Annotated in this window: 66 protein-coding genes (1 of these 66 running past the window's edge); 60 read left to right on the top strand and 6 right to left on the bottom strand. The window is 39.5% G+C overall.

From position 1 onward, the window contains the following. The 15 genes from LMF89_RS01745 to LMF89_RS01675 all read left to right on the top strand — a co-directional run. A protein-coding gene (locus tag LMF89_RS01745) for a polysaccharide biosynthesis protein (protein WP_229533613.1) crosses the window boundary here: on the top strand, positions 1–1,384 show its 3' portion. 509 nt of this gene lie to the left of the window's left edge; the window shows 1,384 of its 1,893 coding nt (coding positions 510–1,893); its start codon lies off the left edge, out of view; the stop codon is at positions 1,382–1,384. A 72-nt stretch (positions 1,385–1,456) separates the two neighbouring features. Beyond that, entirely contained in the window at positions 1,457–2,671 is a 1,215-nt protein-coding gene (locus LMF89_RS01740; RefSeq protein WP_229533612.1) for an O-antigen ligase family protein, read from the top strand. After that, positions 2,668–3,921, top strand: a complete 1,254-nt coding sequence (locus LMF89_RS01735; protein WP_229533611.1) for a glycosyltransferase family 4 protein — start codon at positions 2,668–2,670, stop codon at positions 3,919–3,921. Before LMF89_RS01740 ends, LMF89_RS01735 begins: the two co-directional genes overlap by 4 nt. A 77-nt stretch (positions 3,922–3,998) precedes the next feature. Continuing rightward, positions 3,999–5,417 carry a lipopolysaccharide biosynthesis protein gene (locus tag LMF89_RS01730; protein ID WP_229533610.1) on the top strand — a complete coding sequence of 473 codons (1,419 nt, stop codon included), beginning with the start codon at positions 3,999–4,001 and terminating at the stop codon, positions 5,415–5,417. Positions 5,418–5,441: 24 nt separating this feature from the next. Next, on the top strand, positions 5,442–6,380 hold the full coding sequence (locus tag LMF89_RS01725) for a glycosyltransferase family 2 protein (protein ID WP_229533609.1): 939 nt from the start codon (positions 5,442–5,444) through the stop codon (positions 6,378–6,380). Between the two features lie 38 nt (positions 6,381–6,418). Then, complete coding sequence (locus tag LMF89_RS01720) at positions 6,419–7,372, top strand: polysaccharide pyruvyl transferase family protein (RefSeq protein ID WP_229533608.1); 954 nt, start codon at positions 6,419–6,421, stop codon at positions 7,370–7,372. A 14-nt stretch (positions 7,373–7,386) separates the two neighbouring features. After that, on the top strand, positions 7,387–7,965 hold the full coding sequence (locus LMF89_RS01715) for an acyltransferase (protein ID WP_229533607.1): 579 nt from the start codon (positions 7,387–7,389) through the stop codon (positions 7,963–7,965). Between the two features lie 83 nt (positions 7,966–8,048). Next, the gene (locus tag LMF89_RS01710) at positions 8,049–8,855 is read left to right on the top strand and encodes a glycosyltransferase family 2 protein (RefSeq protein WP_229533606.1); all 807 of its coding nucleotides are present in this window, start codon (positions 8,049–8,051) and stop codon (positions 8,853–8,855) included. 79 nt (positions 8,856–8,934) lie between these two features. Beyond that, positions 8,935–9,726, top strand: coding sequence for a glycosyltransferase family 2 protein (locus LMF89_RS01705; protein ID WP_229533605.1), 792 nt, complete (start codon positions 8,935–8,937; stop codon positions 9,724–9,726). Positions 9,727–9,772: 46 nt separating this feature from the next. Continuing rightward, positions 9,773–10,633, top strand: coding sequence for a glycoside hydrolase family 16 protein (locus LMF89_RS01700; RefSeq protein ID WP_229533604.1), 861 nt, complete (start codon positions 9,773–9,775; stop codon positions 10,631–10,633). Between the two features lie 17 nt (positions 10,634–10,650). Then, positions 10,651–11,664, top strand: a complete 1,014-nt coding sequence (locus LMF89_RS01695) for an acyltransferase family protein (RefSeq protein WP_229533603.1) — start codon at positions 10,651–10,653, stop codon at positions 11,662–11,664. Continuing rightward, positions 11,661–12,632, top strand: a complete 972-nt coding sequence (locus LMF89_RS01690; RefSeq protein ID WP_229533602.1) for an NAD-dependent epimerase/dehydratase family protein — start codon at positions 11,661–11,663, stop codon at positions 12,630–12,632. Before LMF89_RS01695 ends, LMF89_RS01690 begins: the two co-directional genes overlap by 4 nt. A 26-nt stretch (positions 12,633–12,658) precedes the next feature. Then, complete coding sequence (locus tag LMF89_RS01685; protein ID WP_229533601.1) at positions 12,659–13,216, top strand: sugar transferase; 558 nt, start codon at positions 12,659–12,661, stop codon at positions 13,214–13,216. Between the two features lie 68 nt (positions 13,217–13,284). Further along, a complete protein-coding gene (locus LMF89_RS01680; protein WP_229533600.1) occupies positions 13,285–14,544 on the top strand; it encodes a glycosyltransferase in 1,260 nt (419 codons plus the stop codon). A gap of 79 nt (positions 14,545–14,623) precedes the next feature. Further along, complete coding sequence (locus tag LMF89_RS01675) at positions 14,624–14,803, top strand: hypothetical protein (protein ID WP_229533599.1); 180 nt, start codon at positions 14,624–14,626, stop codon at positions 14,801–14,803. Between the two features lie 83 nt (positions 14,804–14,886). On the opposite strand, the gene LMF89_RS01670 is transcribed toward LMF89_RS01675, so the two are convergent. Further along, positions 14,887–15,309, bottom strand: a complete 423-nt coding sequence (locus tag LMF89_RS01670; protein ID WP_229533598.1) for a prominin family protein — start codon at positions 15,307–15,309, stop codon at positions 14,887–14,889. 222 nt (positions 15,310–15,531) lie between these two features. Between LMF89_RS01670 and LMF89_RS01665 the strand changes: the two genes are divergently transcribed. The 5 genes from LMF89_RS01665 to LMF89_RS01645 all read left to right on the top strand — a co-directional run bounded on the left by LMF89_RS01665 (position 15,532) and on the right by LMF89_RS01645 (position 20,998). Beyond that, positions 15,532–16,914: a phosphohexomutase domain-containing protein gene (locus tag LMF89_RS01665; RefSeq protein ID WP_229533597.1), complete on the top strand. Its 1,383-nt coding sequence runs from the start codon at positions 15,532–15,534 to the stop codon at positions 16,912–16,914. 263 nt (positions 16,915–17,177) lie between these two features. Further along, positions 17,178–18,098, top strand: a complete 921-nt coding sequence (galU, locus tag LMF89_RS01660) for a UTP--glucose-1-phosphate uridylyltransferase GalU (protein WP_304622591.1) — start codon at positions 17,178–17,180, stop codon at positions 18,096–18,098. A gap of 111 nt (positions 18,099–18,209) precedes the next feature. Further along, complete coding sequence (locus LMF89_RS01655) at positions 18,210–19,685, top strand: phosphoglucose isomerase-related protein (RefSeq protein WP_229533596.1); 1,476 nt, start codon at positions 18,210–18,212, stop codon at positions 19,683–19,685. Positions 19,686–19,773: 88 nt separating this feature from the next. Next, positions 19,774–20,457 (top strand): response regulator, encoded by a 684-nt coding sequence (locus tag LMF89_RS01650; protein WP_229533595.1) that lies wholly within the window; start codon positions 19,774–19,776, stop codon positions 20,455–20,457. A 61-nt stretch (positions 20,458–20,518) separates the two neighbouring features. Further along, positions 20,519–20,998, top strand: coding sequence for a hypothetical protein (locus tag LMF89_RS01645; RefSeq protein WP_229533594.1), 480 nt, complete (start codon positions 20,519–20,521; stop codon positions 20,996–20,998). 142 nt (positions 20,999–21,140) lie between these two features. On the opposite strand, the gene LMF89_RS01640 is transcribed toward LMF89_RS01645, so the two are convergent. Continuing rightward, the gene (locus LMF89_RS01640; protein ID WP_229533593.1) at positions 21,141–21,698 is read right to left on the bottom strand and encodes a hypothetical protein; all 558 of its coding nucleotides are present in this window, start codon (positions 21,696–21,698) and stop codon (positions 21,141–21,143) included. 158 nt (positions 21,699–21,856) lie between these two features. On the opposite strand from LMF89_RS01640, the gene LMF89_RS01635 reads away from it, so the two are divergent. The 7 genes from LMF89_RS01635 to LMF89_RS01605 all read left to right on the top strand — a co-directional run bounded on the left by LMF89_RS01635 (position 21,857) and on the right by LMF89_RS01605 (position 26,802). Next, entirely contained in the window at positions 21,857–22,021 is a 165-nt protein-coding gene (locus LMF89_RS01635; RefSeq protein ID WP_007930140.1) for a hypothetical protein, read from the top strand. Between the two features lie 136 nt (positions 22,022–22,157). Then, the gene (locus tag LMF89_RS01630; RefSeq protein ID WP_229533592.1) at positions 22,158–22,514 is read left to right on the top strand and encodes a demethoxyubiquinone hydroxylase family protein; all 357 of its coding nucleotides are present in this window, start codon (positions 22,158–22,160) and stop codon (positions 22,512–22,514) included. A gap of 23 nt (positions 22,515–22,537) precedes the next feature. After that, complete coding sequence (locus LMF89_RS01625) at positions 22,538–23,374, top strand: family 1 encapsulin nanocompartment shell protein (protein WP_007959130.1); 837 nt, start codon at positions 22,538–22,540, stop codon at positions 23,372–23,374. A gap of 324 nt (positions 23,375–23,698) precedes the next feature. Next, positions 23,699–25,594: an ABC transporter ATP-binding protein gene (locus LMF89_RS01620; protein ID WP_229533591.1), complete on the top strand. Its 1,896-nt coding sequence runs from the start codon at positions 23,699–23,701 to the stop codon at positions 25,592–25,594. A gap of 144 nt (positions 25,595–25,738) precedes the next feature. Continuing rightward, complete coding sequence (locus LMF89_RS01615) at positions 25,739–26,320, top strand: RNA polymerase sigma factor (RefSeq protein ID WP_229533590.1); 582 nt, start codon at positions 25,739–25,741, stop codon at positions 26,318–26,320. A 5-nt stretch (positions 26,321–26,325) separates the two neighbouring features. Further along, positions 26,326–26,550, top strand: a complete 225-nt coding sequence (locus tag LMF89_RS01610) for a DUF1659 domain-containing protein (protein WP_229533589.1) — start codon at positions 26,326–26,328, stop codon at positions 26,548–26,550. A gap of 39 nt (positions 26,551–26,589) precedes the next feature. Then, complete coding sequence (locus LMF89_RS01605) at positions 26,590–26,802, top strand: DUF2922 domain-containing protein (RefSeq protein WP_229533588.1); 213 nt, start codon at positions 26,590–26,592, stop codon at positions 26,800–26,802. Between the two features lie 146 nt (positions 26,803–26,948). Here the strand turns inward: LMF89_RS01605 and LMF89_RS01600 are convergent, their stop codons facing one another. Beyond that, the gene (locus LMF89_RS01600) at positions 26,949–27,197 is read right to left on the bottom strand and encodes a TIGR03905 family TSCPD domain-containing protein (protein ID WP_229533587.1); all 249 of its coding nucleotides are present in this window, start codon (positions 27,195–27,197) and stop codon (positions 26,949–26,951) included. A gap of 173 nt (positions 27,198–27,370) precedes the next feature. On the opposite strand from LMF89_RS01600, the gene recD2 reads away from it, so the two are divergent. The 3 genes from recD2 (at position 27,371) to LMF89_RS01585 (ending at position 30,916) form a co-directional block, all read left to right on the top strand. Continuing rightward, a complete protein-coding gene (gene recD2, locus LMF89_RS01595; RefSeq protein ID WP_229533586.1) occupies positions 27,371–29,527 on the top strand; it encodes an SF1B family DNA helicase RecD2 in 2,157 nt (718 codons plus the stop codon). A 227-nt stretch (positions 29,528–29,754) separates the two neighbouring features. Then, a complete protein-coding gene (locus LMF89_RS01590; protein WP_229533585.1) occupies positions 29,755–30,168 on the top strand; it encodes an endonuclease domain-containing protein in 414 nt (137 codons plus the stop codon). 85 nt (positions 30,169–30,253) lie between these two features. Continuing rightward, the gene (locus tag LMF89_RS01585; protein WP_229533584.1) at positions 30,254–30,916 is read left to right on the top strand and encodes a ComF family protein; all 663 of its coding nucleotides are present in this window, start codon (positions 30,254–30,256) and stop codon (positions 30,914–30,916) included. Positions 30,917–31,107: 191 nt separating this feature from the next. Here LMF89_RS01585 and LMF89_RS01580 read toward each other — a convergent pair whose 3' ends face one another. Next, entirely contained in the window at positions 31,108–31,701 is a 594-nt protein-coding gene (locus tag LMF89_RS01580; protein ID WP_229533583.1) for an HD-GYP domain-containing protein, read from the bottom strand. A 204-nt stretch (positions 31,702–31,905) separates the two neighbouring features. Between LMF89_RS01580 and LMF89_RS01575 the strand changes: the two genes are divergently transcribed. From LMF89_RS01575 to LMF89_RS01430, 30 genes are all read left to right on the top strand, one after another. Continuing rightward, complete coding sequence (locus LMF89_RS01575) at positions 31,906–32,307, top strand: flagellar protein (protein WP_229533582.1); 402 nt, start codon at positions 31,906–31,908, stop codon at positions 32,305–32,307. Between the two features lie 105 nt (positions 32,308–32,412). Beyond that, entirely contained in the window at positions 32,413–32,712 is a 300-nt protein-coding gene (gene flgM, locus LMF89_RS01570) for a flagellar biosynthesis anti-sigma factor FlgM (RefSeq protein ID WP_229533581.1), read from the top strand. An 11-nt stretch (positions 32,713–32,723) separates the two neighbouring features. Beyond that, positions 32,724–33,221, top strand: coding sequence for a flagellar protein FlgN (locus LMF89_RS01565; RefSeq protein WP_229533580.1), 498 nt, complete (start codon positions 32,724–32,726; stop codon positions 33,219–33,221). Next, on the top strand, positions 33,205–33,729 hold the full coding sequence (flgN, locus tag LMF89_RS01560; protein WP_229533579.1) for a flagellar export chaperone FlgN: 525 nt from the start codon (positions 33,205–33,207) through the stop codon (positions 33,727–33,729). Before LMF89_RS01565 ends, flgN begins: the two co-directional genes overlap by 17 nt. Positions 33,730–33,743: 14 nt before the next feature. Then, a complete protein-coding gene (gene flgK, locus LMF89_RS01555) occupies positions 33,744–35,219 on the top strand; it encodes a flagellar hook-associated protein FlgK (RefSeq protein WP_229533578.1) in 1,476 nt (491 codons plus the stop codon). A 30-nt stretch (positions 35,220–35,249) separates the two neighbouring features. After that, positions 35,250–36,212, top strand: coding sequence for a flagellar hook-associated protein FlgL (gene flgL, locus LMF89_RS01550; protein ID WP_229533577.1), 963 nt, complete (start codon positions 35,250–35,252; stop codon positions 36,210–36,212). A gap of 49 nt (positions 36,213–36,261) precedes the next feature. Further along, positions 36,262–36,801 carry a DUF6470 family protein gene (locus LMF89_RS01545; protein ID WP_229533576.1) on the top strand — a complete coding sequence of 180 codons (540 nt, stop codon included), beginning with the start codon at positions 36,262–36,264 and terminating at the stop codon, positions 36,799–36,801. A 14-nt stretch (positions 36,802–36,815) separates the two neighbouring features. Beyond that, positions 36,816–37,208, top strand: coding sequence for a flagellar assembly protein FliW (fliW, locus tag LMF89_RS01540; RefSeq protein WP_229533575.1), 393 nt, complete (start codon positions 36,816–36,818; stop codon positions 37,206–37,208). A gap of 4 nt (positions 37,209–37,212) precedes the next feature. After that, positions 37,213–37,458, top strand: a complete 246-nt coding sequence (gene csrA / locus LMF89_RS01535; RefSeq protein ID WP_229533574.1) for a carbon storage regulator CsrA — start codon at positions 37,213–37,215, stop codon at positions 37,456–37,458. 217 nt (positions 37,459–37,675) lie between these two features. Next, positions 37,676–38,491, top strand: coding sequence for a flagellin N-terminal helical domain-containing protein (locus tag LMF89_RS01530; RefSeq protein WP_229533573.1), 816 nt, complete (start codon positions 37,676–37,678; stop codon positions 38,489–38,491). A gap of 79 nt (positions 38,492–38,570) precedes the next feature. Further along, the gene (locus LMF89_RS01525) at positions 38,571–38,891 is read left to right on the top strand and encodes a flagellar protein FlaG (RefSeq protein ID WP_229533572.1); all 321 of its coding nucleotides are present in this window, start codon (positions 38,571–38,573) and stop codon (positions 38,889–38,891) included. 15 nt (positions 38,892–38,906) lie between these two features. Continuing rightward, entirely contained in the window at positions 38,907–41,018 is a 2,112-nt protein-coding gene (gene fliD / locus LMF89_RS01520; protein WP_229533571.1) for a flagellar filament capping protein FliD, read from the top strand. A 99-nt stretch (positions 41,019–41,117) separates the two neighbouring features. Further along, positions 41,118–41,351 (top strand): Rrf2 family transcriptional regulator, encoded by a 234-nt coding sequence (locus LMF89_RS01515; RefSeq protein WP_229533570.1) that lies wholly within the window; start codon positions 41,118–41,120, stop codon positions 41,349–41,351. Beyond that, a complete protein-coding gene (locus tag LMF89_RS01510; RefSeq protein ID WP_229533569.1) occupies positions 41,335–41,766 on the top strand; it encodes a DUF8042 domain-containing protein in 432 nt (143 codons plus the stop codon). Before LMF89_RS01515 ends, LMF89_RS01510 begins: the two co-directional genes overlap by 17 nt. A gap of 3 nt (positions 41,767–41,769) precedes the next feature. Continuing rightward, the gene (locus tag LMF89_RS01505) at positions 41,770–43,626 is read left to right on the top strand and encodes a motility associated factor glycosyltransferase family protein (RefSeq protein WP_229533568.1); all 1,857 of its coding nucleotides are present in this window, start codon (positions 41,770–41,772) and stop codon (positions 43,624–43,626) included. Then, positions 43,616–44,002 carry a flagellar export chaperone FliS gene (gene fliS / locus LMF89_RS01500; RefSeq protein ID WP_229533567.1) on the top strand — a complete coding sequence of 129 codons (387 nt, stop codon included), beginning with the start codon at positions 43,616–43,618 and terminating at the stop codon, positions 44,000–44,002. Before LMF89_RS01505 ends, fliS begins: the two co-directional genes overlap by 11 nt. A 13-nt stretch (positions 44,003–44,015) precedes the next feature. Then, positions 44,016–44,402 (top strand): flagellar protein FliT, encoded by a 387-nt coding sequence (locus LMF89_RS01495; RefSeq protein WP_229533566.1) that lies wholly within the window; start codon positions 44,016–44,018, stop codon positions 44,400–44,402. A 21-nt stretch (positions 44,403–44,423) separates the two neighbouring features. After that, positions 44,424–45,407 (top strand): UDP-N-acetylglucosamine 4,6-dehydratase (inverting), encoded by a 984-nt coding sequence (gene pseB, locus LMF89_RS01490; protein WP_229533565.1) that lies wholly within the window; start codon positions 44,424–44,426, stop codon positions 45,405–45,407. A 1-nt stretch (position 45,408) separates the two neighbouring features. Continuing rightward, a complete protein-coding gene (gene pseC, locus LMF89_RS01485; protein ID WP_229533564.1) occupies positions 45,409–46,572 on the top strand; it encodes a UDP-4-amino-4,6-dideoxy-N-acetyl-beta-L-altrosamine transaminase in 1,164 nt (387 codons plus the stop codon). Then, entirely contained in the window at positions 46,569–47,306 is a 738-nt protein-coding gene (locus LMF89_RS01480; protein ID WP_229533563.1) for a cytidylyltransferase domain-containing protein, read from the top strand. The genes pseC and LMF89_RS01480 overlap by 4 nt, the downstream gene beginning before the upstream one ends. 32 nt (positions 47,307–47,338) lie before the next feature. After that, a complete protein-coding gene (gene pseG, locus LMF89_RS01475) occupies positions 47,339–48,430 on the top strand; it encodes a UDP-2,4-diacetamido-2,4,6-trideoxy-beta-L-altropyranose hydrolase (protein ID WP_229533562.1) in 1,092 nt (363 codons plus the stop codon). Next, entirely contained in the window at positions 48,423–48,980 is a 558-nt protein-coding gene (pseH, locus tag LMF89_RS01470; RefSeq protein ID WP_229533561.1) for a UDP-4-amino-4,6-dideoxy-N-acetyl-beta-L-altrosamine N-acetyltransferase, read from the top strand. The genes pseG and pseH overlap by 8 nt, the downstream gene beginning before the upstream one ends. A gap of 5 nt (positions 48,981–48,985) precedes the next feature. Continuing rightward, positions 48,986–49,666 (top strand): formyl transferase, encoded by a 681-nt coding sequence (locus LMF89_RS01465; RefSeq protein WP_229533560.1) that lies wholly within the window; start codon positions 48,986–48,988, stop codon positions 49,664–49,666. Position 49,667: 1 nt separating this feature from the next. Beyond that, the gene (locus LMF89_RS01460) at positions 49,668–50,357 is read left to right on the top strand and encodes a PIG-L deacetylase family protein (RefSeq protein ID WP_229533559.1); all 690 of its coding nucleotides are present in this window, start codon (positions 49,668–49,670) and stop codon (positions 50,355–50,357) included. 19 nt (positions 50,358–50,376) lie between these two features. Continuing rightward, a complete protein-coding gene (pseI, locus tag LMF89_RS01455) occupies positions 50,377–51,420 on the top strand; it encodes a pseudaminic acid synthase (protein ID WP_229533558.1) in 1,044 nt (347 codons plus the stop codon). A 64-nt stretch (positions 51,421–51,484) separates the two neighbouring features. Beyond that, positions 51,485–52,678, top strand: a complete 1,194-nt coding sequence (locus tag LMF89_RS01450) for a glycosyltransferase family protein (protein ID WP_229533557.1) — start codon at positions 51,485–51,487, stop codon at positions 52,676–52,678. Positions 52,679–53,469: 791 nt separating this feature from the next. Beyond that, positions 53,470–53,763 carry a zinc-ribbon domain containing protein gene (locus LMF89_RS01445; protein ID WP_229533556.1) on the top strand — a complete coding sequence of 98 codons (294 nt, stop codon included), beginning with the start codon at positions 53,470–53,472 and terminating at the stop codon, positions 53,761–53,763. 148 nt (positions 53,764–53,911) lie between these two features. Continuing rightward, on the top strand, positions 53,912–54,685 hold the full coding sequence (locus LMF89_RS01440) for a basic amino acid ABC transporter substrate-binding protein (RefSeq protein ID WP_229533555.1): 774 nt from the start codon (positions 53,912–53,914) through the stop codon (positions 54,683–54,685). 154 nt (positions 54,686–54,839) lie between these two features. Beyond that, positions 54,840–55,607: a basic amino acid ABC transporter substrate-binding protein gene (locus LMF89_RS01435; protein WP_229533554.1), complete on the top strand. Its 768-nt coding sequence runs from the start codon at positions 54,840–54,842 to the stop codon at positions 55,605–55,607. A gap of 242 nt (positions 55,608–55,849) precedes the next feature. After that, positions 55,850–56,629 carry a transporter substrate-binding domain-containing protein gene (locus LMF89_RS01430; RefSeq protein ID WP_229533553.1) on the top strand — a complete coding sequence of 260 codons (780 nt, stop codon included), beginning with the start codon at positions 55,850–55,852 and terminating at the stop codon, positions 56,627–56,629. Between the two features lie 72 nt (positions 56,630–56,701). Here the strand turns inward: LMF89_RS01430 and LMF89_RS01425 are convergent, their stop codons facing one another. Beyond that, positions 56,702–57,286 (bottom strand): hypothetical protein, encoded by a 585-nt coding sequence (locus LMF89_RS01425; protein ID WP_229533552.1) that lies wholly within the window; start codon positions 57,284–57,286, stop codon positions 56,702–56,704. Positions 57,287–57,510: 224 nt separating this feature from the next. Then, positions 57,511–57,671, bottom strand: a 161-nt coding sequence (locus LMF89_RS26120; RefSeq protein WP_369412554.1) for an integrase core domain-containing protein, incomplete at its 5' end; no start/stop codon positions are given.

The raw sequence follows: 57,671 nt of genomic DNA, 5'->3' as shown, positions 1-57,671 counted from the left end.
GGTCGTTGGTTTTATTGATGATGAACCCAGTAAAATCAATCAATATTTTCTAGGAACAAAAGTGCTGGGGAGAAGATGTGAAATTCCAGATATTGTGGAAGAACATCAGGTGGACGAGATTATAATTGCTATGCCATCAGCTGCCAGTGCGGTTATTAAAGAGACAGTTTGGCAATGTAAAATGGCAGACTGCAGTGCGAAAATTGTTCCCGGTATTTATGAAATGATTGATGGTCAAGAAAGCGTGCAACAACTGCGGGAAGTAGATTTAGAAGATCTTTTGCGCCGGGATCCGGTCAAGCTGGACTTGGAAAATATCTCAAGTTACCTTACGGGTAAGCGGGTTTTGGTAACTGGTGCCGGTGGTTCAATCGGTTCGGAACTTTGCCGTCAGATTGCCAGGATGGCGCCTAGTATGCTTTTGTTACTAGGCAAAGGGGAAAACAGCATTTATGAAATAGATAATGAACTAAAAGAAAAGTTTGGACACATTACGACAGAACCAATTATTGCTGATGTACGTGATGCTGTTCGGTTGCAGGATATTTTTGCAATATATCGCCCTGAAGTTGTATTTCATGCGGCTGCCCATAAACATGTGCCATTGATGGAAGCCCATCCAATAGAAGCGGTTCGGAACAATATTTTTGGTACAAAAAATGTAGCGGAAGCTGCAGACCGCTTTGGCGTGAAAAATTTCGTTATGATATCTACCGATAAAGCGGTTAACCCGACAAGCGTTATGGGGACGACAAAGCGGGTTGCGGAGCTTATTATCCAAAACTTAAGTCGAAAAAGCGCTACTAAATTTGTCGCCGTTCGATTTGGTAATGTACTGGGCAGCCGGGGCAGTGTAATTCCTCTTTTCAAGAAACAAATTGCCAAGGGAGGGCCGATTACGGTTACTCATCCAGATATGCAGCGCTATTTTATGACAATTCCCGAAGCTTCCCAGTTGGTTTTACAGGCTGGCTCAATGGCTAACGGAGGTGAAGTTTTTGTTTTAGATATGGGCAAACCAGTTAAAATCGTTGATATGGCTTGTGATTTAATTGAATTATCGGGATTAGTTCCTTATAAAGAGATTGATATTAAATTTACTGGTCTTCGGCCAGGAGAAAAAATGTTTGAAGAATTATTAACGGCTGAAGAGGGATCACAAGCTACGAAGCATGAAAAGATATTTGTGGCAAATATTAAAATGGCAGATGAGAAAAAATTGTTTGATAGCCTGAAGAGATTACAAACCATCACGGATAAAGACCGCATTATTAGAGAAATTTCTTATTTGGTACCCTCCTACAGCGGACCCAATAAAGAAAGTAAAAAAGAAGAAAAAGTAGCAGAACTTTTAGATAAACGTTTGGCTGCTACCATGACGTAATGTGAAGAGGGGCCCCGATCAGTGTAGAATTATGCTGGAACAATAATTTAACGTGGATGGATAGGGTGAATAATGGCAATCAATGCAGCTAGAGATAAATTTAAATTTAGCTTACTAACAGTAAGTGTCATGCTTTCTTTCTTTATAATAAATATATATACTTCAGCAACGTTGTTCTTTTTTTTCATTACCATATACACAGTGTTAAAAGTATTTACGGGTGAGCAGGCATTTGTACTTGATATTTCTATTATATTTTTAATGCTGTTTACGTTCACTTATGTGGGCATTTCCCTTCAATATGGTTATTTTGATCTACAGCTAGCAGTAAAGCATATAGCATATTTTGCTGTTCTTTATATACTGGGGAAATATATAGGAGAATTTCAAGAAATGCAAATTCAGTATGTGTTGTATATAATGACACTTTCCTTAGCTTTAGTTAGTATTCTCGGTGTGTTTTATACTGAAAGTGTTGCCAGCAAGCAATATATGACGCTGCACCGAGGTGCATTTGTTCCCTGGCAAGGTTCGGGTGCTTTTTCTTCTGCAACCTTGCTGGGAAGCTATCTTGCCTTAGGCATATCCTTATTCGGTTTGGCTTTTATAAAGTCACCGATCGTTTTGCGGATCATGAATCTTGGCACTTCAATAGTTTCCGTATATGCTTCTATAGAATTAGCAAATCGTACAGGTTTATTATTAGCAGGAATATCTTTTTTGGTAATTTTTTTACTCCGCATGCGGTTTTCTTCCACCAAGAATCTAATGGTGTCATTCTTGGTATTATTTCTCCAAATTGTCATAATCGCTGGACTGTTTAATATGGATTTCATGGGAATAAGTGAGGCATGGGAACATTCCAGCACCTATCAGCGCATGCAGAAAAGTGATCTTACCACGGATCCTCGTTTTGAGGCCTGGGGTATTGTTTTACAAGGACTGATTGATGATCCTATGGGAGGAAAAGTGGCCCGATTAAACATCGGATTTGCTCATAATCTCTGGCTGGATGTAGGATATAATACGGGCGTGATTCCATTGTTTTTTCTAGTGCTATTTACCTTGTTAGTTATATATAACTTTACTGAAATTTTTGGCTCCTTGTACTATTCGCCATATATGAAATTGCTATTGGGAGCACTATTAACCGGTTTTTTATTAACGTTTATGGTTGAACCTATCATGGGAAATATTATATTAGTTACTATTTTCTGTTTTTTCTCTGGAATCATAAGCAGCATGGAAAATACAGCTAAAGAGAATGAAAGGGTGATGGAATATTGAATGTATTATGGCTGACGCACCACCCTATGCCGAACGCAAGTAAGTTGATGGGGGAAAAAGGAAACCCTCTCGGCGGCTGGATGGCCTCTCTTGCAGAAAGTTTATCTCAGGTAAAGGATATCAAACTCTGTATTGCTTATCCTAAAAATAATATAGTTCGCATAGAAGAAGTATTTGATGGCAAAGTATTTCATTATGCCATTCCACGCAAAACGATGAATTATGACCATTCTATGGAAGTTCATTTTGCCCAATTAGTAGCGAAATGCAATCCTGATGTTGTACACCTTCATGGAACTGAATTTGCCCATGGGTTAGCACTTATGAAAGCCTGTCCAAGAGAAAAATATGTAGTGTCGATACAAGGGTTAGTTTCGATCTATGCAAAGCATTATTTTTCTGGACTACCTCCTAAAGTCGTGGAAAGTTGTACGCTTAGAGACTTCATAAAACGTGATAACATACCCAAAGGCATGGAAAATTATCAAAAACTGGGCGTGATAGAACAAGAAATTTTGAAAAATACGCAACATGTTATTGGACGAACGGAATGGGATAAAGCTTGCACCAGGCAATTGGCACCAAATGCCCAGTATCATTTTTGTAATGAATCCTTGCGTGGCAGTTTTTATGAACATTCCTGGAGTTTATCAGATTGTCAAAACCATTCTATTTTTCTTAGCCAGGGAGGCTACCCGATAAAAGGGCTGCATTTTGTTCTGGAAGCACTGCCTGCCATCAGAGAGCGATTTCCCGACGTACATGTTTATGTAGCTGGAGCTAATATTATTAATACAGCTACCATCACTAAGCGGTTACGTCTGACCAGTTATGGGCAATACATCATAAAATTACTAAAAAAACATGATCTTTTCAGTTGTGTTACTTTCTTGGGGGCCCAGAATGAAGAGGATATGTGTAAACGTTTTTTACAGGCCCATGTTTTTGTTTCCCCTTCAAGTATTGAAAATAGCCCGAATTCATTAGGAGAAGCCATGCTGTTAGGTGTGCCGTCCGTAGCTTCTGCTGTTGGCGGAGTGGCAGATTTGATGCTGCACCGTAAGGAGGGTTTTATCTATCAATATGATGCCTCCTATATGCTGGCACATTATATATGTGAAATTTTCTCCAATGATCATATGGCAGAAGAGTTCTCCAAAAATGCCAAAAAAAGGGCTCAGACTACTCACAATAGAGAGGTAAATCTTAACAATTTATTGACAATATACAGAGCCATACGGGAGGCATGACGATGAAAAGTGTCTGGTTAAAAAATAATGAGTTGCTCGCGTATCTTAAAAATAATGATTGATAGGTGTGTGAAGCTTTGACTCGAAACATTCAATTACTTAAAAATACAGTAATATATTTTATTGGAAACTTCTCTTCTTCCCTTCTTTCGTTTCTTTTTTTACCCCTTTATACCCGTTATCTTTCGCCAGAAGATTATGGAAAAATTGATATAATCTTTGCTTTTTCGTTTATTGTTTCACCTATTATAACCATGCAAGTATCCTTTGCATGCTATCGATATCTGCTGGATGCGCAAGATGATAGGGCAAGAAAAACAATTATCAGCAATACTCTGGCAGTCACGCTTACTGGATACTTATGTTTTATTTTGGCGTATGAATTGCTTAATTCCCTTGTGTATATTGAATTTAGTCTAGCTATTATGCTTTATGTCCTATTAGGTGGAATGGCTTTGTTAGTTCAGACGTTAGCGAGGGGGTTCAAAGAAAACATCCTATACTCTGTGCTAGGCGTAGTCTCTACCATTGTTCTTTTAGCAGGCAATATTGTGTTCATCATAGGACTCAACCTAAAAAGTCTTGCCTTATTATTATCGCCAGTATGTGCGAATGTGATGGTAATTTTCATCGGACTTTACAAGTTAAGACTGATTCGGTTCTTTGATGTAAAACTGATCAATAAAAAGTCTATTAAAGAATTACTAACATATAGTGCTCCATTAGTCCCTGATGCAGTTTGCTGGTGGCTGTTATTTAGCTTTGGCAGAGTATTTTTAAACTATTATTATAGCGCAGCGGAGGTTGGGATTTTAGCTGTGGCAAATAAATTTCCAACAGCATTAACTTCTTTGTACTCTATTTTTGCATTAGCATGGAAAGAAAATGCGATTGCGGAGTACGATTCTCCTGATAGAGATGAGTATTATAGTGACATTTATAATCGGCAAATTGTAGTTATTTTATGTGGAATTCTGATTCTCTTGCCAGCTACCAGATTGTCAATTGAATTTATTTTAGATCCATCTTACCAAGCTGCGTATCAATACATTCCCTTGTTATTTATGAGTTCAGCATTAAGTATGATGGCCGGTTTTTGGGGTTCTGGTTTTGAAAGTGCCCAAAAGACATCTGGAATTATGATTTCCACCTTATATGCATTTGTTGTCAATGCACTTATTAATATTATCCTCGTTCCGGCCTTTTCGATTTATGGTGTAGCAATCGCCAATATTGCAGCTTTTGCCACCTTATATAGCATTCGAGTTATACGATCCCGGCCATTTTTTACCATTACGACAGATAAGAGGAGAATTATACCCTTACTTTCTTTTACGATCATCTTTTGTTTTCTATACTATGTACCCAATATGCTGCTGCAAGGTGGATTGGTATGCAGCAGTATCGTGATATTTTTCATATATCATCGGCAAATAGTACATCAATTTATGCAGTATATGAGAGTACTCATACAAAAGAGAAGTATGCAATTATAATAACGCAGAATAGGAGTGAGCCTTTTGACCACTTTAACAACACCAGTTGGCCTTATTGTTTTTAATCGACCAAGTACAACCCAAAAAGTCTTTGAAGCAATTCGCAAGGCAAAGCCGGCAAAGCTGTTTATTGCATCTGACGGTCCACGTCCGGGGCGCACTGATGATCTTGAAAATTGTAATGCAGTTAAGAAAATTGTGAAAAATGTGGATTGGGATTGTCAAGTTTATACGCGATTTTCAGACAGCAATGCAGGTTGTGGGCATGGTCCTGCGAATGGAATCTCCTGGATCTTCAGCCAGGTGGAAGAAGCCATAATTTTAGAAGATGATTGCCTGCCAGGAAAGGATTTTTTTGCTTTTTGCCAAGAAAATTTGGCGCGGTATAGAAATGACCAACGAGTTATGCTGGTTAGTGGGACAAATTACTTAGGGGAATGGAAAGCTAGTTCTCAGAGTTACCATTTTTCAAAATATGGCGGGATATGGGGCTGGGCATCCTGGCGAAGAGCTTGGGAACATTTTGATTTTAAGATATCCTTATGGGGTCAACAAGAGATCCGAGATCGTCTAAAAGATACGATGGGCGAAAAGAATTTTAAGCTAAGGGCGAGGATTTATCAGCAAACTTATCAGGGAGACAATGTTGATTGGTGGGATTATCAGTGGGGGTTTGCCAGACTCATTCAATCCGGTTTAGCAATCGTGCCAAGTAAAAATCTAATATCGAATCTTGGGTGCGGTACTCAAGGTGCGACACATTTGCAGTCAGGGACTGCTGCGCAAAAATTCGGCAATCAACCAACCTTTGAAATGAAATTCCCCCTAAAACACAATGCCTTTGTAGTTGCTGACGATGGGTATGATACTAAATTACTAGATGCGTTTTCTGGCAGGGGGAGCATTGCCCAGCGTGGTACTCACTTCATCCTCAAGAAGTTTCGGCGTGTATTAACTAGTTAACGATTTGTTTCATAAAGAAAACAGGGAAAGGGGTAATAATGAAAATAATATCAGTTTTTGATACTCGGATAGCTGGGTCTAACTTAGGTGACCATATTATCATGCAGGCCGTAGAACATCATTTACGTGAGATGCTTACACAAGATTTTTTCATTAGGATTCAAACCCATGACAATATATCTCAACAATCTTATGCACTTATTAAACAAAGTAATCTAAAGTTTTGTGGAGGGACAAACCTGCTTTCTTCCAACATGGACCGGTACAATCAGTGGAAAGTGAATTTGTGGGATAGTATATATATTAACGATGTAGTGCTGATGGGGGTTGGCTGGTGGCAATACCAAAAAGCGCCTAACAATTACACGAAGATTCTTTTGGGCAGGCTGCTATCATCAAAATATATACATTCTGTCCGTGATTCATATACTGAAAAGCAGATGAAACTTTGTGGTTTTGATAATGTATTGAATACAAGCTGCCCGACGATGTGGAGGTTGACGCCACAACATTGTGCAAGTATTCCTGCAAGCAAGTCTGATGAGGTCGTGATGACCCTTACCGAATACAATATGAATCAAGAGTATGATACAAAACTCTATAACATACTGAAGAAACATTACCAAAAAATATATTTTTGGATTCAGCAACCTGGGGATTATGTCCACATGCAAAATATTGCGTCGGATATGGTGGAATACATTCCGCCTACCTTAGAACATTTAGATGCCTTATTGTCGGACAAACAGGTAGACTATATTGGCACGCGCTTACATGCTGGTATTAGAGCTTTACAGCACAAAAGACGTACACTGATTTTGGGTGTTGATAATCGGGCTTCGGAGATAGCAAGAGACACAAACCTCCCTGTAGTCAATCGAGCCAATTATCAAGATATAGAGGATTGGATCGTAACACCTAAGGCCACGCAGATAACGCTTCCTGAAGAAAATATAAAGAGTTGGAGGCAACAATTTAGTAAGAAAATGTAAGTAAGAGGGGTAATATGTATCTACTAAAATTCATCATACTGTATGTAATTAAAATGATAGGAATATTTCTTTTCAAGCTGCATCGTGTAAAACTTGGCAAACAGTCAGAAATCAATGGTTTTCCACTGATTATTAACAGGGGATTTTTTCAAATTGGCGATCATATAAAACTGAACATTATGTTTCCGTATAACAATTTAGGTGGCTCGCGCTGCATGATGTTTACTGTTAAAAAAAATGCTCATTTGCTAATTGGCAATAATGTTGGGATATCGAATGCGGCCATTGTGTGTACAGAGTGCATTCAAATAGACGATGATGTAATGATTGGCAATGATTGCAAAATTTATGACAGCGATTTTCATTCCTTAGATTATCACAACAGAATTACTGCTGGGGATATAGAGGCAAAGTCAGCTCCTATCCACATAAAAAAAGGTGCTTTCCTTGGCGCACATTGTATCATCTTAAAAGGAGTTAGTATTGGTGAGTATTCTGTAATTGGTGCAGGATCAGTGGTAACGAAAAGTGTTCCTGATCAAGAGGTTTGGGCTGGTAATCCAGCCCGCTTCATAAAAAAACTCCATGCGTAAGACCTGATTGTGGTGGTAGAGTACTTGTGCAAAGCTAAGGCAAAAGGAATGAATTAATGTATGTGAGATAGGAGAGATATAGAGTGAAAAAGCCATTAATCAGTGTTATTACTGTGACACTAAATTGTTCTCAAGATGCAGTTGCTACTGCCCGAACCGTTCTTTCCCAAGAATTTGCCGACTATGAATATTTGGTTAAAGATGGCGGATCGACAGACGGTACTATAGAAGCAATGAAAGAAATGGGGATTCGTGTAGTTGTTCAACCCGATACCGGTATTTATGATGCGATGAATCAGGCGTTAGCATTATGCCAAGGCGAGTATGTTTGTTTTTTGAACGCAGGTGATAATTTCTTATATACTCAGGTGCTAAAGGATGTGGCAGAATGTATTGCAAAAGATCCGGAGGTTTCCTTTGTGTGGGGGGATGTTCGCGACATGCGTTTTAAACACCGGATTATAAAATATTCATCTAAGTTGACCCGCTATTATATGTATAGATCTGTCATTACTCATCAGGCTTGGTTTTTAAAAAAGGATGCTTATCTACATTGCGGTGGCTTTGATACTAGCTTTATCTATCAAGCAGATCATGATGTGTTAGTAAAGGCCATTTTAAAGCATAAAATAGCTTATCACCATATTGACCGGCCTGTTGTTGAGTATAAATATGGTGGGCAGTCCGACTTGCCTCAGGCAGCAGAAAGACTTAAAGCAGAAAGAAAAATTATTTTAAGAAAAAATTTCTCGTCAACGGAACATTTGTTTTTTGGTTTTTTATTTTCACTGCGTATGGCGCCCCTGAAAGGTATGTTAATTCGAAATAAATCCTTTCGCCGTTTATTAGATTTGTATTACAGTGCCAAAAATACAATACTGTGGCATTGAATTATAAAAGAAGTAAATCGTTAGTGAGATTCAACTGCTTTGAATCATTGAAACCGTGCAGAACGGAGGAGGCTTTCGTATGAACATTGAAGTATTGGTATCCACGATGCATCAGCAAGACTTATCTTTAGTTGAGAAAATGAATATACGGACAAATGCTGTACTCATAAATCAGTGCGATAACAATGATGTTGTTGAAGCAAAAGATGATGAGAAATGTATTAAAATGTATTCATTTCGTGAACGTGGTGTTGGAAAAAGCAGAAATATTGCGCTAATACGGGCGACAGGAGACATATGCATTATGGCAGATGATGATGTTGTATATTTGGATCACTATGAGCAGATTGTCCGTGATGCTTTCGCCAAGAATCCTAATGCAGACATGATCATGTTTAATGTTACTAATGCTCATGAAGAGAGGAATAAGCGTGATAAGGTAAATACCAAAAATAAGCGTGTACGCTTTTATAATTGTTTGCGATATGGTACTTATAATATCGCTTTTCGCAGAGAGCGCCTATTAAAGCACAACGTCTTTTTTTCCTTACTGTTTGGCGGCGGTGCAGCGTATGGCTCTGGCGAAGATACCTTGTTTATTTGGGAATGTCTGAAAAAAGGGCTAATCATTTATGCGAGTCCAGCTAAAATAGCCGATGTATATCATCAGAAATCTACCTGGTTTAGCGGGCATAATGAAAAATATTATTTTGATCGTGGTGTTCTATTTGAAGCATTATCGAAATGCCTAGCAATACCATTGATGCTGCGGATTGCTATTTTAGAATATAAACAATATAAAGATAACATGACTTTTTTTCAAGCATGCAAATTCATGCTTAGAGGAATAAGTCACTATCAAAGTCTATAGTTTGTTAAAATGTATTTTTCTTTGAAATAAAAGGGGGGCATTGTTTTTGTTGCGGATTATTATGGGTGTGCTGGTATGTTGTATTAGTCTAACCGGTTATTTTATGATTATACCATCTAAAGCGCCGGCTGCGGCAGGGTGGATTGATTATTATAAGATTGATTTTGAGAAACGCACCCCTCAAAATCAAGCATTATATGACCAACGGAACGACAAGTTATGGAAACATGAGATAGGCTTTATAAATATGAAAGATACCGGTTATAGTCGCATTGAGAATGTTGTTGTTGAAAATGGAATGTTAAAGATTCTCGGAAAAAAAGAATGGGTTGTCAATGCAAACTATAATTTGGGAGCAGTTAATCCCTTTAAAAGAAAAAAGTTTGCCGACTATTCGACAGGAAGTATAATTTTCAGGCCAGCCTTTCAGTATGGAAAAGTTGAAATCGTCGCTCGTACGCCAAAGGGCTTGGGAATATCGCCACAAATTTGGTTATTCGTGCCAGATGAGCAGCAATATGGCTATGGAGAAATAGATATTATGGAGTACTTTGGAAATTTGGATCTTCATACAGCATATAGTACTCTGCATTATGGACCATCATGGAGAAGGCTTGAGCATACGTCTCAAAAAACTGTTATACCCGATTTCGAAGAAACTTGGCATACTTATAGACTCGAATGGTTGCCAAACCTGATTGCAATTTATATCGATGACAAATTAGTATTATCCGAAAATCCGGATATAGCTAAAAAGGGTGGCTTCGATCCTTTGCGTCAGCCCATGCAATTACGCTTGAGCATGTCCTTAGGAAATAAAACAATAGGACCAGTTGAAGAGACTGAGTTGCCTGCTGAATTTGCTATTAAGTCAATCCATATATGGAAGTTGCGGGGTTATGAGTAATGAATAAGGGGATGCTTATGTCCAAGCAACGTAATGTAGCTCTTGATATTGGTAAGGGAATTGCAATAGCTTTGATGGTCATTGGTCACTTAGAACATTATTTACTTGTGGGGCCTCTTTTCTTTAGCCTCCAAAAATTTATATTTATTTTCCATATGCCGTTTTTCTTTTTCGTCTCCGGATTTACTTTTGCAGTTAGCGGTGGTGAAGCTTTAAAGCCCTTTATTATAAAACGAATACGCAGTTTGATTCTTCCTTGGATCATATGGAGTATGGTTTTTCTTTGCATACTGTTATTAGAAGATCCACAAAAAGTAAATGTTCCTTGGATGATAAAAGAAATATTTATTAATGGTACTTTTATGGGAGGCTGGTTTATACCCTGCTTATTTTGGTCCCAGATATTTTTGGCCATCCTAGTTTTAATCACTAAAAGGAAAGACAACTTACTGTTACCTGCCTTACTCTTCATTGGGATTTTAGGAATGTATTTGCCGGAGCTGATGCCGATTACTTTTTACAAATATTTTCACCGGACACATCATGCAGATGTTGCACTTGTATCGACCTTGTTAGCTGGAGTGGGGTATTTATATAAAAAGATAAATTACGAAAGTCTTACACTGGCTTGTGCAGCAAGCATTTTAGTAGGTATAGCATTTTTCTTCAATAGTCGTGCAGATATGAATATGCATGCATATGGAAATAAAGTGTTATTTCTTGCTGGAGCGCTGTCGGGAAGTTATCTCATTCTCTTTATTGCGAAATTGGTTGAAAGATATTCCTCTTATTTGACTCAGTTTTTGGCGATGGCAGGCAGAAATTCTTTGTGGATCTTGTTTTTTCATGAAACCATGTTACTACATGTCGATTGGTTATTAGGAATCAATAAACGTGTAGAGGTTAGCGGTTTTATTTATGTTCTCTATGCTATTTTGCCCCTTGTACTTTCGCCAGCTATTATGTGGCTGTTAGATAATTCCCGGGTAAAACTGGTATATTGCTATAAGATGAGGTATACAGCAAAATGAATATACTGATAACTGGAGCAAGCGGCTGGATTGGCAGTAATCTTGTTGAACAGGTAGCGAAGCAGCATAACCATATTTGGGCGATTGGCAGAAATTTTGCCAATGCAGTAAAAAGACAAGAGGTATCCTATTGCCAGTTGGATTTGGCTGATCCTGATAAAGACATCTTAAAAAAACTATGTACACATACAATGGATGTTGTAATTCATGCAGCTGGACAGGCTCATGTCAGCCAGAATGAATTGACAAAGGAATTGTTTCAAAGAAATAATATCGAAGCTACCCGTATGACATTACAGCTTGCATGGCAAACACATAGTAAGAGGTTCATACATATCAGTTCAGTGGCTGTGTCCCATAGCCGGGATATGTATGCAGCCAGTAAAAAAGAGGCAGAAGAAATGGTAATCAATTTTTGCTGCTCACATGGAATTCCCTATACCATTATTAGGCCAGTTGTCGTATTTGGCGAAGGGGATAGAAAAGGGAATGTCTATAAACTTATTGCACAAATAAACCGCGGGGTTTTACCTCTGATTGGCGGTGGAACGGCTGTGAAAAACATGGTTTATATACGAAATCTAACAGAATATATTGGCCGGATCATGAATAGTGACTTGTATGACAATGCTACTTTGACCCTGCGGGATCTGGAACAAACGAATATGAAGCAGTTGTGTTATTTGATTAAACAACTGCTGCAACGACAAACCTTGATACTGCCAATTTCTGATGGCTTATGGAGTGCTATGATTCAATTCATTGAGATGATTCAAAAAATGGGATTTTTTAAGCGAATAAATCTAATGAGTTTAAGAAAAGCAAACAGTCATGCTAATTTTGTAATAGATGAATTGTCCCAAAAAATAACGGAAAAGCCTCCGTTTACCTTGCAGCAGGGTTTATTTAATACCATCAGATGGTATAAGCAATCAAAGAAGCAAAGCGGTTATAATCATAAAATTTGACCAGTGAAAGCAGGAGGTGTTTTTGCATGTTAAAGCGTGGTATTGATATTTTAGTGGCAGGAGCGGCTTTGTTAATTTTGAGTCCTGTGCTGATTTTGGTTATGATTTTGGTTTATTTGGATTCAGGCGGTCCCATATTCTTTGTACAAAGGCGTGTTGGTGCTGATGATCAAGAATTTGACATGTATAAGTTTCGTACCATGGTAGTGGGAACCCCCAATGTGGCTACAGACAAATTGACGAATAGCGCAATGTATGTTACAGGCGTGGGGCAGTATTTGCGCAAGTACAGTATGGATGAACTGCCCCAGTTATGGAATATCTTGTCTGGCGATATGTCGATTGTTGGTCCGCGTCCAGCCTTATACAATCAGTATACATTGCGTGAAATGAGGAAGCAGCATAATATTTCTTCCATGCGGCCTGGTCTTACTGGCTGGGCACAAATAAATGGCCGTGACAATATTGGCCTGGAGGAGAAAGTAAAACTGGATCTATATTATTTTAAAAATTTATCAACTCGTTTTGACTTGTACATTATTGTGCGTACCGCGATGAGTGTAGTATGCGATCCGTCGAAATAATTAGTAATGTAATTACGCTAAACTTAGCATTGCTTTTTAAATTATCTCATTTGTGAAAGGGACTTGTTATGAAAATTCTCTTTTTAACCTCCCGATTTCCCTATCCTGCGATCAAAGGCGATCAGGTTGTTATCTATAACCGGCTTAGATACTTGAGTAAATTTCATGAAATAACTCTAGTCTGCCTTTATCAAAAGGAGCAGGAACTGACAGCTTTAGAGTATATAAAATCCTACTGCGCAGCCGTACATGTTGTTAAATTAAGTAAGTACCAGTCTATTGTAAATGTACTGACGAAAGCAGCGTTCTCTAACATACCCTTGCAGGTATTGTATTATCTATCCGCTGATTTTAAGGAACAAGTTAAGAAATTGCTTGCGGAAAACGATTTTGACTTAATTCATGCCTATTTGATCAGGACAGCCGAATATATTGAACAAAGCCGCTTGCCCAAAGTGCTGGATTTAATTGATTCCATGCACCTCAATATTGTACAGCGTATGGCATTGGCATCACCCCTTAAACGTTTATTTTATTGGGAAGAATGGCGGAGAATCAAACAGTATGAACACTGGATAGGAAATAAATTCAACCATATGATAGTGGTAGCGCAAAAGGATAAGGAGTTTTTAACCGCTAAGAATCTGAGCGTTATACCACTGGGCGTAAATACGGACGCGTATTGTCCCATTACAGATACGGAAAAGAAGTACACGCTTATTTTTTCCGGCAATATGAGTTATGCCCCTAATATTAATGCCGTTACATGGTTCGTGGATCATTGTTTTCCAGAAATACAAAGGAAAATAAACTATGTGACTTTTGCGATTGCCGGCAGTAGTCCATCAGCCAAAATTCAGGAACTGGCAAAGCGAAGAGGAATCGTGGTAACTGGTTTTGTCGATTCCATGCCCCAAACGTTAAATGAAGCTCATATTGCGATTGCGCCGATGCAGTCAGCTTCCGGTATGCAAAATAAGATATTAGAAGCAATGGCTTGCGGACTGCCTGTTATTACAACATCTTTGGGATTAGGGAGTATTAAGGCTCGTCAGGGTCAAAACATACTAGTTGCAGATACCCCAGAGCGTTTCATACAACAAGTGCTGATGCTTGTGGATGATGCTGCTCAAGCTAAGAAAATAGGAATCCAGGCGCGTAGCTATGTGATGGATAAGCATAGCTGGGATCACTCAAATCAGTTGGTAGAGGATATCTATAGACAAGTGCTGGCTGATGTCCATCCAGGAAATCATGGAGGGAGGAATTTTTGTGAACCAAGTGATACAGCCATCAGCGTTGAGCAAGCTATTGTCACCAGAGCATAAACTAAGCTATGGGATTGAAAAACGACAGACAGATGGCTTTATCGTATGATATAGGATATACGTTACTATGGGGCAAATAATGAGGGAACTACGTATTCACCAGCCTGAAATTTATCAATTATCAGCTACTAGCTATGCGGATACCTTAGCTCAGTTTGAAGCTATGCCAAATATATCGATTGACTATGCGGTGGCTGAGGAGGTGCAGAATGGCAAGTATCTGGAGGAAGATGATATTGTACGGTTTGATAGTGTGTGAAGGGAAGGTTGGAGGGGAATGGTATTAATGAAGAATGGTCTATGTTGACATGAATATCAACATAGACCATTCTTCAATAGTAATTATTTTGCTTCTTTTAAATCTAAAATTTCATTCCAATTCTTTACCGTTACAGCTTCTATAGTCCGAATATCGCGACGAATACTTTTTATCTCGGATTCTACACGGTCCATTTTTTTATCAGTTAGCTCCAATATCTTCATGACATCTTGTTGCTGCTCACGAATAGCTTGCGTAAATTCATCTTTTGTTACCATAGTAGATTTGATGTTAGAAACATCAAGTTTCAGAATTGAGACATCATCGGTTAAAGTAGAAACATTGCCTTTTAGAGTAAAGACATCGTCTTTTAGAGTAGAAAAGTCTTCTTTTAGAGTAGAGACATCGTCTCTTAGAGTGGAGACATCGTCTCTTAGAGTGGAGACATCACTTTTTACGGATTTAACTTCGGTGAGGATTTCTTGTAATAATTGTTCAGTGGGCATTTGTGTCTTCTCCTTTTTTTTATTAGTTTAGCACAAATTCCAGTAGAGGGGGGATAGGGGGAGTTTCATCGTTAATCACAGTGTAGCATAAAAGTGTGAAAAGTTGCAATGGACATGTGTATAGTAGCAGGATAAGAATCATGATTTGGCGAAGTGATATAACATATATTACTTTCTTTGGGAATAAAATGAAGATTGAAGAAGGAAGAGGAGGGCTTTACAATGACACAGGATATTGTTATAAAAAGAGATGCCTTTAAAGCTTATGATATTCGTGGCAGGGTACCTGATGAGCTCAATGAGGAAGTAACATATCGGATTGGATGGGCTTTTGTGGATCTATTTGATGCAAAGACAGTGGTAGTGGGGCGAGATGTGCGCTTGTCCAGCGAGAGTTTGACCAAGGCTTTGATAGAGGGTTTTACAGATCGGGGCTGTCATGTGATTGATATTGGTTTATGCGGTACGGAAATGGTGTATTTCGCCACGTCTCATTTAGGGGTCGATGGGGGAATCATGGTGACAGCCAGTCATAATCCTATGGATTATAATGGACTCAAGCTGGTACGTAAAGAATCCAGACCGATTAGTGGTGATACAGGGCTGCGAGAGTTAGAGGACCGTGTAGTAACTGGAGATTTTTCACGGGAAAAGAGTGCTGGTATTGCCAAGGGCACAGTGGAGCAGTATGATATTATGAAAGAGTATGTACTGCATTTGCTTACCTATGTGGATGCAGCGGTATTAAAACCGTTGAAAATTGTCGTGAATGCAGGCAATGGCTGCGCAGGACCTGCTCTTGATGCATTAGAAAAGGTATTGCCTTTTGAGTTTATCAAAGTATACCATGAGCCAGATGGGACGTTCCCACATGGAATTCCCAATCCCTTGTTAGTTGAGAATCGGGAAGCAACAGCCAAGGCTGTGCGAGAAAGCGGTGCTGATTTTGGGATTGCCTGGGATGGTGATTTTGACCGCTGCTTCTTATTTGACGAACAGGGGCAATTTATTGAAGGATATTACATTGTTGGATGTTTAGCAGAAGCCTTTTTAAGGCGTTATGCCGGGGCGAAAATTATCCATGATCCCCGTTTAACCTGGAATACGATTGAATTGGTAAAGGAAGCTGGCGGTGTTCCTGTATTGTGTAAAACGGGTCATGCCTTTATTAAAGAACGCATGCGTCAGGAAGATGCGATATATGGTGGGGAGATGTCAGCTCATCATTATTTTAGAGATTTTGCATATTGCGACAGCGGTATGATACCATGGCTCTTAGTAGCGGAGAATATAAGCGTATCAGGTAGATCTTTGTCCCGATTGGTGGGAGCTCGTATGGAAAAATTCCCTGTGAGCGGGGAGATCAATCGACGAGTCAAGGATGCCCAGAAGGTGGTAGCGGAAATAGAAAAGCAGTTTGTAGCCCCAGGAGCTGCTGTTGATTATACAGATGGATTAAGTGTAGAGTATAATGACTGGCGGTTTAATCTGCGGATGTCTAATACAGAACCGTTGATTCGTCTGAATGTGGAGAGCCGAGGCGATGCTTCTTTGATGGAAAAGAAAACGGCTGAATTATTAGCTGCCATTGAGAAGTTGGGGTAACGAGGGAATGGGGGAGTGACAGGGACGGACACACCCCGTCACTGCGTGCCACCCCTCTCTAGAGGGGAATGGGGAAATACCATAGCGTAGTGTCATTGCTTCACTCTGTTCGCAATGACAAAAGAGCACAAAAATATGCTATTAATAACTCCTTTTGTGTCCTTTGCGCCTTTGCGGTCATTCGTTTTATATGTTTTAAAGGATGTATCAGTATTTTCCTGATAGAGTTTAAAATAATTATCACAGCTAAGGATGGTGCTAAGATGAGAAAAGGATTGGGAAAAGTTCGCAAGGCGGTGATTCCGGCGGCAGGGATGGGGACAAGGTTTCTGCCGGCGACGAAGGCGCAGCCTAAAGAGATGCTGCCTATCGTTGATAAGCCGGCGATTCAATATATTATTGAAGAAGCGGTTCAGTCAGGCATTGAAGAAATCCTTATTATTACGGGGCGAAATAAGCGTTCCATTGAGGATCATTTCGATCGGTCAGTAGAGCTGGAGATGCTGCTTAAAGAGCAAGGCAAGTACGACTTATTAAACTTGGTAGAGGAAATTGCCAATGTTACGATTCATTATGTAAGGCAAAAGGAAGCAAAGGGATTGGGTCACGCCGTGTTATGTGCTAAGCAGTTTGTCGGGAATGAGCCTTTTGCTGTGCTGTTAGGTGATGATATTATTGATGCCAGTGTTCCTTGTTTAAAACAAATGATGAGTGTCTATGATGATTGTTATGGTACTATTCTAGGGACACAAGAGGTTCCTCTGGATAAGGTTTGTAATTATGGAATTGTAAAACCTGTGGAGATTAAACAGAATGTGTGGCAGGCTGTGGATCTTGTAGAAAAGCCAGATATGTCAGAGGCACCTTCTCGCTTGGCGGTGATGGGACGCTATATTCTCCAGCCTGAGATTTTTGCAATCTTGGAGAAGACTCCTCCTGGTAAAGGCGGGGAGATACAGTTAACCGATGCGATCCGTACATTAGCAATTGAGCAGCATTCGGTATATGCCTATAATTTTGAAGGTCGTCGATATGATGTGGGCGATAAGCAGGGATATTTGGAAGCGACAATTGAATTTGCTCTGAAGCGTCCTGATTTGCGGGATGACTTTTTACGATATTTGATCAAAACTGTCGGTCCGCTGGTGGCAGGGAAAGATGGGAATGCAGGTTGTAGTAAATAGTGGCTAAACACACCCCGACACTACGTGCCACCCCTCTCAAGAGGGGAATTAGAGCGGCAGTTAGTAGTGAATCGGAGGGAAGTGTGCAAAAATATAGGGAGGTTTTGTCTAATGAGTAGTAAAGAAGAAAATTGTTTAACATTAGCCTCGGGTTTTTCCTTTGACTATGGTAATTTGTATGGAGCTGGTAAAGTAACTGCCAGTGATGTAGAGGATTTAGCAGAAAAGTTGGCTGCTGCACAAAAGGCTGTTGAAACCATGCGGGCGACAGGAGAAGTTCGGGGGCATTTGTCCAAAGATGGTACGCCGGAAAGAGTGTTATTTACCCAACTGCCTTACGTGGCTGAAGGTAACCTAAACTCTCCAGCATCCATTGCCAAGTTAAAGGAATTTGGCAGTTCTCTTAAAAACACAGTGGATGCTGTAGTGACGTTTGGCATTGGCGGCTCTTACTTAGGGAATAAGGTCTTATTTGATGTTCATTGCGGTGAGTTTTGGAATGCAAAAAGTGTAAAAGAACGCAATGGTTATCCGAAGCTATACTTTAATGGTAATAACATTGATGCGAGACGAACTGCAGATATGGTAGAACATCTGATCGCAGAAGCCCGTCTGAAAGCTGTTCATGGTCAGCCTAATACCTATAAAGTGGTCTTAGTGGTGATTTCAAAATCCGGCGGCACCCTAGATACGATGTCGACTTTCATGGTGATGTATGATGCTTTAAAACAACAAGAGCCATTACTGAATATTGAAGTAGTAGCGGTAACTGATCCTGCAAAAGGTGAGAAGGCTACTTTATTGGGAAAATTAGCCGAGGAGCAAGGTTGGCCGACCTTTAGCGTTCCAGATGGAGTGGGCGGCAGATTTAGTATTTTCTCGGAAGTAGGATTAGTGACGGCTGCTTGTATCGGCATGGATATTGATGCGTTCTTGGCCGGTGCACAAGCCATGGATCAGGCATGTCAGACTTCAGATATATACAAAAATCCAGCGAAATTAAATGCAGCTTTAAAGTTTATTGCTGCAGAAAAATACGGGCGGGACATTGAAGTGTTCATGCCTTATGCAGATTATTTAAAATCAGTAGCAGAATGGTATGTACAGCTGTTAGCTGAATCCTTAGGCAAACGTACCAGCCGTGAAGGAGCAGAAGTATTTTATGGTCGTACTCCAATTGTAGCCGTTGGAACAACGGATATGCATGCCCAGACACAGCAGCATCAAGATGGTAAGAAAGATAAGGTGGTTCAGTTTGTTAAGGTGGCTAAGTGGGAGCAGGATGCTATGATTCCCGATGTGTTCCCTACTGTCTCCAAGCTTTCTGAAATATCTTCTATCTATTTGAGTCAGGCTTTGGATGTAGCACGAGAGGCCAACGCAGAGGCTTTGATTAATGATGAACGCTTTAATGCTACGTTGATACTGCCTTCCTTGAATGCCTATCATTTAGGAGAATTGTTATATATGTTGGCATTGTCCGTCGCTTATGAAGGTGAATTGGCGAATGTTGATGCTTTTGATCAACCGGGAGTGGAAGCATATAAACGCCTAATGGGGCCTAGGTTAAAGGCTTTAAAAAAATAAAGAAGATATTTCCAAAAAAATCCTGTTACTTGTAACAGGATTTTTACTATTTTTGGAGAATTTTATTAATGAAAGGTAGGCGGTAGCTGTGGCGATTAAGATAGTGATTGCAGATGATCACGCCCTATTACGGCAAGGGATAATAAACGTGCTGAATTTAGAAGATGATTTTCAAGTAATTGGTGAAGCCTGTGATGGGGCCGAAACGGTAGAAAAAGCCATTGCTTTAACTCCGGATATCCTTTTGCTGGATATAAATATGCCCCGTATGAATGGTTTGGAAGTTATAAAAAAAATTAATGAGCAAGAAAAAGCGATTAAAATCATTGTTTTAACTATGCATGATGATGAAAGTTATGTAATGGAAGTGATAAAATCCGGTGCTGTCGGGTATCTGTTAAAGGATATTGAACCGGGTATGTTAGTTGCAGCAATTCGTACGGTATATGCTGGCGAATCGTATATTTATCCAACCTTGGCAAAACGAATTTTTAATGAGTTTAGTCGTACTCAGCAGGATAAGGAAAAAGAGAAGGTCTGTGAAGTAGTCAGGACGATCAGCCGTAGAGAAGAAGGCTTAACCTATAGGGAATACGAGGTATTGCAAGGCGTATGCCGGGGACTGAGTAATCAGGAACTTGCTAAGAGCTTATTCTTAAGTGAGAAGACGGTCAAGAATCATCTTACCAATATATTCCGCAAGATCAGCGTAAATGATCGTACCCAGGCTGTGCTGTATGCCATAAAGCATAAACTTGTAATCTTAGAGTAAATCACCTTTCATAGCATTTTGCATATCATATCCTATCCCATGATAAAGGGGGTAGGATCTTTTGTTTTTTTCCTATACAGCGAGTGTAATTTTGTTGTCCTTGGCTATGTATGGAATGTGGTATTGTATTCGCGATCTGTGGAAATGGTGGTTGGAGCCTCGCCTCGTGTCAGTACCAAGCTGTAGTTTCTTAATTGTGGTAAGAAATTTAGATTACAGAGTAGAAGATCTGCTGCGTTATTTGGCTCATGAGATCGAACGGGCAGAGGTAGATTGTGACATTGTCGTGGTGGATGTGAGTTCGGATGATTTTACTGCAATGATTTTAGAACGATTGGTTGGAGATATCCCGATTATGAAAGTGGTAATGTTCTCGGAAGAGATAAGACCGGTAAGTGATGCCATTGCCCTGTGCCGCGGCAGTGTAGTTCACGTCATGGATCTGGCACATCGCATGAGCATTGATGATTTTATGGTTGCCGTATGTGGCCTATTGCGTCAAGATTATCAAGACGTCATGCTCAAAAGAGCAGCGAGGTGAATGAGATTTATCGGAGACGATGGTTTAACCGCAGAGGCGCAGAGAACACAGAGAAAAAATTTTAATTAGTATATTACATACTCCCCTCAGTGCCCTCTGTGTTCTCTGCGGTTAAAAATTCCTTCGTGTTTAAACGTCTTTTTCATTCTTTTCCATGTTTCAACACCAAAATATCATAGATAATCTCCACAAGTTTCTGGGCAATGGGCATGAGATTGGGATGAGAATCCGGAGACTGGGCGGTACAAGACATTGCTAGTTTGGCAGATTGCAAATGTTTTTTTACCGTAGTTGAGGTCCAATATACAGGAATGTCTGTATTCCCAGTTAGTGTTATGACCGCTTGATACGAATTAAGATTATTTTCAGCCACACCCATTATGGCATGATAATTAATATATCCGGTACTCGTATCGCCTGCTATTTTGGGAATCCTTGTTTTCATAGGGCACAAGACAAGTCCGGGAGCAATAGGCAGTGGCTGCAAAATTCTTTGACCGGTGGCAAGGATCGTGTGCTGTCTTAAGGCTGTAAGATCCATAGCGCGGCTATGGGCTAAACGTCGTAAGACGGTACGAATGGAAGTAGCAGTGGAAGTATGTTTGCCGTCTGTTGTAATAATAGTAGTAGTGTCACCTTCCGAAGTATAGTGGGGAAGAATGGCAGCAATATGATTAAAAATAGGTAATTTTTTTAACATAGAGAACTCCTTATTATCGAACGTGTGTTCGATTTTTTATTTTTATAATAACAAAATTTAGGTAAAATAACAAGTGTTTTACTGCAACGTTTTTTGTATAGACAGCCCTATTATTTCACATACTTTAATAATATGAAGTGAATAAGGGGGGAATCCGATTGCTAAATGAGCGGGTCGATCATGGAGAAAGCAGTTATAAATGCACCCGATGCGGTGGGGTGTTTGGCTCTCATGATGAGAACATTGTACGCTGCCCTTTTTGCGATATGGTGTGTGATGAAGTAAAATGTCGCGTAATTGAAAGTAGCTATGAAGAATATTAATAAAAGTAAAAAGAATACAAGGAAAATCATGGGGCACGTCGAAAGGATAATCAAACAGACCCTTGGTTTGCAATGCAGCTTTTGGGAATTGTGGCGAAGGGTCTATTGTTAATTTTGGATAAGGAGTTGATGAATTATGGCTTATAGCAAAACTGAAACCAAAGATGAAAGTGTAAAAGATGCTGGCTTAGAGCAGGTAATCATTTGGTTGCGTGAAGATTTAATTGGAGAATTGGAAGCGATTAATCAGTACCAGGCTCATATTGACAGGATTGATAATGAGGAAGTTAGAGAACTGTTAGAGCATATTCGGGATGATGAAAAAGAGCATGTCGCAGAGATTACTCATCTCTTAGCCCGGATTGATGTCATTCAGCGGGAGAAATTCGCCGAGGATCACACCATGGCGCAAGAAGGTCGAGTAGTAAGTGGAGTTTCAAACGATGCGGATGAGAAAGTTGCAACCATCGGTAATCTATTCAGTAAAAAATAGGTTGAAAAGGGAGGAGAGATAGTATGGATATTTTAGATCGGGATTCAGCACCATTGACGGAGACGGAATGGTCAAAGATTGATGAGGCAGTTGTTAATACGGCTCGTCGTATGTTGGTAGGCCGAAGAGTGATTGAAGTGTTAGGACCTATGGGTCCTGGAGTATATACGATTCCATATTCGATTTTTAGCGGAACTTCATCTACTGGCATTGATATGGTGGGAGAGCAGGAAGATTTTATCGTAGCGCCTAGTTCTCGTGCGACAACGAGTGTACCGATGCTCTACAAAGATTTTAGAATTATGTGGCGGGATGTGGAAGCGGATCGTCATATGGGACTGCCTCTTGATGTTAGCACTGCTGCAGTAGCTGCGAATTATGTAGCGGTTCAGGAAGATAATTTGATTTTCAATGGCAATAAAGAACTCGGTCAGGTCGGATTGCTGAATGTACAGGGACGCAAGACTGTAAAAATCAGCAACTGGGATGAACCAGGCAGCGCTTTGGCTGATGCGGTAAAAGCCGTTAGTGCTTTGAGTGAGGCTGGACATTATGGTCCTTATGCTATGGTCGTGAGTCCCCTTCTCTTTGGCCGTATGGTACGGGTATATGGCAATACTGGAATGTTGGAATTGGATCAGGTGAAAGCCTTAATTACCGGCGGAGTATATTACTCCAACACGATTAGCGGCAACAAAGCTGTAGTATTAGCTACTGGCGGTCACAATGTGAACTTGGCAGTTGGTCAGGATATGACTACTTCCTATATGGGAGCAGCCAATATGAATCATACTTTTAGAGTCTTAGAAACAGCAGCTCTATTAGTACGCCGTCCTGATGCAATTTGTACGATTGAGTAGGGAAATAACGTTTTTTAACCACAGAGGCACAGAGGACACAGAGGGGATACATTCCTGTACCCACTGTGTCCCTTTTTTATTAAGAAAGTATAAAAAAATGAACCACAAAGGCACAATACCGCTATCGCGGTACACAAAGGAGTGCACAAAAAATATAAATAATCCCCTTTGCGTCTTTGTGGTTCGATTCGCTTTATATGTTTTTACTTATCTATCTGTTCTCTGTGCCTCGTTTCTTTCTTCGTCTCTTGCAGGTCCTACCTGTGCCGGGTATAATGTTATAAGAATAAGTACAGCCTTGCGAGGTTTGTTTGAGGTGGATCGATGGGAATATTACGAGTAGAAGGTTTACATAAAGCTTTTGGTATTGAGACCTTATTTACCAATGTGGCGTTTGAGTTAGACCGGGGAGATACCATTGGATTAATTGGTGCCAATGGAACAGGTAAGACGACGCTCATGCGCTGCTTACTAGGGCTGGAAGCCATTGATGGTGGCCGTGTGGCAGTACCGATTGGTGAGAACATTGGTTATGTGCAGCAGGATTCTACTTTGCATCAGGGAACGCTATATGAAGAATTATGCTCTGCTTACGCTGATATACTGGCTTGCCAGGATAAAATGCATGAATTAGAGCAGGCGATTGCAGCCGCAAAGGAGGAAAGTGCTCTAGATGGGTTGATGAAAGAATATGCAAAAGTAGTAGATAAATTTGAGCGGGGCGGGGGCTATGAATATGAGAACAATATTCGCCGCGTTGCCTTTGGCTTAGGCTTTACTACGGAGGATTTCTCAAGGCGGATTGAGACCTTTTCAGGCGGGCAAAAAACTCGCATATGTTTGGCAAGAGCTTTAATTCGTCAGCCTGATTTTTTATTTTTGGATGAACCTACTAATCATTTGGATATAGGAATGGTGGAGTGGCTGGAAGATTTCCTTATCGGATATCCAGGGGGCGTGCTCATCATTTCTCATGATCGTTATTTCTTGGATAAAGTGGTCAATCGGGTGATTGAGTTAGAAAATAAAGCCTTGACGGCTTATAAAGGCAACTATACTTCCTATATGCAGCAAAAAGCTGAAAACATGGCGGCGTTGGAAAATGCCTATGACAAACAGCAAGATCATATTACGAAAACAGAAGCATACATTCGAATGTATAAGGCTGGGATTAAGTCCAAGCAAGCCAGAGGACGGGAGAAACAGCTGCAGCGCTTAGAACGGATTGTATTGCCTGCCAATATTGCCCGTTTTGACTTTTTCGGCTTTAATCCTCCCAGTGAATGTGCGGAGCGGGTAGCTGAACTGGAAGAGACGTCTGCTGCTTATGGGGAGCGGAAGATTTTTGAAAAAGTATCCCTCTTGATTCGTAAGGGTGATGGCGTGGCTTTAGTGGGACCCAATGGAGCAGGAAAAACTACATTATTGAAATTACTGACAGGTGAATTGACGCCCGTTAGCGGCAGGGTGAAGCTTGGCAGCAGGGTGAAGGTTGGTTATTTTTCTCAGGAACATGAAGGATTGAATGGGAAAAATCGAATTGTTGATGAAATCATGCATGAATATGGCTTTAGTGAAGAGCGGGCAAGACATTATCTAGGAGCTTTTTTATTCCGGGGAGATGATGTTTTTAAGATTGTGGGTGAATTGAGCGGCGGCGAGAAATCAAGACTGGCAATGCTTAAGCTCATGCTAACAGGAGCTAATTTCTTGATTTTGGATGAACCGACCAATCATTTGGATATACCTGCAAAAGAAGCAGTGGAAGAAGCAATCTTAAGCTTTCCCGGTACTTTTCTGACAGTATCTCATGATCGATATTTTCTGGATAAAGTAGCAAACTGTATGGTGGAATTGGCGGATGGGAAATTAGAGGAATATGCTGGTAACTATAGCTACTATCGGGAGAAAAAATGTATCCAGCAGAAACAAGCCGCTACAGCCCAAGTGGCAATTACCAAACAGGAATCCATTGTCAAAAAGAATGAGCGGCCGCGGCAGCGAAAGGTAGATCAAGACAAGAGTTTAAAGAACCAGCAGAAGCTGGAAGGTGAAATTGCCATGTTGGAATTAGAGATTAAAACCTTAGAGTATCGTCTCAACGATCCTGCCAGCCACGAAGATCAAGAGGCCAGTCAGCAATTGGCAGATGAATACAGCAAAGCCCAAAAGGCTCTAGCTGAAAAGTATGATGCCTGGGTGGAGCTAACAGAGGAATAGAAGACGTATTTTTTTATATCATTCAAGGCCGACTTGTGTGTCAAGTGACATGCAGGTCGGCTTTTGTTTGTTTGCAATTAAAGTGATAGATTGAAGTCAGCGCTAATATAAGAGAAACCGGTTTCTCGCCATAAGGTGAGAAAAATGGAATTACATCAGTTGGTTAGAGATGCTCAAATGGGTGACAGAGAGGCGTTTCAGGAAATATGTACTCGTTTTACCGGGTTGGTTAAGAAGTATGCACATCAGGCCCATTTACGGCCGATTGCTGATGAGGCAGAAGCTCAAGGCTGGTTAGCGGTAGTTCAAGCTGTGAAGACCTATGATGAAACTAGCGGCGTGCATTTTGCTGGATATGTGAATAGTAAGGTTAAATTTGCGATTTGGAATTTGTTTAAAAAGGAACGTCGTATCTGGCAGGAGGAGCAAGTGGAAGGGGGTCAGGAGGGTGAAGAGGTCGATTCTTTTGCCTACTTGCCTGACAATGCGGATGTAGCAGGAGAAGTGGAAAACCGGTGGCTGTCTCATGAACTTAGGAGTGCCATCGAAACATTGCCCGACAAACAGCGGCAAGTTATTTTAAAAACAGTAATCGGGCAGGAAACATTAACAAATATGGCAGCATCCCTGGGAGTCACCACCCAAGCGGTATATAATTTGCGGCAGCGAGGATTTGCACGTTTAAAGATCCTATGTGCCGGAATGTATAGCAGTGAAAGGGGGTGAGAAAAATGGCAGTGAACAAAGTACCGCAAACCAGCAAAGTGGTAATCACGATTGAAAACGGTGTGAATGCCAAGGGTCAGCCAGTGCAGCGTCAAAGAAGCTATAAGAATGTGAAAGTAAGTGCTGCAGATGCAGATGTGTATGCAGTAGCACAAGCAATTGCTAATTTGCAAACCCATGTAGTAGTCGGCATTAGCAGACAAGACGAAGGCAATTTAGTGAATGCTTAATTGATCTTGAGAAATTGGTTAGTAAGGAGGTGAGTGGCAATGGCAAAAACATTGGAAATGGTTTTTCGCAGTGAAGGTGGCAAAGAAGTCACGCTAAGCATTGCAGATCCGAAAGAAAACCTGACTCTGGCAGAAGTGAAAACGGTCATGGAGGACATTATCGCCAAACAAGTCTTTGAAAGCAAGACCGGAGATTTGTCCCAGATCGTGGAAGCACGCATCAATAGCAAGGATAGCGCAGTATTGGTATAACCTGAGAAACTGATTCTAAAGGATAAAAAACGAACCACAAAGGCGCAATGCCGCTGTTGCGGCAATTTGCGCCTTTGTGGTTCAAATTTTCATCGTCCCCAATTCCCCTCTAGAGAGGGGTGCCCCAAGGGCGGGGTGTGTCGTTCCTACTTTTTCTTCATCTGTTCCAATATTGCATTTACCAATTGATCCGTACAGGAAGTCGTCTTTTGTCCGCAGGTAATGCCTTTTAGTTTTTTGATAACCTCTTCAGCGGGCATGCCCTCCACTAATACACTTATAGCCTGCAGATTCCCAGGACATCCGCCATTAAATCGTACATTGGTTATAAATCCATCTTTCAATTCAAAATCTATTTCTTTGGCACATACGCCAGCTGTATTATAAGTAGTCATATTAAAAACCCCTTTGTATTTTTCTTTGATGTACATTCCTCTAAGATACACTGAATTTCAATGGCTGTCTAGCCCGCTAACGTACAATATCTTATTTTCCTCTCTTGGCAGGATTTAGGCAGAAACTTGCGAATAAAAAAGTAATTGATATTATTTTAAAGTGGAGTAATGCTGTGGAACATTTAGAAGGTACCGTAGAAAATATAATATTTCATAATACCGATAATGGTTTTGTTGTGTTTAAGCTAAAGCCAGCCAATGAGAATGGCACTGTCGCTGTGGTCGGCAACATGCTGGTGCCTTTAGTGGGTGAACAGCTGGAGCTAACAGGAGAATGGGCGGAGCATGCCCGTTTTGGTCGTCAATTTAAGGTAGCCAGCTTTAAAAAAGTGGCACCAGCCAGTGTGAAAGGCATCGAACGTTTTTTGGCCTCAGGTGCCATTAAAGGTATTGGTCCAGCCATGGCGGCACGTTTAGTAAAGCAATTCGGCTTAGATACGTTGAAAATCATCGAAGAAAAGCCCAAGCGGTTACAAGAAATAGAAGGGATCGGCAAAAAGAAAGCTGAGGCGATTCATGATGCCTACTCCCAGCAATCCGAAATGCATGAAGTCATGTTATTTCTGGAAATGAATGGGGTAACAGGCGCCTATGCAGGCAAGATTTTTACCCAGTACGGATTTTTGGCAATTAGTGTATTACAAGAAAACCCTTATCGATTGGCGCAAGAAGTGCAAGGCATTGGATTTCGTACGGCAGATCAAATTGCCATGTCTTTGGGCTTAGAACGCAATCATGAGGAACGGATCACTGCAGGGATTGATTTTGCTTTGCTGCAAATTTCCCAAGCAGGCCATTGCTGTGTACCTGAAGAGACTCTAGTACAGGAAGCTGCCAAGTTACTGCTGGTTGATCCTGTAGATGTAGCCAGGCATGTATCCTCATTAATTCAAGAGAGTCGTTTATGTGTAGAAGATTTTCATGGGATGACTCTAATCTATCCCCGCCATTTATATTATGCAGAAAAAAGGGTAGCGGAGCGATTATTGCGTTTAAAAGATCGAGCCAAACAAGCCCCTGATGAAGATTTACCGGCTATTGTTGATAACTGGGAGAAGCAATCAGGAATCACCTTGGCAGACGCCCAGCGTGAAGCTGTATTATCATCGTTACTGCATGGCGTTTTAGTCTTAACGGGTGGACCTGGTACGGGTAAAACTACCGTTGTACGGGGTATGCTGGATGTCTTAGAAAATCAAGGCTTTAAGCTGCTCTTAGGGGCACCTACTGGGCGGGCTGCAAAACGCTTAAGTGAGGCTACGGACCGAGAAGCAATGACCGTTCATCGGCTATTGGAATCCACGGGGGGAGTCGAGGGAGCACCTTTATTTATGCGTAATGAGAATGAGCCATTAGATGCAGAAGTGGTCATCATTGATGAAGTTTCAATGATGGATATTTCGTTGATGAATTCTTTTCTTCAGGCGATACCAGATGGCTGCCGAGTCATCTTAGTAGGTGACGTAGACCAGCTGCCTGCGGTTGGTCCCGGATCTGTACTGAAAGACATTATCCGCTCAACGACTGTGCCCGTGGTGCGTTTAACAGAGGTCTTCCGCCAGGCTGGTGAAAGTATGATCGTTATGAATGCCCATCAGATTAATCGGGGGATGCTGCCTGACTTTAAAAGCAGCAAGGACTTTCAATTTCTTGAGATCAATGATAGTGATGCTGTGGCCGGCGCCATTGTAGATTTGTGCCATGAGCATCTTCCCAAAGAAGGTTTTAATGTTTCCTATGATGTACAAGTACTGGCGCCCATGCATCGTTTGGTGTGCGGTGTGGAGAATTTAAATAAGCTGCTCCAACAAGCACTAAATCCAGAAAGAGAAGGAAAAGCATCTATCTCTGGTGCCAATCAGGTATTACGGGAAGGCGATAAGATAATGCAGATGAAAAATAATTATACCAAAGGGGTATATAACGGAGATATTGGCTTCATTACAGGTATTCAAAACGGCAGAGTAGCCGTTCGTTATCCAGAACAGAATGTGATCTATGAACGTGGAGAAATTGATGAACTGCATCTTGCCTATGCCATGAGTGTACACAAAAGCCAGGGCAGCGAATATCCTGTAGTCATTATGCCTCTGATTTCAGGACATCACATTATGCTGCAGCGCAATTTGCTGTATACCGCTGTAACAAGAGCTAAAGAAAGAGTGGTCCTCCTAGGCAGTAAAGCCGCCCTCAACACTGCCCTATCCAATGATCGCACCAAAAGGCGCTATTCCCTCCTGGCAGAACGCCTGCGGGGAGACGAGTTGTAATGCATGAGGGAGAGTGACACACCCCGCCTGCGGGCACCCCTCTCTAGAGGGGAATAGTTTTTAATCACCTTCTTAAAGAATGGATCAGTGAAACACTAAACGCACACAATCCATCAGAAATGGCTTTTTAAAAAATCCCCTCTAGAGAGGGGTGGCGCGCAGCGACGGGGTGTGTTCGTCTTGTCCGTCGTTTCTTGCAAGTAAAGAGTATAAGGGGATGAAATGTTTTGTCTAAAGAAAAGATCATTTCATACAATCCTAAACTAAAGGAGCTAGCAAAACAGCTTCGTCAAAATAGTACTTTGTCCGAAGTATTGCTTTGGCAACAACTAAAGGGTAAACAAATAATGAACTATAGCTTTCACCGCCAAAAACCAATTCAAAATTATATTGTTGACTTCTTTTGCCATGAATTAATGCTAGCAATTGAGATAGACGGAGTTACCCATGATGAGAAGATTGCTTATGATATACAACGGCAAAAAAGGCTGGAGTCATTAGGAGTTCATTTCTTAAGGTTTCATGATAGTGATGTAAAGAAAAATTTAGCAGGTGTAGTAGAAGCTATTAAGATGTGGGTATGTATGAGGGAGATAACGAACACACCCCGCCTGCGGGCACCCCTCTCTAGAGGGGAATAGTTTTAATCCCCTCTAGAGAGGGGGGGCGCCGCAGCGACGGGGTGTGTTCGTCGTTCTCATGATTGCATAAGGAGGTTGCAGTGGTGTGATTAGTAGCTATTGGAAGACCTTTTTGAATATCCTCTATCCTCCAAAGTGCCCTTATTGTAAAACCTTGGTGCAGGAGCATGGGGCATGGTGTTCTTCCTGCTTATCCGCCATTTTGGCGGTTCGAGAAATTAATGTTCTGGAGCATCGGTTAAAATCCTTAGACTCTTGTTGCGTGGTATGCGAATATACAGGAGGTCTAAAGCGGATTATTCACGATATGAAATTTCGCCAGCAAAAGAAGTATGGGATTCATCTAAATTGGCTATTAACCAACAGTAAACTGGCACATATATTTCCAACGATTGAGTTTGTAATCCCTGTGCCATTACACACTGATCGTCTGCGAGAGAGGGGCTACAATCAGACAGAGGTTATCTTTAAGGAATGGTCAAAGAAAAAAAACCTACAGTGGATGCCAGAACTATTAGTACGCGACAGGCATACCATTCCCCAATGGGAGCTGACTCTGGCAAAGCGAAAAGAAAATATAAAGGGCGCGTTTGTCATTACGCGCCCTTTATTGGTGAAGGATAAACATATATTGTTGGTAGATGATATTATAACTACTGGCATAACCCTAGATGAATGTGCCCGGGTTTTAAAAAAATCCGGAGCAGCATCCGTCCATGGACTTGCGATAGCCAGCGGGGCAAGGTGATAAGTGGGAGGACGAACACACCCCACCTGCGGGCACCCCTCTCGAGAGGGGAATTAAGTAATCATCTCAAGAAGGGTGGAGCAAAGCAAAGGATGGCCCAACTTCGTTTGAGAGTATTTTTCTTAATTAAGAGGGAAATAAAAAAATCCCCTCTAGAGAGGGGTGGCGCGAAGCGACGGGGTGTGTTCGTTTCATCCCAACGATTCAATAAACGCCTTTACAATCTCAGGATCAAAAGCCGTACCTGACATATTCTGCAGTTCCCGGACGGCCTCCTCTTTGGTTTTCTTCCAATGCTCTGTACAGGGGTTGATAAAGCGATCGTAGTAATTGACTACGGAAATGATACGAGCTCCCAGAGGAATATTGACTCCCTTTAGCCGTTTTGGATAGCCTTTTCCATCCCAACGTTCGTGATGATAGCGAATGTAGGGAATGTGCTCCTGACATTGGGAAATATTCTCCAGCATGGCACTTCCTGCATTACAATGGTTCTTAAATACCGTCATCTCACGGGTGGAGAGATAGGGAACTTTTGCTAAGACTGCATTGGGAACGGTAAGATGACCAATATCATGCAGCAAAGCAGCCAGGCGTATGCGCTCAATTTCCTCTCGGGGAAGACGCATTTTAGCAGCGACGCTGACGGCGTAATTTGCTACCTGCTGGCTGTGTAAATATAAATTTGCATTTTTGAGTTGAATGAGCTGCAATAGACTGGCAATGACGCTATCGAAGGTGTCATCGCCAGAATAAAATTCAGGACCTTGCATAAGCGTTAACATAACCACGGCAAACTGCCTTTCATTTTAAAAGTATACAAATTATATTCTATGTTTGACTAAAAAACAACAAAATCCTGCTGATAAATTTAAAAAACTATAAAATCAATCAAAGAAGTTAAGATTTGATAGAATTAGTTCGAAATTATTGTTATAATGGAATCGTAATTTTCTGATTAAATTGCTTTTTAAAATAGGAGGACTATAATGGGTATTAAGAATTGTTCAGAGTGTGGTAAATTGTATGTGGAAAATCCCAGTGGTCTATGTCCAGAATGTTATGCTCAAGAAGAATTATATGAGCATCAGATTGGTGAATATTTGCGTGAACATGGCAAAGCATCTGTTGAAACAATTCATAACGCGACGGGCGTTAAGGAAAAAATCATATTGCGTATGATAAAAAGTGGTAGATTGTTGGTGGATGGCGTCAGCCTGATTAGCTATCCTTGTGATATGTGCGGGGTGCCTATTTATGAAGGGCGTATCTGTGCAAAATGCGGCAGCAGCTTTACAAAACAAGTCAAAGAAGTGTGGCATGATAAAGACAATTATGACAGCCAGCGTACTGGTCTGCGGATGTATACGAAAGATGAGCCTAAGAAGTAATGAGAAAAAAATAAAAAAATTTATGGCAGGGATTAATGTCCCGGCCATTTTTATCGATACTATTAGTGAAGGATTTTTTTGTGTAGATTGTGAGGTGCAAATAGGATGATTATTTCAAACAAACAAATTCAGAGTGTGCTAAAAGTATATGGTGAGCAAAATAATGCGGGGAAAAATACGAAGACCGAGAAAGTGCAACCTGCTAAAGGAAAAGATCAGGTGATATTATCATCAGGAGTACAAGAATTTGGTCAGGTGCTGCAGCGTGCGATTACTATATCTGACGTAAGACCAGAGAGGGTACAAGAGTTGTCGAAAAAAATTCAAGCGGGTACGTATCAGGTGGATTCAAAGGATATTGCGGATAAAATGATTGGACGCATACTTGTAGATGATCTGCTGTAAAGGAGAATATAGTGAAGGATAAATGGGGAAAGCTTACTGCTGTTCTTGAGAAAATGCTCATAATGTACCAAGCGATATTCGAACTATGCCTTCAAAAACGCGAAGTACTGGTACAACGTAATGTACCTGGATTAGAAACGATTATGAAACAGGAAGAAAATTTATGCTTTGAAGTAACGAGGCTTGACAAAATACGTAAAAGTATTATTAAGGAACTTGCTGCTATATATGGTATTACAGATACGAAGATCGCTTTGTCAGAACTTGTTCAAATGGCTGACCAAGAGGAGATAGGGAATTTAAAAAATGTTGAACAAGAGCTTGCTTCTATCCTTTTTAAAATAGCTGAAGTGAATGATGTAAATAAACAGCTTGTTGAACAAGGATTGTTGATTGTAAACTATAGTCTTAATTTGTTAGCACAAAGTGCTGTTGGTCCCACCTATCATCCCAATGAAAAGGCTTCCTTTTCTCCCCCGAATAAGTCTTTATTTGACAGTAAAGCATAATGAAAAAGAAAGGCTGACGGTTATGATATTGCAAGAAAAATATGATTTGGTTGATGAATTATTAGATATATTAGAACAATTGATTGCGATTTATACTAGCTTGAAGGTATCCAATGGTGATAAACAACGTGTACTAGCAGCAGGTAACCTTGCTGATTTACAGATGATTGCGCAACAAGAAGAGGAAATAGTGACAGTCATTACAGCTTTAGAAGAACGCAGGATCGCTTTGCAAGGCATGATTGATCCTTCTCACACATCTTTTAATCAGTTGATTTCCTTGTTAGAAGAACCGAGAAGGAGTCGAGGGATTGCTTTATCCCAAGAATTGCGACAGCTAGTAAAAGAAATGAGCATAATGCAAGAGGCGAATTCCATCGTATTGCACAACTTTTTAAAATTAGAAAACCATAAGCGAAATGTTCTTTTCAAAGTGAGTACAGTACCGGAATATGGCGGTAATAATAGCTTTGGGAGTAATCATAGCATTTTTAATAAAATTGTTTAGATAGGAGAATGAGAATGGCATCTACTTTTGGCGGTTTAAATATAATGACTCTGGGAATGTCAGCGCAGCAGCTTTCCCAAAATACGACGGGACATAACGTAGCTAACGCTAGTACTACAGGATATTCACGGCAAACGGTGAATTTGGTCACTACTACTCCACAGCAAATTTATACAGCAAATGGAATGTCCATGGCGGGTACTGGAGTCACTACAGCATCCATTACCAGAGCGCGGGATTTTTTGGTGGATACCCAATACTGGCAGAAAAATTCCACGAAAAACTATTGGTCGACTCAAGGCGATGTTCTGGCAAAGGTTGAGAGTGTTTTTAATGATACCCAGAATACTGGTATTCAAAATGCAATTGAGTTGTTCCACACAGCTTTAGGTACACTGGCTAGCAATGCTAGTGAAGACAGTGCTCGTACGGCTGCTCGTGAGGCTGCTGGTGCATTGGTGGAAACATTACAGACAAGCGGCAACAATCTTGTATCTCAGGCAAATGATGCATCAAGTCGTATTGATACGCAGATTACCCAAGTGAATAGTTTATCTAAGCAAATTGCTGCTTTAAATAAGCAGATTGTTAGCCAAGAGGCTACTGGTGCTACGGCAAATGATTTGCGTGACCAAAGGGATAAACTGGTTGATGAATTATCTACTTTGACAGAGGTAAATGTATCAGAAGAAAAAAATGGCTCTTATACGGTGATTATTTCTGGGGGAGTTTCCTTAGTACAAGGAGACCATGCTACCGATTTAACGGTTGAACATGAAAAGAATACTCCTTATGGTTACGATACAACGAAAGTCACAACCCTTAATGGTACTGTAAATGTAAATTTTAAGAATGGCTCTATTGCTAGTTTAATGGATCTTAGGGATACGACCATTAATGGATATTTAGCGGATTTGGACAACTTGGCTCAGTCACTCTTGCAAGATTTTAATACGCAGCATAAACAAGGTCAAACGAAAGATTTGACAGCAGCAGATAATTTTTTTGGCGTGACAGGCGTTGATTATACCGATTCAACTCAAGATCCCACTACAATGGCGTCTCCAGCAAGCTGGCTTAGTATTCTTAAGGTCAATGAAAAGTTTTATGAAACGAATGGTGTCAATCTCATTGCCGCTGCTGGTACAGACGCTGCGGGAACTGCCGATGGCACTAACGCGACGGCATTAAAAAATTGGCTAGTTGATGATCCTTCTACAGCGTCAGCAGCATTAGGGGTGAATAGTCTTTCCAGTTACTATGCTTCTATGGTTAGTACAGTGGGGGTGCAGACGCAGCAAGCTAAAAATATGACTATCAATCAAACGGTTATTTTTGATTCGGTGGCAACTACCCGAGAATCCATATCAGGAGTCAGCATGGATGAAGAATTGTCAAATATGATCAAATTCCAGCAAGCCTATGGTGCATGTGCCAAAATGCTGGCAACCATGGATTCGATGTTGGATTCTCTGATTAATATAAGATAAAGAATTGTAATCACAAAGGAGTGAAAGTGAATGCGCGTTACCAATAATATGATGAGTACTCAATTCCTATCAGGTTATCAGACAAGCTTATCACGCATGAGCGATATACAAGAGAAAATCGCTGCATCCAAAAATATCAATCGGCCTTCCGATAATCCAGTAGGGGCAGCACGTAGTCTTCAATTTACGGCTGCTGCCAGTGCAAATGAACTATTTACACAAAATGCAAATGATGCAATTTCCTGGATGAAAACGAGCGATACCAATTTATCAGGGATCGTAACGACTATGACCAATATAAAGACTGCAGTATCCAGTGCTATTTCGGCAAATCCTACCAGTTCCTATGATGCCATTGCAAAGCAAATTGATCAGATGATAAATGAACTAGTGTTAGCTGGAAATGCTCAAGTTGGTGGTCGTTATGTTTTTAGCGGGCAAAGCGATAGTGTTGAACCTTTTACCCGAGATGAGACTACTGGAGTGGTGACGTATAATGGCACTTATAATGGACAGAGTGGCGTAGCTACTGCTGGAACGATAACGATGCAAATTGTTCCAGGAGATGTTAATACATCTCGTGATAAAATTAATTTAGATGGATCAGAGGTATTTGGTGCAATCGATACAGTGACAGGGTCCCCTAAAATATTTCAAGACTTATTAACTATTAAGAAGCATTTAGAAGATATTCAAACGGGTGCGAATGGTGTTACAGCAGATACTTTGTCAAGCGATTTAGGAACGATTGATGCAGATATGGATTATATTATATCTGGACAGACGACAATTGGAGCAAGGCAAAAATCTTATCAAACGATTTCAACGCGTTTAGTAGTGGATGCTACGACCATTGCGACGGATGCTACCAATAACGATGGTTTCAACGTAGCTAAGGCAAGTATTGAATCGCAATTAGCTCAGAATGCTTATAATACACTGCTGTCAGTTGGGGCTAATGTATTACCAAAGTCCTTGGCTGATTACTTATAATTGAGAATATAGCTGCAGTGAGAATAAGATGAAGGAGGGCAATACAACCTTGAGACCAATCGAAATTCAAATTCATCAGGTATCGGGACAACTAGGGCTAAATATTACTCAGCCGAATATAAATTTGAAAATCACCGCACCGGATATTGAAATGAAAACAACACCTGTCAATCTCGATTTAACAATTGAACCTCCTGAAATCTTCATTGATTCTAGGGCCTCTTTTGATAGCATGGGACTACAAGGGGTGTATTCCTTCGGGAATTCTCTTGCCGAAGAGGCAAAACAAGCTTGTGTCCAGGGAATTGAACAGCGGGTATCTGTGATGCATCAAATGGAGGATCCTCATAGTGGCTCCATTGGACAAATTATTGCGGCGGCCAGTAAACCTCGTGAAAAGCAGGTGGTGATTGGTCTTTCTCCGTCAGTAGGACCCGACATTACTGCAAAGTTAGGAACCATAAAAGGAACTTACACTTCTGCTCGCATCGATGCTACAGTAAAGGAAGGTACGATCACCAATAACTTTACTTGGGGCAAAGTGGATATTTACATGGAACGTGAACCGTCAATTGATATTAGAACATAACCGGAGGGTAAATTATGGATAAAAAAATACACTTTCCCAAAGGATTAATCGGCTTGGAAAATTATCATGATTTTATACTTTCAGAGCTGCCGGATCAGAATCAGTTCTGGTTACTCCAAAGTTTAGAAGATGAGCATTTTGGATTGGTGATTACCAATCCATTTTGGTTTATACCCGACTATGACTTTGAACTAATGGAGTCTGAAATAGGACAAATAGGAGCAAAAGAACAGTTAGACGTTTTTGTAACAGTAAACGTAGCGGCAATTCCTGAGAATATTACTGCAAATCTGATGGGACCTATTATAGTGGATCAAAATGCTGGTATTGGATTCCAAACATTAGTTTCAGATAAAAAATATACGGCACAATACAAGTTGATGTCTGCAAAAACGGCAGGGGGTTAATGATATGTTAATTTTAACCCGCAAAAAAAATGAAACATTGCGCATCGGTAATGATATACTGGTAACCATTGTAGATGTACAGGGAGATCAAGTTCGTTTGGGAATTACAGCACCACGGAATGTGTCTATCTTACGACAAGAATTATATGAGGCTGTTCGAGACTCCAATGCTCAGGCTGCTTTGACGGTGCAAAACGTAGATGTACTGTCGCTACTAAAAAAAATGCCGAAAAAAGATGAAAAAGAGTGAAATAGGTAGATATAAGCTGATTAAATGAGAAAAAGAAAGGAAAAATGATAAAATTAATAAAAAAACATTGAATATAGACAAAAATTATCCTTAATATACTAGGAAAAGGTTACGATATATATAATAACAGTACAAAAATACTGAATGACTTAGCTGGCCAGCGGTCATATTATTGTAGGCAAGGATGCCACAATTAAAATTCAAGGAGGAAATTATAATGAGTGTAGTTAATACTAATATCGCTTCTTTAAATTCTTGGAGGAACCTTCAAGCTAGCCAAAGCAGCATGAATAGTTCTTTGGAAAAATTATCTTCAGGTAAAAAAATCAACAGAGCTGCTGATGATGCTTCCGGTTTGGCTATCAGTGAAAAAATGACTGGTCAAATTAATGGTTTGGATCAAGCGGCTCAAAATTCGCAAAATGCTATTTCTTTGATTCAGACTGCTGAAGGTGCATTGAACGAAACAACTGCTATCATCCAACGTATGCGTACCTTGGCTATTCAGTCAAGAAATGATACGAATACTGATACTGATCGTGCACAAACACAGAAAGAAATAACCCAATTGATTGCGGAAGTTACACGTATTGCTGATACTACTGAATTTAATACTAAAAAATTAGTAGATGGTTCAGCTACTAGCCTTGTTTTCCAGATTGGTGCGAATTCAGGTCAAACAATTTCAGTGAAAATTGCTAGCATGGGTGCAACTGCTTTGGGTATTAATGCTGTTACCCTTGCTACTGCAGCTGGTGCTTCCGCTGCTATCTCTTCACTTAATGCAGCTCTTAGTAAAGTTTCTTCTACTCGTGCTGATTTGGGTGCTGTTCAAAATCGTTTAACACACACAGTAAATAACTTACAAGTTGCATCTGAAAACTTGAGCTCTGCACGTTCTAATCTTCAAGATACTGATATGGCAAAAGAAATGGCTAACTACAGCAAACAGCAAGTACTGATTCAATCTGGTACTGCAATGCTTGCACAAGCTAACCAATCTTCACAATCAGTTCTTAAATTATTACAGTAATAACCACTATAAGGATTATGACTAAAACCGGCCGGCTAATATGCCGGCCGGTTTTTAACAATAAAGGAAGGGTTGCCTCATGAAAATTGATCAGGTTAACTCATTTGGAACGATGCAAACTCTAGAGAGCAAAGTTGATAATGTTGGAAACAGTAAAACAAAAAATGTTGAAGCTGTAGATTCAATCCAACTGGAAGAAGCGGTAGGTGTATTAAATAACAAAGCAAAAGAAGAAAATTATGCTGTGCAATTTGCTATTTACAAAGATACAAATCGTATCATTGTTCAAGTAGTAGATAAGATTAATCATCAGGTGATTTCTACATACCCCCCAAAACAAATCCTGGAAATGGCACGAATGGTTGATCAAGAATTCAAAGTGCTGGATAAAAAGATTTAAAAAGAAGGTGAGAATATGGCTTCTGTTTCCTCAACGACTCTTACATTGTCTACAACTTCATCCTCTGCCCTTGGTAAAACCCATTTGAACTCTACGGTTGGCGGTCTGGATATTGATGCTTTGATTAGTGCTACAATTGCTGCAAAAAGTTTACCTATCACTCTTTTGCAAAATAAAAATGCAGTTCTACAATCGAAGATCAATGATTATACAACAATAAAGACGACTTTAAAAACGTTGCAATATGCGGCAAAGGATCTGACATATGCCAGTAGTTTTACGGGGCGGAAGGCAACTTCGTCAGACGAAGATGTGGTGACGGCCAGTACGACAAATGGTGGAACTACTGGGAGTTATAAAATTAACGTAAAAAAAATGGCTACGATTACAAGTAATACAAGCTCGGAGATTACAGCTACTGATGGTAAAGATTCGAGTGGTACTAAGGCAACGTTAACAGGGGGAAGCGCTTTTGATACTGCTAGTCTTAACACACAGATAGATGGATCTACGATTAAGTCTGGTAACTTTTATATCAATGGAAAAAGCATTGCTGTAACTTCAACAGATACCATTAATACGATAGCAAATAAAATTACAGCTTCGGCAGCTGGTGTAAAAGCTACTGTAAAGGACGGCACGATTACTCTTACGCAGAATACCGTGGGGGCAGATGCAAAGATTACCTTAGGAGAAGATACCACTGGTTTTTTAAGTGCTGCTGGTTTAACATCGGGTGTTGCAGTTGCTGGGGTTGATTCTGTCGATAAACGGACACTAGGTGATGCTTTTGGCACAAATTTAACATCGGGATATTTTTCAATTAATGGGACTTTTTTCGCTGTTGATTCGAGTACCGATACAGTGGAGTCTATCGTCAAAAAAATCAATGCTTCCACAACAGCCGGCGTCTCGGCTTTCTATGATTCTACCACTCATAAAATATCATTAACGTCTAAAACAGCTGGTGATGAAGAGATAACCTTGGGAACTTCCTCTTCAGGAGGCACCGATTCTTCGAATTTCTTAGCTCAAGTCGGATTAGTGCAAGGTAATCAAGTGAAGGGTATTAATGCTCAAGTAACGGTAAACGATGTAGAAGTAACTCCTACAAATAATAAAATAACATATCAAGGAAATACGTTTACTCTTGTGGGGGAAGGAACTTCAATTATTTCGGTAACTGACGATATTGATTCTATGGTGACAAAGGTGAAAAACTTTATTACCGCTTACAATGCTGCGATGGATGCCGTTATCGGCAAAATGACGGAAGAAGCCGATTCCGAATCCACAGATGCATCTGTAGGGAATCTGTTTGGTGATTCGACTCTAAGAGGCATTGAACAATCCTTGAGGGACTATAGCTCAAAGGTGTTATCTTCACAATCAACTTCAATGCAGCAACTTTCACAAGTTGGCATTACCACGGGCACAGCTGGAGTATACGATATAGCCCAAGTTCAGAGTGGACATTTAGAGTTGGATGAGACCAAACTTCGTGCAGCTTTAGCATCTGACCCTAGTGCCGTGGAATCACTTTTTGGTAATACAAATGTTAATGTGGACGCTGAGGCAGTTGGTACAGGTGACGGTACTACAAAGACATATACGCTGAAGCACGGCACTGACATCATTGGGGACCCTGTTGTTAAAGTTGGTGGTGTTGTTTATACCTTAGTAAATGCTGCTGATCTTAAACCATACAACCCATCTCCGACAGATGGCTCTACGCCGGTGACTACCCGTCAATTTTCTTATGATAGTACCACTGGGAAAATAACTTTCGCTGATGCTCCCATCGGAGCGATAACTGCTGATTATGACTATGATGTCAGTTCAGGGAGTAATGCGGGGATTTTTGTACAGATGAACTCTCTATTAAACAGTTATACTAAATATGATGGTGTGATTGATACTTCCATTGGGGCAAATGGATATCTAGCAAAAACTATAAGTTATAATAGTGATCGCATTACCGATTTGAAATATCGTTTGTCTCAAGAACAAGCTACTTTGTATACGAAATATCAGAGCATGCAGACAACGTTGCAAGGTCTTCAATCCCAAGGAAGTTATATTACGGCACTGCTTGCAAGTTTGACAAAAAGTAGCAGTAGCAGCTAATTAATAATTGGTATTATTTCAATGGTCAACTATAAGTTGACCATTGAAATAATAAATAATGTTCACTATTGTCTAGTTGTATCAACTTTGGAGGAACATATGTGTAATTATTTGCATGAAGAATTGCTCAAGTTGCTGGCCCAGCATGAAACGTCTTATGCTAAGCCGATGAATTCCCAGGATATTGGTAAAATATTAAAAGTGACACCGTCCTATATTCGCAGCCAAGTATCTCAATTAGCTAAAACAAGACGAGTGGGAGTGCGAAGAGGGAATGGTGGTGGTTATTACTTGATAAAAGAGGAGATACAGCAAAATGGAACTAGCGAGTGAAAATAAAAGGCAATTTGATGAATTAGGTACCGTATTAATGGACATGAAAGATTATTTGTACAACCTTGAGCTAGGATGCCAAAGGTTGTCGGTTAGGTTCCATGAAGTAGATAAGTCACAACCAATAGAAAACTTGACTCAGGTTATGGAAGGCTTAGGTTATTATCAAAAATTATTGAAGTCAGCAACGATTTTACTAGACATAGATTTTTCTGAAGCTTTACATGAAAAAATATCGGTAGCCTCATTATTCGATCGCTTAGGTCAGATTTTTACTAGTATTTTTGAAGCAACAGAAAATGAGGATTTCTCATTATTGACGGATATCATAGAATATGATTTAATTCCTATTATCTCTATTTCTCAAGAAATGTTAGGGGAAGTGCAGGGACGATATGAGGAAAGGATTATATAGATTGTGATAAAAGAGATGCTAAATGTATGGGAAGATAGCAACTGGGCTGCATATAAAGAACGTTACGGTATTGATAAATTTGAACCTATAACCAATCAAGAGCAAATTGAAATTATGAATAGCCGTGTAGGCTTACCGACTGTAAGAGTTAAATCATCCAATGATAAATGGGTTTTTTTACATAGCTCTGTTGATCCTGTAAAAGAAGCGCAGAAAATTGCGGCTACCGTTTCTGGTGATCCAGGCAAGGTGATTGTTATTTACGGATTTGCATTAGGTTATTTGGTAGAAGCATTGCTAGAAACCGTAGATGAAAGAAATCCATTATTTATCATTGAGCCGGATTGTGATTTATTTTGTGCAGCAATGGCAGCCAGAGATTTACGTCATTTGATCTCTTCTGAACGAGTTTATATTGTTGCAAGTGATTCAGCTGTCCAAATTAAAGCTGAGTTCTTTCTTGTGTATGATGCGGCTAAGTATAAAGAAATTGTTATGACTGGATTAGTTGGGCATCAGACTGTATATGCTGATGTTTATGCTCATTCTGCGAAATATATTAAAGAAATTGTTAATGCCAAGCTACTTAATCTGGCAACCATGATTAAAATGGGTCCATTATTTGAGTCGAATGCTTTATTGAATCTTGCAGATTATTGCACTCATCCCGGAGTAGCATCCCTATTTAATTGCTTATCAGGTATGCCGGCCATTATTGTATCAGCAGGACCATCCTTGAATAAAAATATTCATTTACTAAAAGAAGCAAAGGGTAAAGCTGCTATTTTTGTGGTGGGGACAGCCCTTAAGGCATTGGAGAAGTGGGGAATTGAGCCGGATTTTATTTTTAGCATTGATCCACAGCCACTGAATTATGAACATTTCAAGGGTGTCGATATGGGAGGAGCCGCGTTAGTTTCTGAAATACAATCCAATCATATGATTTTTGAAAATCATCAGGGACCTATTTTTGTGTCTGGCGATGTAACTATACTTAAATGGTTTGACGATAGTATCGAAATCAAAGGGAAGATTGAAAGTGGAGGATCGGTAGCCAATAATGCTATGACAGCGGCTTATAAAATGGGAGCGAATCCTATTGTTTTAGTTGGACAGGATTTAGCGTATGCGCGAGATGGACATTCTCATGCTTCCGGGACAAATTATGAGAATCTTGTTTACTCTGGAGACGAAAATTACGCATATTTTCCTATAAAAGCCAATGATGGTGGAGAAATTCTTACAGATCGTTCTTTTTATCAATTCCTTACTTTCTTTGAAAATTGGATTGAAAAATATCCTGAACGTGAGTATATAAATGCTACGGAAGGCGGGGCCTTTATCCAAGGAACAAAAATTATGACCTTAAGAGAAGTCCTTGACCAATATTGCCAGAAAACAGTGGATGTGCAGAAAGTGGTCCAGGAAGCACAAGATGCATTTGAATTACCCAATTTAGAACCTGTACTGGAAAAGCTGGAACTGCGTTTACAAGATACGAACAAAATCATTCTTGAAGCGAATAATGCTATTAAACGTCTGAAACAATTGGAAAAAGCTTGCGAGGCTAGGCAGGCAAAAAAAATGCAGCAGCACTTAAAGGCAATTAATAAGATATATATAAAATTTGAGAATGACCCATATATCCGGGAAGTGGCAGAGAGCTTTGCCCATCGTGATATTCATGGTGTAATGTCTCGAACCCATGCGGCAGAGTATTCAGAGAAGGATGACTTTCATGCTGCTATTGCTGACTATAACATATATTATAAGAAAATTATTGGAGGGTTGAAAGCAGTAGAGGAATTACTTCATCGCTCTATGGAAAAAATTAGGGGGAAAATGTGTAATGGTCAATAATCCATATGATTACTATAAGCGTACACAGGTAGAAACAGCAAGTCAAGGAAGATTAATCCTTATGCTTTATGAAGGTGCTTTGAAGAATCTGCGTAGTGCACACAATAGCATTAACCATAAGGACATAAATAGAGCTCATTGTATGTTGATGAAAACCCAGGATATTATCAGGGAATTAAATACTACATTAAACATGAATGCCGGTGAAATTTCGCAGAATCTCCGCAATTTATATCTGTATATGCTTCAACGCTTGGTTGAAGCTAATGTGTCTAAAGACAATGAGAAGATTGAAGAAGTAATTGACTTATTAACCACATTAAAAGGAGCTTGGGATACTATCATTTTAAAAAATAAAGCAGTTATTGCACCTTGATGGAGGATTAAAAATGCAATATAAAGAAAAAGAGTTACATTTTATAAAACATTGTAATAATTTATTGCGTTTATCGGCTGAGCAGTTAGTGGCGATTAAAGAGGAAAAATCAGATGTGATTAATGAATTAACCATACAAAAACAAATGGTCATAGATGGTATTTCCGATCTGCAAAAGGAGCTTGATATTAGTAACTGTCACTTAGATATTAAAGAAAAACTAAAGGCTACATTGAAAAAAGTCACTGGAATTGAAAATGAGAGTCAGCAAATAGTACGTGAACGTTGCGCAAGAATTAGTAAGCAAATGCTAGCCAATCGCAAAGAAATGAGTATTCAACAGGCATATGAAGAGGGGCCATTTCAAGTTCAAGGAACCTTGTGTAATATAGAAAAATAAAGAAATAATCGAGGTGAATCCATGTTTAACAATAAATCTATTCTTATCACTGGAGGGACAGGTTCCTTTGGTAAGTGTTGTATCAAAACTATATTGGAGAGATATAGCCCTAAACGATTAATTGTTTTTTCCCGTGATGAATTGAAACAATATGAAATGCAACAAGAGTTCAATGAACCCTGCATGAGATATTTTTTAGGTGATGTAAGAGATGCAGAACGGCTGAAACAGGCTATGCGAAGTGTGAATTATGTGATTCATGCTGCAGCGTTAAAACAAGTTCCGGCTGCTGAGTATAATCCTATGGAGTGTATTAAGACCAATATTAACGGAGCAGAAAATGTGATCAAGGCTGCGATTGATAATGGCGTAGAAAAAGTAATTGCTCTATCAACAGATAAAGCGGCGAATCCCATCAATCTTTATGGAGCAACAAAGTTGGTTTCCGATAAATTATTTGTAGCAGGCAATAATATTGCGGGAGGACAAAATACTCGTTTTGCAGTTGTTCGCTATGGTAATGTGGTTGGTTCCCGTGGTTCAGTTGTTCCTTTCTTTAAAAAGTTAATAGCAGAAGGCGTAAAAGAAATGCCTGTCACCGATCTTCGCATGACACGGTTTTGGATAACGCTACCTCAAGGGGTTGAATTTGTACTACAATCCTTCCAGAGGATGTATGGTGGGGAGATCTTCGTGCCTAAGATTCCTTCAAGCCGTATCTCAGATTTAGCGGAGGCTATTGGACCGAATTTTCCAATTAAAGTGATTGGTATTCGTCCAGGTGAGAAATTGCATGAGATTATGTGCCCTAACGATGATTCTCATTTGACTTTGGAATTCGCAGATCATTATGTAATTCGCCCATCTATTACCTTTACGACACCTATTGATTACAGTACCAATGCTGTAGGAGAAAAAGGATATTGTGTGGAAGAAGGATTTGAATATAATTCAGGTACTAACCCTCAGGTTTTGACTGTAAAAGAGTTGCAGGAGATGATTTAACATGAAGACTATACCATACGGTAGACAAGATATTAGTCAAGTTGATATTCAAGCTGTCGTTAATGTATTACAGTCTGATTGGTTGACACAAGGACCAGCCATCGAGCAGTTTGAAAAAAAAGCAGCTGAATATTGTGGTGTCCAATATGCTGTAGCAGTAAACAGTGCTACTTCTGCATTACATATTGCCTGCATGGCAGCTGGTCTAGGGCAAGGTGATATATTATGGACATCACCTAACACTTTTGTTGCATCTGCTAATTGTGGTCGCTACTGTGGCGCCGTTATTGATTTTGTTGATATTGATTTTCGTACTTATAATATGAGCGTGGAAAAGTTGGAACAAAAATTAGTAAAAGCTAAAACCGATGGCAAACTACCTAAAGTAGTTGTTCCAGTGCATTTTTCAGGTCAGTCTTGCGAATTGGAGCGAATTTATGAGTTAGCCAAGGAATATGGTTTTATAGTTGTTGAGGATGCATCCCATGCCATTGGTGGTAGGTACAAAGAACAAAAAATTGGTTCTTGCGCCTATTCTGACATGACGGTGTTTAGTTTTCATCCGGTTAAAATTGTTACCACTGCTGAAGGTGGTATGGTATTAACGAATAAGCCAGAACTTTATGAGAAATTGATTCAATTTCGTAGTCATGGTATCACTAGAAATCCAGAATTGATGACTGAGGAAGTGCATGGCCCGTGGTATTATCAGCAGATTGATTTAGGTTATAATTATAGGATGACAGATATACAAGCAGCTTTAGGACTTAGCCAAATGGATCGTTTGGATGAATTCGTAGCAAGACGGCAGGCTATAGCTAAAAAGTATAATGAAGAATTACAAGGTTTGCCACTCATATTGCCATGGCAGCATCCAGATACCTATTCAGCATATCATTTATATGTAATTTGCTTAGAAGAAGATAAAATAACAAAAACTCATAAACAGGTATTTGAAGAATTACGCCAAGCCGGAATTGGTGTGAATCTACACTATATACCTGTACATACTCAGCCGTATTATCGCCATTTGGGCTTTGAATGGGGTGATTTCCCTGTCAGTGAATACTATTATTCCACTGCAATCAGTATCCCCATGTATTCAGCTATGACAGAAGAAGAACAGGATAAAGTCATTCATACGATAAAAGAGGTTTTATCATGAAAACTGTAATTATCGTACAGGCAAGAATGACGTCAACTCGTCTTCCGGGGAAAGTTCTAAAGGCTGTTTTAGGTAAACCCTTATTAGAGTATCAAATTGAACGACTTAGACGTATAGAATCAGCAGATGAAATTGTGATTGCCACAACTACCAATGATACGGATCAGCCGATTGTTGACTTATGCAACCGGCTTAATCTGCCGTATTTTCGCGGCTCGGAAGAAGATGTTTTAGCCAGATATTATGGAGCAGCTATAGAGCATAGGGCAGATGCCATTGTGCGCATCACGTCAGATTGCCCAGTAATTGATCCGGGGGTTATTAATAGTATTATTGGTTTCTATATTGAGAATAAAAATCAATATGATTATGTTTCTAATAGTTTAAAGCGAACTTACCCTAGGGGGATGGATACTGAGGTTTTTAGTTTTCATTGTTTGCAGGAGAGTTTTAAAGAAGCCCAAGCAGGGCCTGATCGAGAACATGTGACGCCTTTTATTTACAATAACCCATCTCGCTTTCGTCTTGCCAATGTTTCGCACATAGAAGATCAAAGCAAATATCGTTGGACAGTTGATACTCCTGAAGATTACGAATTAATAAGAAGGATTATTGAAAATTTATATCCACTAAACCATAAATTTACATTAGAGGATATATTACAATTATTTCAAAAGAATCCAGGGTGGTTTTTGATCAATAGTCATGTTGAGCAAAAAATATATGGAAAGTAGTTGGCTTACATCAAAAGAATAGGGTGGATGCTGTGCATATTATTATCAGAACAGATGCTTCCGTTAAAATTGGGTCTGGTCACATTATGCGGTGTCTGACACTTGCCGATGCCTTAGCTGCGAAAGGCGCGAAGATTGTATTCGTGTGCCGTGAACTGCCTGGCAATATGTGTGATTTTATCATGAAGAAAGGTTATACAGTTTGGCGGATGCCTTATCACAACGGTTATAACGCAGATGTGACATGGTCAAGGGTGGAAAGTTTAATTGATGCACAAGAAACAATAGAAATATTAAAACAAAAATGCGAGAAATTTGACTGGCTGATAGCTGATCATTATGGCATCGAACGGGAGTGGGAAACCGCAATGCGACCATACAGTAAGCAAGTTATGGTTATTGATGATTTGGCCAACCGGGAACATGATTGCGATGTTATTTTAGATCAAAATTTATATACAGGAATGGAATCACGTTATGATTCATTAATACCTTCCGAGTGTAAGACGTTTTTGGGACCAGAGTATGTATTACTTAGACCGGAATTTATTAGAGAATATTTTAAAGGGTGTATTAAAAGTAGAACCGGAGATATACATAATATTCTAATATTTTTTGGCGGCAGTGATGCGACCAATGAAACGAAAAAGGCACTGGAAGCAATAGTTGCTATAAACAACCCTAATATTTGCACAAATGTAGTTATCGGGTCTTCTAATATTTATAAGGATGAAATAAAAAAAAGTTGCAGAGAAATTAGGAATTGTTTTTGCCATTGTCAAGTTAGCAATATGGCGCAATTAATGTCAGAAGCAGATTTAGCAATTGGCGCTGGAGGTACTACAACCTGGGAGCGCTGCTTTTTAGGTCTGCCGGCAATTACAGTTTGCATTGCGGACAACCAAAGAGAACTTCTTCAGACTGTGGAAAAAAAGCATGCTATATTAAATCTTGGCTGGTATAAGAACGTTATAAATAAAGATATACAAAATAGTATTCAGTATCTCTTGAACAATAAAATAGTAGTACAAAATATGAGTATTCAAGCTTCTGATATCATGGGTAATTCCTTAGCAAAACAGCAAGATGTATTACAAGCTTTGATGGGAGATCAATATGTTTAACAAGGCAGATTTTTCATTAAGAAAAATAACAGAAAATGATTTGAAAGGGGTTTTAAAGTGGCGAAATTCTGATCATATTCGCAATAATATGTTTTCCGATCATATGATTACTTTAGAGGAACATTATAAATGGTTTAATAAAATAAAAGAAGATAATTGCAATCTTCATTTGATATTTGAAAAACAATCCGTTTCTGTTGGCATGACATATTTCACAGATTTTGATATTTCTAATCAAGTATGTAGCTGGGGATTTTACTTGGGAGAAAAAAGTTTGCCAAGAGGAATGGGGACAGTATTGGGTTTTTTATCACTTGAATATTCATTTGAAATCCTTGGCATAGAAAAATTGTGTGGAGAAGTTCTAGGATTTAATATACCTAGTATAAGGCTATTCCAAAGACTTGGCTTTAAAGAAAGTAGTGTACGTCAGCATGTATATAAAAGTCACTCCTATCAAGATGTTGTGTTGTTTGAAATGTTGAAAGAAGAGTGGAAACAGCATAAAAGGAGAATCTTTAGTGAGATATTTTATAATACGGGAGAGTAGTACATATGAGGTGCGTGATTGCCAGTAGTAATATCCTGTACAATGACATTCCAGACAATTTAAAAGAAATCTATAATGACTTCGAATTTATTTTAATAGATAAAAAAGAGGATCTAACTTTTGATAATTTGGAAATAATTGACCCTAACTATATCTTTTTTCCACATTGGTCTTATCTGATTCCAGAAAATATCTTTATGAACTTTCAATGTGTTATCTTTCATATGACTGATGTTCCATTTGGTAGAGGTGGTAGTCCCTTACAAAACTTAATTGCGCGAGGAATATATGAAACCCAAATAACTGCGTTAAAGTGTGAAATGGGAATTGATTCAGGGCCAGTATATATGAAAATGCCATTATCTCTATATGGGACAGCAGAAGAAATATTTTTGAGATCAAAGCCCATTATTGAGAAAATGATAATACATATTATAGACAATAAGCCGTTTCCATCTCCACAAGACGGTAAAAGTGTATTTTTTCCTCGACGTAAGCCAGGGGAAAGCAATATGGAAAATTTAACTGAAATTGAGCAAGTTTATGATTACATTCGTATGCTTGATGCTGAAGGATATCCAAAAGCTTTTTTTGAAACAAAAAATATGAGATTGGAATTCGAAAGAGTGTCACTTAAGAATGGATATTTAGTGGCGGATGTAAAAATTAAAAAAAAGGAGAACTAAAATGAATAAATCAGTACTAGTGATAGCGGCCCATCCTGATGACGAGGTATTGGGATGCGGAGGAGCTATTGCTAAACATGTACGAGAGGGGGACGTAGTCAATGTAGTAATCTTGGCAGAAGGTCTCACTAGTCGTGAACAGAAGCGAAATCGTGAATTGTTAAAGATGGAACTAAATGAATTAGCGGCAAGCGCAAGAAAGGCAAATGAAATACTGGGAGTATCATCACTTACAATAGGGAGTTTTCCAGATAATCGTATGGATGGCATAGAAAGACTTGATGTAATAAAAGAAATTGAAAAATATATAAGCCAATTTATGCCGGATATTATCTATACACATTATGGTGGTGATGTCAATATTGATCATAGAGTTATTTATGACGCCGTTGTTACAGCATGTAGACCTGTTCCCCAGTATTGTGTAAAACAACTCTTGTTTTTTGAAACTCCATCAAGTACAGAATGGCAGATTCCTAATCCATCATCTCATTTTGGACCTAATTGGTTTGTGGATATATCTGGTGTTATAGATTTAAAGAAAGAAGCATTAAGTGCATATGCATCTGAAATGCGCGATTGGCCACATCCTCGATCTATTCGGGCAATAGAATATTTGGCCTTTTGGAGAGGAGCTTGTATAGGAGTTGAGACGGCTGAGGCGTTTGTTTTAGGACGCAATATTACGTAAGGATTAAGGAGCATTGTTTATGATTCAATTTGCAAAAATTAAAATTGGTAAAGAGTATTCTCCATTTGTGATAGCCGAAATGTCCGGCAACCATAATCAATCACTGGAACGGGCACTTTCAATTGTGGATGCTGCAGCAGATTGTGGTGTTCAGGCGTTAAAGCTCCAGACATACACAGCTGATACGATGACTATTGATATAGATGATAAAGAATTTTTTATTGATGATCGTAAGAGCTTGTGGCAGGGCAATTTTCTTTACAAATTATATCAGGAAGCTTATACACCTTGGGAGTGGCATAAGCCAATTTTTGATCGCTGCCGTGAGCGAGGAATAATTGGGTTTAGTACTCCTTTTGATGAAAGTGCTGTTGATTTTTTAGAGTCTCTGGAAGTACCATGCTATAAAATAGCTTCTTTTGAAATGACAGATTTGCAGTTGATTCGAAAAGTAGCTGCTACTGGCAAGCCCATGATCATATCTACGGGAATGGCAACAGTGGCAGAGATTGATGAGACAGTACGGGCAGCTAGACAAGGGGGATGTCAGGATCTTATTTTGCTTACGTGTACTAGTACGTATCCCGCCACTCCAACCAATACCAACTTAATGAAGATTCCTCATATGCGGGAATTATTCTCCTGCCAGGTGGGTTTGTCAGATCATACCATGGGGATTGGTGCAGCGATTGCAAGTATCGCATTGGGAGCTACTGTTATCGAAAAACATTTTACGCTTTCAAGGGCCGATGGTGGTGTAGATTCCGCTTTTTCGTTAGAACCTGCAGAAATGGCAGCGTTGGTTACAGAAAGCGAGCGTGCTTATCAGGCACTGGGACAAGTTAGTTATGGTCCGAGTCAAGCAGAACAAGCATCTTTACAATATCGAAGATCCTTATATGTAGTAGAAGATATACAGGCAGGAGAATTATTTACTAAGCACAATGTACGCGCTATTCGACCGGGATTAGGTCTGCCAACGAAATATTTAGATTTAGTCATTGGCCGAAAAGTAAAAGAAGATGTGCGGCGAGGTACACCTGTGAGTTGGGAAATACTATGATGCTATAGTGTTTTGGATATGGTAAGGATTGATAGGAATTGTATTAAGTGAAAGAGGGTTTAGAATGAGTGGAAGGATTCTATTGTTTAAAGGTTTATCACAATATGATGTAGTTCGAGGTTTCATTGAGGATCTGGCTACAGCTTTTCGTACCTTAGACAAGGAAGTTTTAGTTATTGATTTGGCTTCAGAAAATCATAATGTCCAACTGCTTCAAGATGCTTTTAGTAAAGAGTGTGATTTTGCATGTGGTTTCAATTTAAATGGGTATGATCTTGGTATTGGTCAGGAAGGAATAAAATTTTTAAAAGATGTAGGAATTCCCTATATAGGAATTTTTACTGATAATCCTTTATATCATTCTTTGAAGTTTCGTTTAGTTGATAATGTTGGTATGCCGGATAATTTTTTGATTACTTGCGTGGATAAACATCATTTAGAGGTTTTGGAGTATTGCAGTAAGGTAAGCTTTAGTAGTTTTTTACCTCATGCAGGATCGTATAGAGATGATGTTGATAGATATAGAAATATGGAAAGCAGAACCAAGGATGTTGTTTTTTGTGGTTCCTATAGCAAACCCAATATTTCATGGACAAATCATCCAATGAAACCTTTACTGGATGATATCGCAGATTTTATGTTGAGCTCAGAAAGTATTCAAGTACAAGATGCGTTGCAGCAGGCTTTACAGACAAAAAATTATGTTCTAAGCCCAGAGTTTTTTCAACGGATATTAGATGTAGTCGTGCATGTTGATATTTATGTTAGAAATGTGAGGCGAACAAGGATGATTGCTGAATTGGCTGATGCAGGGATCAAGCTGAGTATATATGGTAATGGATGGGAGCAATTGTCTTGTACGAAACCTTTTAAGGTCTATAAAGCTGTGAGTTTTGACGAAGTGTTGAAAATCATGGCAGATACTAAAATTGTTCTCAATCTTGTAGATAGCTTTTCTTATGGCTCTCATGAACGAGTATTTTCTGCTATGCTTAACGGCGCAGTGGCATTAACTGATGTAAATGGGTATTGGCGGGATGAGTTTGTAGAGGAGAAGGAAATAGTCACATACTCAATGTTGCAATTAAATAAATTACCACTTAAAATTACTGAGTTGCTATCGGATTTGTCACGGCTTAATGCTATTGCGCATGCTGGGCAAGAAAAAGCGAAACAAAGCCACACATGGAAAGCACGGGCCCAGGAGATTATCAAGCTCGTTCAAATGTTGAATGGATTTCGCTTACTAAAGAGGTAAGACAATGAAAATATGTTTAGGTATGATTGTAAAAAATGAAGAGAATTACCTTAAAATTGCTCTAAATAGCGCATTGAAACTTACTGACAATGCTGTGGTTGTTGATACTAGTTGCCACAGCTAAAACAATTGATATTTTAAAAAGAGTTTGGTCAGCGGGTTGAGATAAGGCATTTTCAATGGATCAATGATTTTTCAGCAGCAAGGAACTATTCTCTTGAAGACATAGATGCTGATTGGATATTGGTGCTTGATGGGGACGAAAGACTGATTTGTGATGCTCAAAAAATACGAGAAAAACTTATTAGTAGTACAGTTGATGGTTATGACTTTGTAGAGGAATCACATATGAGCGGAGGCGCTAAAGGGAAAGCAATGGCGTATATAAAGAGGGAATGGACGAATATAAGAAATTCTTAAGTGAGAATGGATTGCTTCGTGCCTCGCAATGACATACAGTGTATCGATACTTTTTTATTGAGACTTGCAATTTACTTCTAATAAGCTTATAATATAGGTTAAGAACCTATTGCTTAGGTCTGTGGTTGAAAGTCGAGGCCAGTCGCAGGCGAAACGATCCACATAAGGAGTCCAAAGTGGCTCTGAGCATGGTGCGGTTTAGGGGTAAGTCCTGCCGAGTTATTAGCTACGTCAGCTAGATTCGAGAGTGGCAGTAGTGAGGAGATTGATTTCTTATTAGCGAACCTTCCAGCAGGCGGGTGTGGGGGCAAAGACCAGGTCAGCTAAGCAGTGTGGTCCTTTAGAATTCATAAGGTGAGGGGATTTCTTTAATGGCTTTTCAGGACAAAACTCTAAAATGTAAGGACTGTGGCGTAGATTTTGTGTTTACAGCAGGAGAGCAGGAGTTTTACGCAGAAAAGGGATTTGAAAATGAGCCTGCACGTTGTCGCGAGTGTCGCGATGCGAAAAAACGCAGTCGCGAAGGTGGCGAACGTCAAACATCGCAACGAGAAATGCATGAGGTGGTTTGTGCTGGATGTGGTATTACTACACAAGTGCCATTTAAGCCTCGTAATGATAGACCGGTTTATTGCCGGGATTGCTTCACAGCGCAAAGGTCATAAGTACGTAACACTCGGATGAGAAATCATCCGAGTTTTTTGTTATTTGTTTAATGCAAGATAAAAATACTTCTAGAACAACATTGACTAAATATGCATAAATAATGTATAATTATAAAGAGATTGAGAATGTAAGCAGGAGGGTTATTCTATGTCAAAGAAAATTATGTCATTACTAATTATAGTGGTGCTGATTGCATCATTTGGTTTGGTTGGGTGCAGTAAAGAGGGAGCATCAACTGTGAAAGTATTGAAAGTGGGTACAGATGCAGGTTTTGCTCCATTTGAGTTTCAAGATGAAAAATCAAAAGAATATGTCGGTTTTGATATGGATTTGATTAAAGCCTTAGGCAAACAAATGGGTTATGAAGTACAAATTCAAAATATGAATTTTGATGGACTCATTCCTGGTTTAGAAGTGAATAGCATTGATGCAGTTGCTTCCGGTATGACCATTACAGAAGCTAGAAAGCAAAAAGTGAATTTTACGAAGCCTTATTATCAAGCTGGATTAACCATCGTAGTGAAAAATGACAATAATGCTATTAAGAACTTTAAAGATTTAGAAGGCAAGAAAATTGCAGTGCAGATTGGTACTACTGGCGCTGCAGAGGCAAAGAAGATTAAAGATGCGCAAGTTCGTGAGTTTAATAATGCTCCCGAAGCGTTTATGGAATTAAAAGCTGGCGGTGTTGATGCCGTTGTGAATGATAAACCTGTTAACGAATATTATATTGCCCAATCAGGCAGCAAAGATGCCAAAACTGTTGGCGAGCCTCTGCAAGCTGAAGAATATGGGATTGCCGTTGCCAAAAAGAATACAGAACTAGCAGGTAAATTGGATAAAGCTCTTGATGAGCTGAAAAAGAATGGCGAGTATGAAAAAATATACGTAAAATGGTTTGGCAAAAAGCCAGGAATATAAGCTGATAAAAGTATAATGTATACATTGCGGGACTGGGTGAAAACCGGGTCCCTTTTGCTATATTCTATAAAAAAACTATTGACTAAATATCCAAGACATATGTATAATTATGAACATTACAAGATTACAAACAAATAGCAGGAGGGAAGAAAAAATGTCTAAAAAAATACTATCTTTGTTCGTAATTGGGATATTTATCCTATCGTTAGGTCTGGTTGGCTGTGGTAAGCAGGAAGCGAAACCGGCTAAAGTTTTGAAAGTCGGATCGGAAGCGGCTTTTGCTCCCTTTGAGTTTCAAGATGAGAGTACAAAAGAATATGTAGGTTTTGACATTGATTTAATTAAAGCCATTGGTAAGCAAATGGGTGCCGAAGTACAGATTCAAAATATGGGATTTGATGGATTGATTCCTGGTTTAGAGGCTAACAGTATTGATTTGGCTATTTCAGGAATGACGATTACAGAAGAACGAGCCAAAAAAGTAAGCTTTTCTAAGCCTTATTATAAATCTGGTTTGACGATGGTTGTAAAAAGTGATAATACGAGTATTAAGTCTTTCAAAGATTTAGAAGGTAAAAACATTGCTGTTCAATTAGGTACTACTGGCGCAGATGAAGCTAAAAAAGTAAAAGATGCACAAATTCGTGAGTTTAACAGTGCTCCAGAAGCATTTCTAGAGCTTAAGGCTGGTGGCGTCGATGCCGTTGTAAATGATAAACCGGTTAATGAATATTATATTGCAAAAGCTGGTGGTAAAGATGCTAAAATGGTTGGTGAACCTCTAACTGCTGAGGATTATGGTATTGCGGCTTCAGCTAAGAATAAAGAGCTAATTGCTCAAGTTGATAAAGCATTGGAAGAATTAAAGAAGAACGGCGAATATGAAAAAATTTACGTAAAATGGTTTGGTAAAAAACCGTAATCGAATCATCGTACATAATGACAAAAAGAACACACCCCGTCACTGCGTGCCACCCCTCTCAAGAGGGGATTTTTTTATTCTTCGCATCTTCGCGTTTCAAAAGGTTTTTAAAAAATTGCTCAAAGAGTGGACATTTGGTAAAGTGTATTATTTTGATAATACAAAAAATGCTTGATGATTCAGAAAAAAGATGTAAAATAGTAGAAGGTAAACAAATAGAGTTGTTATGGGAGGTTATTTGATTGTCGAAAAAAATGCTGAGTTTGATGGTAGTCGGAATTTTGGTATTATCTTTAGGTTTAGTTGGCTGTGGTCAGAAGGCTGCAGATACGAACAAGGCCAAAGTGCTTAAAATTGGTGCAGAGATGACATTTCCACCTTTTGAGTTTCAGGAAGAGGGCAGTAAAGAATATGTCGGCTTTGACATGGATTTGGCAAAAGCAGTGGCAAAGCAAATGGGCTACACTGCAGAAATTCAAAACATTGGTTTTGATGGTCTGATTCCTGCATTGGAAGCAGGCAACATTGATATGATCGTTTCCGGTATGAGCATTACAGAAGAACGTAGTAAAAAAATAGCGTTCTCCAAACCTTACTATAAATCTGGTTTGTCCATTGTAGTTAAAGGAGATAATAATTCGATTACAAGCTTTAAAGATTTAGAAGGTAAAAGAATTGCTGTACAAATTGGCACCACAGGTGCTGAAGAAGCTAGAAAAATAAAAGATGCGAAAGTACGGGAATACAATAGTAATTCCGAAGCATATATGGAACTAAAAGCTGGCGGTGTAGATGCAGTAGTGAATGATCTGCCAGTGAATGAATATTACTTAACGAAAAGCGGCGAGAAAAATGCCAAAATTGTTGGCGATATCGTGAATGCCGAGGAATATGGCATGGCTGTAACTAAGAAAAACACGGAGCTAGTGGAAAAAGTAAATAAGGCGATCGACGAATTAAAGAAAAACGGCGAATATGAAAAAATTTATGTGAAATGGTTTGGTAAAAAACCACAACTATAAAAATAATGAAGAGGCTGCCTCAATCGTTTATTGAGGCAGCCTCCACTTTTTCCTTACCATACGAGAGGAAACTTATATCCCGAACATAACTTCCGAATCATCTCCATCATTTTCTTTATCGATGCCTCCGATATTAAAACGATAGGATAAGCCCCAATAAAAACCATCACATTTTTTATCGTTAAACTTTGAAATCCGGTAAGTAAAATTGGTTTTTAAATCATCGGTTAGCTTATAATTTAATCCCACTTGTGATTCGCGGAAATGACTACCAATGACCTGGGAAGCATAGTAATCCCAGTCTTCATTGAGAATGCCGCCAGTTGCTCCTCCCCAAAAAGGCTTACTATGAGAATCCATCGATACATTGCCGACAATGAATCGAGAGCTAGGACCAAAATTAAATTGGGCATAGGTTTCAGTTGCTTTGTAACCAGCAGAACGCCAATTACTCTTTTCGAATCCAACTGTCAGTGAATGTGTAATTTTATAATCAAAGTTATAATTACTCCCACTATCACTACTGTTATGAATCATGAAGTCTACATTAAGATCTCCAATTTCCAAATTTTTAACTGGAGCAGCCAACGCGGTGCCAAGCATTAGATAGGTGCAAAAAAAAGATACCGCAGCTGTTTTTGTTCTTTTTTTCAACATGAAAAGATCCCTCCTAAAGATTTTAATGAACTTTCAATTACATCAATTATCGCTGTTCTACTTTGTTTTTTGCTTTGAAAATAAAAAGGCTGCTATGAGGCAAATTCTTTAGAGATCATAAATAAAACCCTTTGTGTCCTTTGCGTCTTTGCGGTTCCGGTCTAACCCCCTATTTTTAGACATGAGCCTTAACGAACCTCATTCAATCGCACAAATGCTACTGATTACAATTCAACTACTTTTAAATGCAATTGATTTTTTAAAAAGAGTTGATAACACTCTGACGGTGTCCTATATTTCAAGCTAGAATGAATACGAACTTCATTATAAAACCGAATGTGATCATGAACCACTTCATAAGCTTCTGCAAATGTTAGGAATTCAT

Origin of the sequence: Pelosinus baikalensis (assembly GCF_020819555.1) — a bacterium.
Lineage (GTDB): Bacteria > Bacillota > Negativicutes > DSM-13327 > DSM-13327 > Pelosinus > Pelosinus baikalensis.
The sequence above is the reverse complement of the archived record's forward strand: the minus strand, read 5'-3'. Positions and strand labels throughout refer to the sequence as shown.

Coding starts and splice junctions, on each gene's coding strand:
- LMF89_RS01740 (WP_229533612.1), top strand. CDS start 1,457: ATGGCAATCAATGCAGCTAGAGATAAATTTAAATTTAGCTTACTAACA.
- LMF89_RS01720 (WP_229533608.1), top strand. CDS start 6,419: ATGAAAATAATATCAGTTTTTGATACTCGGATAGCTGGGTCTAACTTA.
- LMF89_RS01715 (WP_229533607.1), top strand. CDS start 7,387: ATGTATCTACTAAAATTCATCATACTGTATGTAATTAAAATGATAGGA.
- LMF89_RS01705 (WP_229533605.1), top strand. CDS start 8,935: ATGAACATTGAAGTATTGGTATCCACGATGCATCAGCAAGACTTATCT.
- LMF89_RS01695 (WP_229533603.1), top strand. CDS start 10,651: ATGTCCAAGCAACGTAATGTAGCTCTTGATATTGGTAAGGGAATTGCA.
- LMF89_RS01690 (WP_229533602.1), top strand. CDS start 11,661: ATGAATATACTGATAACTGGAGCAAGCGGCTGGATTGGCAGTAATCTT.
- LMF89_RS01685 (WP_229533601.1), top strand. CDS start 12,659: ATGTTAAAGCGTGGTATTGATATTTTAGTGGCAGGAGCGGCTTTGTTA.
- LMF89_RS01680 (WP_229533600.1), top strand. CDS start 13,285: ATGAAAATTCTCTTTTTAACCTCCCGATTTCCCTATCCTGCGATCAAA.
- LMF89_RS01675 (WP_229533599.1), top strand. CDS start 14,624: ATGAGGGAACTACGTATTCACCAGCCTGAAATTTATCAATTATCAGCT.
- LMF89_RS01670 (WP_229533598.1), bottom strand. CDS start 15,309: ATGCCCACTGAACAATTATTACAAGAAATCCTCACCGAAGTTAAATCC.
- LMF89_RS01665 (WP_229533597.1), top strand. CDS start 15,532: ATGACACAGGATATTGTTATAAAAAGAGATGCCTTTAAAGCTTATGAT.
- galU (WP_304622591.1), top strand. CDS start 17,178: ATGAGAAAAGGATTGGGAAAAGTTCGCAAGGCGGTGATTCCGGCGGCA.
- LMF89_RS01655 (WP_229533596.1), top strand. CDS start 18,210: ATGAGTAGTAAAGAAGAAAATTGTTTAACATTAGCCTCGGGTTTTTCC.
- LMF89_RS01640 (WP_229533593.1), bottom strand. CDS start 21,698: ATGTTAAAAAAATTACCTATTTTTAATCATATTGCTGCCATTCTTCCC.
- LMF89_RS01630 (WP_229533592.1), top strand. CDS start 22,158: ATGGCTTATAGCAAAACTGAAACCAAAGATGAAAGTGTAAAAGATGCT.
- LMF89_RS01625 (WP_007959130.1), top strand. CDS start 22,538: ATGGATATTTTAGATCGGGATTCAGCACCATTGACGGAGACGGAATGG.
- LMF89_RS01620 (WP_229533591.1), top strand. CDS start 23,699: ATGGGAATATTACGAGTAGAAGGTTTACATAAAGCTTTTGGTATTGAG.
- LMF89_RS01615 (WP_229533590.1), top strand. CDS start 25,739: ATGGAATTACATCAGTTGGTTAGAGATGCTCAAATGGGTGACAGAGAG.
- LMF89_RS01610 (WP_229533589.1), top strand. CDS start 26,326: ATGGCAGTGAACAAAGTACCGCAAACCAGCAAAGTGGTAATCACGATT.
- LMF89_RS01605 (WP_229533588.1), top strand. CDS start 26,590: ATGGCAAAAACATTGGAAATGGTTTTTCGCAGTGAAGGTGGCAAAGAA.
- LMF89_RS01600 (WP_229533587.1), bottom strand. CDS start 27,197: ATGACTACTTATAATACAGCTGGCGTATGTGCCAAAGAAATAGATTTT.
- LMF89_RS01580 (WP_229533583.1), bottom strand. CDS start 31,701: ATGTTAACGCTTATGCAAGGTCCTGAATTTTATTCTGGCGATGACACC.
- LMF89_RS01575 (WP_229533582.1), top strand. CDS start 31,906: ATGGGTATTAAGAATTGTTCAGAGTGTGGTAAATTGTATGTGGAAAAT.
- flgM (WP_229533581.1), top strand. CDS start 32,413: ATGATTATTTCAAACAAACAAATTCAGAGTGTGCTAAAAGTATATGGT.
- flgK (WP_229533578.1), top strand. CDS start 33,744: ATGGCATCTACTTTTGGCGGTTTAAATATAATGACTCTGGGAATGTCA.
- flgL (WP_229533577.1), top strand. CDS start 35,250: ATGCGCGTTACCAATAATATGATGAGTACTCAATTCCTATCAGGTTAT.
- fliW (WP_229533575.1), top strand. CDS start 36,816: ATGGATAAAAAAATACACTTTCCCAAAGGATTAATCGGCTTGGAAAAT.
- csrA (WP_229533574.1), top strand. CDS start 37,213: ATGTTAATTTTAACCCGCAAAAAAAATGAAACATTGCGCATCGGTAAT.
- LMF89_RS01530 (WP_229533573.1), top strand. CDS start 37,676: ATGAGTGTAGTTAATACTAATATCGCTTCTTTAAATTCTTGGAGGAAC.
- LMF89_RS01525 (WP_229533572.1), top strand. CDS start 38,571: ATGAAAATTGATCAGGTTAACTCATTTGGAACGATGCAAACTCTAGAG.
- fliD (WP_229533571.1), top strand. CDS start 38,907: ATGGCTTCTGTTTCCTCAACGACTCTTACATTGTCTACAACTTCATCC.
- LMF89_RS01515 (WP_229533570.1), top strand. CDS start 41,118: ATGTGTAATTATTTGCATGAAGAATTGCTCAAGTTGCTGGCCCAGCAT.
- LMF89_RS01510 (WP_229533569.1), top strand. CDS start 41,335: ATGGAACTAGCGAGTGAAAATAAAAGGCAATTTGATGAATTAGGTACC.
- fliS (WP_229533567.1), top strand. CDS start 43,616: ATGGTCAATAATCCATATGATTACTATAAGCGTACACAGGTAGAAACA.
- LMF89_RS01495 (WP_229533566.1), top strand. CDS start 44,016: ATGCAATATAAAGAAAAAGAGTTACATTTTATAAAACATTGTAATAAT.
- pseB (WP_229533565.1), top strand. CDS start 44,424: ATGTTTAACAATAAATCTATTCTTATCACTGGAGGGACAGGTTCCTTT.
- pseC (WP_229533564.1), top strand. CDS start 45,409: ATGAAGACTATACCATACGGTAGACAAGATATTAGTCAAGTTGATATT.
- LMF89_RS01480 (WP_229533563.1), top strand. CDS start 46,569: ATGAAAACTGTAATTATCGTACAGGCAAGAATGACGTCAACTCGTCTT.
- pseH (WP_229533561.1), top strand. CDS start 48,423: ATGTTTAACAAGGCAGATTTTTCATTAAGAAAAATAACAGAAAATGAT.
- LMF89_RS01465 (WP_229533560.1), top strand. CDS start 48,986: ATGAGGTGCGTGATTGCCAGTAGTAATATCCTGTACAATGACATTCCA.
- LMF89_RS01460 (WP_229533559.1), top strand. CDS start 49,668: ATGAATAAATCAGTACTAGTGATAGCGGCCCATCCTGATGACGAGGTA.
- pseI (WP_229533558.1), top strand. CDS start 50,377: ATGATTCAATTTGCAAAAATTAAAATTGGTAAAGAGTATTCTCCATTT.
- LMF89_RS01450 (WP_229533557.1), top strand. CDS start 51,485: ATGAGTGGAAGGATTCTATTGTTTAAAGGTTTATCACAATATGATGTA.
- LMF89_RS01445 (WP_229533556.1), top strand. CDS start 53,470: ATGGCTTTTCAGGACAAAACTCTAAAATGTAAGGACTGTGGCGTAGAT.
- LMF89_RS01440 (WP_229533555.1), top strand. CDS start 53,912: ATGTCAAAGAAAATTATGTCATTACTAATTATAGTGGTGCTGATTGCA.
- LMF89_RS01435 (WP_229533554.1), top strand. CDS start 54,840: ATGTCTAAAAAAATACTATCTTTGTTCGTAATTGGGATATTTATCCTA.
- LMF89_RS01425 (WP_229533552.1), bottom strand. CDS start 57,286: ATGTTGAAAAAAAGAACAAAAACAGCTGCGGTATCTTTTTTTTGCACC.